The following is a 56,005-nucleotide window of genomic DNA, read 5'->3' as shown; positions in this document are numbered from 1 at the left end:
CGCGTCGTTGCGGAAGCCCTGAGGCTCGGCTACCGGCCGGACGTCAACGCCGTTCGGCTGAAGACCGGCCGCGTCGGCGCGATCGGGGTCATCATGGGACGCTCCGGTGAATTCCACTTCGCCGAATTCATGGCCGGCATGGCGGAGAGACTGGCCTCGGAGGATATTGATATCCTGGTGATCCCGATGGCCGATCGCGATCTTAACGAGGAGATGCAGACCTATAGACGGCTTGCCGAAAGCCGGCGAGTCGATGCCATTATCGTCCACTCTCCGAAACCGAACGACGCGCGCATCGAGCTTCTGGACAGGCTCGGAATTCCATTCTTCGTGCACGGGCGATCGGATATCGCCGTTCCCCATGCATGGCTGGACATCGACAATGAAGGGGCAATCCGCCGGTCGACGGAGCATCTGCTCGACCTCGGCCACCGCAGGATCGCGATGATCAACGGCCGCAAAGGACTGACTTATTCCATCCACCGCGATATCGGCTTCCGCAAGGCCTTCGAGGGGCGGGCTCTTGAGCAGGACGCACAGCTGATCGCCCACGACACTTTCACCGACGAGCTCGGCTTTAGACATGCCCGCTTTTTTCTGGAGAGTTCCAATCCGCCGACGGCCATCGTGGCCGGTTCGATGATGACAGCCCTCGGCGTCTATCGCGCCGTCCGATCCCTCGGCCTCGCTATCGGCGAAGACGTCTCTGTCATCGCCCATGACGACGTGTTTCCCTACCTGACGGCGGAGAACATGGCACCCTCACTTTCGGCAAGCCGATCATCGATGAGAGCAGCAGGTGCAAGGTGCGCCGACCTGACCTTGCAAGTGCTGGCGGGACGCTCAGTTTCGGATATTCATGAATTATGGCCTGTCGAACTCAATTTGCGGGAATCGACGCGTCCTGTAAGGTGATGAGTGCCCGCCTATTAGGCAGATGCATACCGCAAGTGCACTACTGATAAACTATTGAATTAAATCCATATTCTACATTTTTTATTGACGTTTCCGGCGTGTTTCACATAGCATTGCCCCCGCGATATTCAGCGTGCTTACCCGATCCAGCGCCTGCAACGAATTCTATAACTCAACGGGGAATTGATTAATGAAAGCAATACTCAAGAGCGTACTTTTGGCACTGGTCGCAACAGCGCTTCCAGCCGCCGCCTATGCACATCCCGTCGCCGGCGAAGCAGCAGGCTTCGCGCATGGCTTCACCCATCCCATATCGGGTATCGACCATGTCCTTGCGATGATCATGGTTGGCGTCTTTGCCTATCAGCTTGGGGGTCACGCAACTTGGCTTGTCCCGGCAACCTTCGTCCTTGTTATGGCCCTCGGCGGCGCGCTCGGCGTTGCCGGCATCGATATCCCATTTGTTGAGGCGGGTATCGCGTTATCGGTGGTCCTGCTCGGCGCGGTCGTGGCGTTCAACGTCAAGGCCCCAGCAGCCATCGCGATGGCTGTGGTCGGGCTGTTTGCGACCTTCCATGGCCATGCCCACGGCGCCGAAATGCCGGAAAGTGCTGCGGGCGCTGCTTACGGGGGAGGTTTTTTGATCGCGACCGCTCTTCTGCACGCTGTCGGACTGGGGCTTGGCTATGCGATCGGCCGCATCGGCGAGCGCCGAGGCTTCATCGTCACGCGCCTTGCCGGCGGCATTGCCGCTATAGCAGGCGTGGGCATCCTCGCCGGCGTGATATAATCGTTCGACAAACACCAAAAAAGTAAGAGCGGCGGATCGGATCCGTCAATCGGCGCTTTTTCTCACCTTGTTCTCAAACGCGGCTCCGGTTACTCGGCAGCCGTCGGGCGCAGCACGCCGCGCCGGATCTGGTCAGCCTCGATCGATTCGAACAGAGCGCGGAAGTTTCCTTCGCCAAAGCCTTCGTCGCCCTTTCGTTGAATGAACTCAAAGAAAATCGGTCCGATGACGGTTCGCGAGAAAATCTGCAACAGGATGCGGGTCGTGCCGCCATCCAAGACGCCCTCGCCGTCGATCAAAATGCCATGCTCTTTCATCCGCTCGATCGGCTCGGCATGGCCGTGTACGCGCTCATGCGAGAGCTCGTAATAGGTCTCGGGCGGCCCGGGCATGAATTTCAGGCCGTTTTCGGCGAGTTTGTCCGTCGCGTCGTAGAGTGCTTCCGTACCAACGGCGATATGCTGGATGCCCTCGCCCTTGTACTTCCGCAAATATTCCTCGATCTGGCTGGTGTCGTCCTTGGACTCGTTCAGCGGGATGCGGATCTTGCCGCAAGGAGACGTAATTGCCCGGCTCATCAGCCCGGTAATGCGGCCGTCGATATTGAAGAAATGAATCTGGCGGAAACCGAAGAGCTCGCGATAGAATTCCCACCACTTGTCCATATTGCCGCGATAGACATTGTGGGTCAGATGATCGAGGTAGTAGAAGCCAACGCCTTTCGGCTTCGGGTTGGGTTCACCCAGCCATTCGAACTCTGCATCATAGGGCGAGCCCTTCTCGCCGTAAGTTTCCACAAAATAAAGCAACGAACCGCCGATGCCCACGATGGCCGGGATATCGACGGCCTTGTCCTTGCTTTCATACGGCGTCGCCCCCTTTGAAACCGCGTGGTCGAAGGCATGTTTGGCGTCGGTGACACGCCAGGCCATGGAGGGCGCGCAAGGGCCGTGTTCGGCGACGAAGCGCATGGCATGGCTGCCGGGCTCGGCATTGATCAGATAGTTGATATCGCCCTGGCGCCAGACTGTAATGTCCTTCGTGCGGTGCTTGGCAACGCAACTGTAGCCCATGCGGATAAAAAGCTCGCGCAATTTTTCCGCCTCCGGATGGGCGAATTCCACAAATTCGAAACCGTCAGTTCCGGCCGGATTGTCGGCAGTGATGCCTGTCGGCGGCGCGTCATGCGGATAAGGGCCCATCGTTCTTTCCTCCCAACAGGATGCTGGATGGCATTATGATGGGATTCTTACGCATGGTGCTTGCATTCACGCGCAGTTTTCGGGATTCAATACATGTTTCATGCAAGAAAACGGGAGAACGCGCACAGATGGAACAGCTCGACAGATACGACCTAAAAATCCTTGCCCAATTGCAAGGCGACGGCCGCCTGACCAACAACGAGCTCTCGGAATTAATCGCGCTCTCGCCATCGCAATGTTCGCGCCGGAGGGCACGGCTTGAGGCGGAGGGCTTTATCCACGGCTATCGCGCCGTGCTCGATCGCGGCAGGCTGGGGCTCGACCTCATGGTCGTCATCGCCGTGACCCTTGCGACCCACAACCGCGACAACGCCAAGCGTTTCGCAACCCTGATTGCGGACCTGCCGGAGGTGCTGGAATGTTACGCCCTGACCGGCGAAATGGATTACCACCTCAAGGTCGTGACGCCTGACCTTGCGGGACTTTCGCGCTTCGTCAACGACGTGCTCCTGCCGCACGACAGCGTTCAGCATGTCAAGACGTCGATCGTACTGGCGACGCTCAAGGACTTTCAGGGATTGCCCGTCCACCAGCGCAAGAGGGCCTAAGCCTGATTACGGGTTTCTATTATCTTGATCTTGTTGAAATTTCAGCGACAAACTGTTTGCGTTGGATTCTGTGATAATTTTAGCCAGACTCCGTCCCCTCGCCCACAACGGGACCTAAAGCTCTGCCTCTCAACAACCTTGATAGGCTCTCACGTCCCCCTTAAAACAGTTCTTGCCATCGGCGAAGGCAGAATTGATTTCCGCTTTGCAAGTGGCGCGTCGCGGCTGTACCCTATCATTTGAATAACTGAGCCAGTGCTCAGTCTATAGCCGGGCAAAAGTCCGGTCGCGCGTTTCAACCGATGAATAAGTAGCCGCGGATCATGGAACTTATCGTCGCCCTCGGCCTGATCGTCTTCAAGGTCGCGTTTCTAATCGCGATCCTGCTGCTGCTGCCCTTGCCACTGACCTGGCTGGAACGCAAGATCGCTGGGCACATCCAGCAGCGGATGGGGCCAATGCGCGTCGGGTGGCACGGGCTGCTACAGCCTGTGGCAGACGGAATCAAGCTCTTGACCAAAGAAGACCACATCCCGGACGAGGCCGACCGCTTTTTGTTCAAACTCGCGCCAATCCTGGCGCTCGCCCCACCATTCGTGGTGTTCGTCGCGATCCCGTTCGGCGAAACCGTCTCGGTGTTGGGTGCCGAGATCACGCTTTACGTCTCCAACATGAATGTGGCGATCCTTTTCGTCTTCGCTGTGATCGGCATTGAAGTATACGGTGTCATCTTCGGCGGATGGGCCGCGAACAGCAAATACGCTGTTCTGGGCAGCCTCAGGACTTGCGCACAGATGATCAGCTATGAGATCCCGATGGGGTTTGCGGTCATTGGCGTGGTCATGTTGGCGCAATCCATGAGCCTGCTCGAAATCGTACGGGCGCAGGCCGATGTCTGGAATATCGTTTACCAACCGATCGGCTTCCTGGTGTTCTTCGTTGCCGGACTGGCCGAGGCGCAGCGCATTCCCTTCGACCTTTCGGAAGCGGAAGGTGATCTGGGGGCTGGCTTCCATACCGAATACAGCGGTATCCGCTTTGCGTTTTTCATGATCAGCGAATATGCCATCGTCTTGCTGGTGTCGGTGCTGGTGGTGATCCTGTTCTTCGGCGGATGGAACGGCGTATTGATCCCCTTGCCACCGATCCTTTGGTTTCTGCTCAAGGTCTCGTTCTTCGTCTATTTGTTTATCTGGTTCCGCTTCACTTTCCCCCGCTACCGTTACGACCAACTGATGGCGATCGGATGGAAAGTCTTGCTTCCTTTATCGATGGCGAACATAATCATAACCGGAATTGCTTTCATTTAGGAGCCGCAGCGGCTCCATAGCGGGGCGATGATGTCGCGCGCGCAGGACAGAATTGGAACATGGATCGGCTGGGCGTTCTTCGCCGATCTGGCGAAAGCCTTGGCGCTGACCTTCGGCTACATGTTCGCCAGATCCGTCACCATGCAGTATCCGGACAAGGAGAAATGGTTGCCTTACCCGCGCTACCGCGGGCATCACTTCTTGACGCGCGACGAAGAGGGCGAGATCAAATGCGTGGCCTGCGAACTTTGCGCCCGGATTTGTCCCTGCGACTGCATCGAAGTCATCCCCTACGAGGACGAGAAGGGTAAGCGTCACCCGGCAAAATTCGAGATCGACACGGCCCGTTGCCTTTTCTGCGGGCTATGCGAGGACGCCTGTCCAGCGGACGCGATCGCGCTTGGCCAGCAATACGAATTCTCGAGCTTTTCCTCGCGTGATTTGGTGATCGGGCGCGACGATCTGCTCGCCAAACCGGGCAAGGCGGCAACCGGTGGCGGCGTAATTGCCGCGCGCCTGAATACAGAGAAGGACGTGATCGTCGAAACCAAAGAGACGCAGGGCTACAACTGGTGGCGGAATATACGGCGAACGTGAAGACGCGCCAGCTGTCAAACAATGCGCTCGGACAGGAGGCTCAGATGTTTGTCGGCGAAATCATGAAGAACAAGGGTGTCGGTGTCATCGCGGTCAATCGCGATCAGACGATGGTGGAAGTCCTGAGGCTGTTTCGCGAAAACAATATAGGCTTCGTCGTCGTCAGCCAATCAGACGGCGAATTCCTTGGTACCTTGTCGGAGCGGGATTGCTGCAATGCGGTAGCCGAATACGGGGCCGCGGCGGCGATGATGCGAGCCGCCGACATCATGAACCGCAATGTAGCGACCTGTTCGACCGGGGATTTGCTGCCAATCGCGATGGGAATCATGACCCGGCAGCGTACGCGTCATGTCCTGGTTATGGACGGGGACGACGTTGTCGGCGTGGTCAGTATCGGCGATGTGGTCAAACACAGGCTCGAAGAAGCGCAGCGCACGGAGCAGGATCTGCAGGATTACATCTGCGGGAACAGGTATCACTGACCTAGTCAGGGCGCGATGGAGCGTCAGGCAAGCCACCGTCGATGCCTTGGTGGCGATCCTTAGGGTTCGAGGCGGAACCAGTGAGACGGGCGGCGGACGTCGTGGCCTGGTGAATTTCCACCGGACATGGATATACGCCCCGGCGCATCAGTCTGTTGAGGCGTAGGGCCCTGTAGTTTTCGGGGAGAAATACGAGGCCCTTGGGAAAGCGCTTGTTGACCTTGAGCTTCGCCGTCAATTCTCCCAGAGCGGATCGCACGACCACCGGATCACTATCCGAAAAGCCAAGTTGGGCCGCATCCTGCGCGCTCATCTCGACATAAGGGTCATCAGCGACCGTATTCAGGATCTCCGAGCGTTCGGAAAGATATCCGTTGTGGAACAGGCAGTTGCCGGTAATCAGCATGAACCCGCCGGCTGTCTTCGCGGCCGGCGACGGCGCGAAGAACTCGCCATCCGGTGGCTGCGGGAGCGCCTTGGTGAACGCGCCGTCTGCGCCAAGTCCATCCTGCGTCAACCCCTGATAGGCCGGAACCAGCCGGGCAATCTCGTCGAAAATCCCGCCTTCTGTCGATGGCTGCAGCGTCTGGCTGCGCAGCGATGCGACGAAGTCGAATATCGCCAGATTGCCTCGCGCCTCGAAGGCCGGTTCGCGGAATTTGCGGATCTTCTGGGTCCGGCCCTCGTTGTTGGTGAACGTCCCGGATTCCTCGCCGTAACCTGCCGCGGGCAGAACAACTTCGGCCAGGCCCGCGGTATCGGTTAGGAAGGTATCCTGCACGATCAGGAGATCGGCGGCGCCAAGCGCCCGCGTCACGAAATCCCTGTCGGGGTAGGAGATCAGGGGGTCTGCTCCGGCGAGGTAGAGTGCGCCCATCCCGCCACCGACGCAGAGTTCCAGCATGACGTCGAGGCCCGCGCCGGGTTCAGATGGGATTTCGGCACCCCAGCTTCGCGCAAGGGTTGCACGGTTCACATCATCGGTGACCGCCCACAATCCCGGCAAAGCCGCCGGCAAAACTCCCATGTCCCAGGCACCCAGCTGATTGGCGCGGTCAAAGAGGAACTGCATCGCCAGGCCCTTGCGGAGCAGACGGAGAACCTGCAGCAGGTTGTTGAGTTGCTGCAGCGTCGCGCGCGCTTCGGGTGATCTCAAGAGCTCGACGCTGACAAGCACAGTGACGCTGCGGCTTTCCTTGAGCGCACTGGCCAGCCGACCCGGCCCGTCACCACCGGTATTCACCTGCGACCTACCGATTGTCGCTTCGATGTCCGCAAAAGTCTCGCCCAGCAATGCGTGACCGGCCGCTTCCACGAGCCCGGCTACCACCGCCGCGAGGCTCGCGGTTTCTCCGCCCGGCGACACGCGAACCACAACGCAGGCGTCGGCCTCCAGACGGGAGGGCCGCGCTGAAAGCATGAGCAATGCGGTCTGCCGCCGCCGCGCGCCGTCCCGCAGCAGGTATTCGGTGATTGGGTTCTCCTCGGTCACGTTGCCGCCGACGACGAGCACGCAGTCGTTGGCGATCACCTCTTCCAGCGGTGCGCGGCTGTAGAAGGCTGCCAGTAACGGGCCGAGCGTATCAAAGGGCGCGGACCAGCGCGACGAGCAATCAATGTTGTTGGTCCGGAATACCGTCCGCATCAGCTTCTGGAACTGATAGAGCACCTCGTTGGGCAGGCGCGGCGAGGCCAGCCCCCCTGCAGCCTTGTCCTCGACCGCCGACAGCCGCCGGCGCAGATAATCCCCCGCTTCGTCCCAGGAAACCGGCGCCAGCGCGCCATTGCGACGGATCATCGGTCGCTCTATCCGGTCCCTGCCCGAGACGAAATCGAGACCGAAGCGTCCCCGCACGCAAAGCGTTTCGCGGTTGACCCCCTCGTCCCACTTCGAGCGTACCCGCATAAGCTCACCCTTGCGTGTGCCCACCGTCAACTGGCAACCGGTGCCGCAATGCGGGCACACCGTGTCGGTCTCGACCAGATCCCAGGGCCGTGCCTTGTAGCGGTAGGGGAAACTCATCAGAGCGCCGACCGGGCAGACCTCGATGCAATTGCCGCACTGATCGCAACTCGCAAGGCTACCCTCGAAGCCGGTGACGGCGGTATCCATGCCTTTTTCGACGGTGCCAAGCGCGACCGCGCCGACCACCTCCTCGCACATCCGGACGCAACGCTGGCACTGGATGCAGCGGTTGACGTTCATGATGACGACAGGGCTGAGACGGATGTCCTCGGAGTGGAATACACGCTTGAGATCGTGGAACTCGCTTTTGCGGGGGCCGTATGCCATCACCATGTCCTGGAGCTCGCATTCGCCGCCCTTGTCGCAGATCGGGCAGTCAAGGGGGTGGTTGGCAAGCAGCATGTCGAGCATGGATGATCGCGTTTCCTCGATCAGCGGCGTATTAGCCCTAACGACCATGCCATCGGTGACCGTGGTGGCGCAGGCCGGCTGCAGCCGCCGCAACCCCTCAATCTCCACGAGGCACATGCGGCAGGAGGCCAGCGGCGGCAGCCGCTTCCAGTAACAGAAAGTTGGAATGTCGATGCCCAAGCGCTCAGCCGCCATGAGCACCGTGGAGCCAGCCTCGACTTCAAGCGTTTGTCCGTCGATCGTAACGCTAACCATGCTTCCTCCAAGCCCGCCTCAAACACACGCTCTGTGAAACGGGCACCTCCGCTCCTCGATATGGACGACGAACTCGTCGCGGAAATGCTTAAGCGCCGCCCGCAATCCCATCGCGGCACCGTCACCCAAAGCACAAAACGTATTGCCGAAAATGCCTTTGCAAAGCATCTCCAGCTGCTCCAGATCTCCAGGCCCGCCTTCCCCGGTCTCAATGCGGCGCAGTACCTTTACGGCCCAGTTCAATCCTTCCCGGCATGGCGTACACTTGCCGCAGGACTCGTGGTGGAAGAACTCTATGATCCGGGTGGCGACCTTGACCATGCAGGTCGAGTCGTCGATTACAACAACGCCGGCCGAACCAAGCATCGAGCCGGCGGCAGCAAGCGAGTCGAAATCCATCCCGACCTCCAGCCCGCCCTCAGGTATTACCGGCGCCGAGACCCCGCCCGGAATTACAGCCTTGATCCTGCGCCCCGGTAACGGACCGCCAGCGTGCTCCTCGACCAGTTCGCGCAGCGATATGCCCATCGGCAGCTCGTAAAGGCCGGGGTTGCGCACCTGCCCGCTCAGGCAGTAGAGCTTCGGGCCGGGGCTCTTATCCGGACCGATGCCCCGAAACCAGGCCGGCCCGCGCGCCACAATATGCGGCACGCAAGCAATCGTCTCGACATTGTTGATAACGGTGGGGCTGGAGTAGAGCCCGGCCACGGCGGGAAACGGCGGTTTCAATCGCGGCTGCGCCCGCTTGCCCTCGAGCGACTCGAGCATCGCGGTCTCCTCGCCGCAAATATAGGCGCCCGCGCCGCAGTGAACGTGCACGGTGAACTTGAAATCAGAGCCTAGAACACTCGTTCCGAGATAGGACCTTTCGTGAGCCTGGGCGATCGCTTGCTCCAGGCGGCGTATCGCCGTCACATATTCTCCCCGGATGTAGACATAGGCGGTTTCGGCCCCGATCGCGTAGGCGCTTACCGCCAGCCCCTCGATGAGCTGGTGTGGATCGCGCTCCATGATGATCCGGTCCTTGAAGGTTCCGGGCTCGCCCTCATCAGCGTTGCAGCACAGGTATTTCGGCTTGCCGGCCTGCTTCGGCACGAAGGACCATTTCATGCCCGTCGGGAATCCGGCCCCGCCGCGGCCGCGCAGGTTGGACTGTTTGACGAGGTCGATGACCTCGTCCGGCGTATACTCGCGCAGCGTCTTGGCCAATGCCTGATAGCCGCCGCCGGCCTCATAGGTCGACAGCAAATGACTGTCCGGCACGTCGATATTCTTAAGAAGAACCGGCTCGAACATGACCCTACCTTCCCGGCGGCCGTGCAAGGGTGGGCCCACTTTCGGCCTGCCTCGCCAAGGCGCGGAGGCCGTCCAGCAGCGCGTCTATCCGCGCGACATCAAGGTTGCCGTGGTAATCGTCGCCAACCTGCATCACCGGAGCCATCTCGCATGCACCGAGGCACTCGACTGTCGAAAGCGTGAACAGCCCATCCGGCGTTGTGCCGCCCTTGTTGATCCCCAGCACCTCCTCCAAATGCCTCAAGAGGTCCTCGGAGCGGCGCAGCATGCAGGAAACGTTGTCGCAGAGTTGCAGGTGGAACATGCCCACCGGTTCGACATGAAAGAGTGTGTAGAAGGTCGCCAGTTCGTAGACCCAGATCCGCTCGACACCAAGGATATTGGCGACTTCTTCCAGCACTGGACCAGGCAAATGGCCATGCTCCCTCTGCGCGATCAGAAGCGCGGGCATGATCGCCGAGCGCTGGTCGGGATACCGCGCCGCCGCCGCCTCGATCTGTTCGCGCATGGTCATCGGGTTTGAACCTCCCTGCTACTTGTCCACCTCGGCCATCACCGGGTCGAGGCTGCCGAGCACGGCGATCATGTCCGCCAGATAGCGGGCGTTGGTCACTCCAAAGAGTGCCTGAAGGTTGACGAAGGACGGTGCCCGCACCTTCATACGGAACGGTTTGGGCGATCCGTCGCTGATGATGTAGAAACCTAGCTCGCCCTTTGGCGCCTCGATCGCAGAATAAACCTCGCCCTTCGGCACCTTGAAGCCGTAGGCCGATAGATCGAAATGCTGGATCAATGCCTCCATCGAGCAGTGCACCCTGTCCTTGTCCACCGGGAAGGCGATTGTCGGCATGTCGATCTGGAACGGCCCCTCGGGCATCTGGTCGAGACATTGCTCAATGATCCGGATGCTCTCGCGCATTTCCTCGACACGGCACTGCCAGCGCGCATAGCAGTCGCCCTCCTTGCGGGTAATGACATTGAAGTCGAGCCGATCGTAGATCTCATAAGGCTCGTCGCGGCGGATGTCCCAATCGACGCCCGAGGCGCGCAGGTTTGGGCCACTCAGGCCGAGATCGATGGCATCCTCGGCGGCGATTACGCCGATCCCTTGCGTACGGTTCAAAAACACCCGGTTGTTCTGAAGCAGCCGATCATAGTCGCGAATGCGGTTCGGGAAAATGTCACAGAATTCCCGGATCTTGGGGAGGAACCCGTCGGGCAGGTCCTCGCGCACACCGCCGACCCGGCAGAAAGATGTATGCATCCGCGCCCCGGAAATCATCTCCAACAGATCCATGATCATCTCGCGCTCGCGCATCGCATAGAGCAACGCGGTCATGGCGCCAAGGTCCATCGGCAGTGCACCGGTGATCAGGAGATGGCCCGAGATCCGTGCCAGCTCGGCCATCAACACGCGAATATACTGCGCCCGTACCGGTGCTTCTATGCCGAGGAGTTTCTCCACGGCCAGTGCAAATGCCAGGTTATTCGAAGGTGGGCAGAGGTAGTCGAGCCGGTCCGTCAGCGGGAAAATCTGAGTATAGGTGAAGCTCTCCGCCAGTTTTTCGGTGCCGCGGTGGAGATAGCCGATATGCGGGTCGACGCGCTCGACGTATTCGCCGGTCAGTTCGAGGACGAGCCGAAGAACCCCATGAGTGCTGGGGTGCTGCGGGCCGAGGTTCAGAAGCACTTCCCTGGTATTGAGCGCTTCGCCTTCAGGCCTGCCGAGCTCGGTGACTTCAGTCATCTCAACTCTCCCGCGCGGAACGGCCTGCTTGCGGAATATCCCTGGTGGCGAGGTCCGGCTGTGTCGGCGGCGGGCCTTCGGCTCCAAACGGATTCAACTTATCCTTGTATCCGCGCAGCGGAAAGTCCTTGCGCTGCGGGAAGCCCTCGAATTCCTCCCACATGTAGATCCGGCGCAGGTCTGGGTGACCCTCGAACCTGATCCCGTACATGTCCCAGGCTTCGCGTTCATGCCAGTTGGCGGTGCGCCAAACGCCCGTAACCGAGGAAAGCTGCGGCGGATCGCCAAGCCAGCACTTGATGCGAATCCGCCACCGGTTGGGCAGCGAGTAAAGGTGGTATACCGCTTCGAATCGCGGTGTTTCGGGATAATGATCAACCCCACAGATGTCCGAGAGGAAGTTGAATCGCAGCGCTGGATGTTCCTTCAGGAACCGGCAGAACTCGACGATCGTCTCGGGAGGAACAGCAAAGACGTGAATGCCGTGCGCGCAGCCGAGGTCCTCGATTGCCCCTCCGAAACGCTCCATGATCGGACCATGATCGAGAGGCCGCCCTACACTCATGATGATGCAACCCGATCCAGACGCGTCCCGGCCAGCGCGCGGGACCTCTTGATCTTCTCTTGAAGCAGGAGGAAGCCATGCATCAACGCCTCGGGCCGCGGGGGACAGCCGGGCACATGAACGTCGACGGGCACGAAAGTCTCCGACCCCTGCACCACGGCGTAGGTGTTGTAAACCCCGCCCGAAATGGCGCAGGTGCCCATTGCGATCACCCAGCGCGGTTCCGGCATCTGGTCGTAGAGCCGACGCACGACGGGCGCGAATTTCCGGGTCACGGTGCCGGCGATGATCATCACATCGGACTGACGTGGTGAAGGGCGGAACACCACGCCGAACCGGTCGAGATCATAACGCGCGCAACCGGCCGAGATCATCTCGATGGCGCAGCAAGCAATGCCGAAGGTCTCAGGCCATAGGGCTGACCGCCGGCTCCAGCCGATAATGCTGTCGGCCGTGGTGAACAGTACACTATCGCGGATCGCGTTGTTTATTCCTCCCATTCCAACGCTCCCTTCAGCCAAGCGTAGGCGAACCCCACGAGAAGCAGCAACATGAAGACGAACATCTCAATATACCCGATGAGCCCGATCTCTTTCAGAACGACGGCCCAGGGAAAGAGGAACATTGCCTCGACATCGAAGACCACCAGCAGTATCGCAAGGATAAAGAACGGCACTCTGAAGCGGCCCCCGGCAGCTTCGCCCGACGGGTCCATGCCGCATTCGTAGGGCATGTTCTTTGCGGGATAGGAATTGGAGGGGCGCAGCAGCGACGAGACGAAAAGCGTCATCATCGCCACCAGAACAATTCCGGCGGCCATGAAGAGAACAGGCAGAAATTCCATTGCAGACATGTCGCATTTCCCCGGTCACCCACCGAGGGCCTTGCTCAGGCCGCGACCGACCCCTCCGGGCCGGCAATGCGGTCGCCCCAGTAAGTGACTTGGGCGCTCCTTTCTTCAATTGTCAGTGTATTCCCTCGGGGGAACCATTGCAAATCCAATAGATCAGCCTCCAAACACCGCACCTTGAGCAAGCCTGAGGAACCGTTCCGGAAATAGGCCGATTCCGAGAGTGCCTACGGCGGTGAAGGCGAGGGTCGCGCGAACCAGGGGCGTCAGAGCCGGGTCAAACACCCTGCGTGGCTCGCGCATGTAGATCACCATGACGATGCGGATGTAGAAGTAGGCGGCGACGGCGCTCAAGAGCACTGCGATCACCGCCAGCATGACGAAACCCCGCTCGACCAACGCGACCAGCACGTAGAACTTGGCGAAGAACCCGGCTGTCGGAGGAATGCCGGCCAGCGAGAACAGATAGAGCAGCATCAGAAGCGCCAGCCCGGGATGCGACCTGGCAAAGCCCGCGTACTCTTCGATTATTTCGCCCGAAAAATCGCCGTTGCGCATCATGATGACGATGCCGAAAATGCCGAGGTTCATCAAAGAATAGATCAGCAGGTAGAGCATCACGCTGGCGATGCCGTCCGCTCCGCCGGCTACCACGCCGAAAATGGCGAACCCGGCATGGGCGATGCTGGAATAGGCCAGGAGGCGCTTGAAATTGTCCTGCACCAGCGCCACGAAGCTGCCGAGTGCCATAGTCGCTACCGCAATGACGGCGACAACGACCCAGGCGTCCGAAGCTGCAACCAGCGGGTTGAGGAACACCCGCAGGATCGCCGCAAACCCCGCAGCCTTCGGCCCCACAGACATGAAAGCCGTGATCGTCGTCGGCGCGCCCTCGTAGACGTCCGGCACCCACATATGGAACGGCACCGCGCCGACCTTGAAGACCAACCCCGCGACGATGAAGACCACCGCCAGCAGCAATCCGGGATCGAGCCGATCGCCGGTCACCGCGGCCGTCATGCCGTCCAGTTGCGTCGTGCCGGTGAGCCCGTAAACGAGCGAAACGCCATAGAGGAAGATCGCGGTCGAGACCGCGCCAAGGATCACGTATTTCAGTGCCGCTTCGTTCGAACGCGGCTCTCTTCGCAAGAAACCGGTCAGTACATAGGTGCAGAGCACCATCAGTTCGAGGCCCACATAAAGCGACAATAGATCGGTCGCCGAGGCCATGATCATCATTCCCGACAGGGCGAAGAGCAGCAGAACATAGTATTCGCTACTTTCAATCCCCTCAATGTCTGCATATTTTCGCGACAGGAAGAATGTCAAAACAGTGGCTAAATAGAACACGAACTTGAAAAAGACCGCAAAGCCGTCGGCGACGAACATGCCCGTGTAGGCCGGCCGTACCTCGCTCGCCAGCATGAGTGTCCCCAAGGCAGCAATCAGCACGACGGCGACGGATGCCCACACAAAGACATGTTCCTGCCCCTTGCGCACAAGCTGGCCAAGGATCAGCAGGATACAGGCGCCAGTGATCACCACGATCTCGGGCAGGCTCGCTAAAGCAGACTGGAAAAGCGCGGCGGCGGTCATTGGCCGCTCCCCGTGGTGTGCACGTGCGCCAGCAAATGCTTCACCGAGACGTCGATGATGTTGAGAAAGGGTTTCGGATAGAGCCCCACCCAAAGCACGAAGACAGCCAGCGGCAGGATCGCAGCCATCTCGCGGGCGTTCACGTCACGTATCTTGAAGCGGGCGCCGATGCTGGCTGGACCAAGTGCTACTCTCCTGTACATGCCAAGAAGATAGGCCGCGCTCAGCAAAGCGCCTACGACCGCGGCCGCGCCGGCGGCCAGGTTGGCCGCAAATCCGCCCGACAGCACCAGCAACTCGCCGATGAAAGAATTCGTTCCCGGCAGGGCCATCGACGACAAGGTGAACAGCGCCAGAAACGCAGTATAGATCGGCGCCACCTTCATCAGCCCGCCATAGTCGGCGATACTGCGCGTATGCGTCCGCTCGTAGATCAGACCGACGAAGAGGAACAATGCGCCCGTCGTTACGCCATGATTGAACATTTGCAGGATGCCGCCCTGGAGCCCGCGCAGGTTCAGCGCAAAAATCCCCAGTGTTACGAAACCCATATGACTGATGCTGGAATAGGCGACCAACTTCTTCAGATCGTCCTGCGCCAGCGCAAGCAATCCGCCATAGACGATGGCGAGCGCCGAAAGCGCCAGCATCAGCGTCGAATAGTATATCGACGCCTCCGGCAGTATCGGCAGCGAGAACCGCAAGAACCCGTAGGCGCCCATCTTCAGGAGCACTCCGGCCAGGATGATGCTGCCAGCCGTCGGCGCCTGTACATGAGCGTCCGGCAGCCAGGTATGAACCGGGACCATCGGCACCTTCACGGCGAAGGCAATCAGAAAGGCGAAGAAAAGCCAGGATTGGATCCAGAACGGCAAATCCTGACCTGTGAGCGCGAGTATGTCGAAGGTCCTGCCGCCGTGGAAATAGAGCACAATGACACCGATCAGGAACAGTAGGCTGCCCGCCAGCGTGTAGAGGAAGAACTTGAACGCGGCATAGACCCGGCCATCACCGCCCCACACCCCGATTATCAGGTACATCGGGATCAGCATTGCCTCCCAGCAAACATAAAACAGAAACAGGTCGAGGGCGCTGAATACCCCCAGCATCAACGCCTGCATGACGAGCAGGCTCACCATGAACTCCTTCACCTTGCTCTCGATCGCAACCCACGAGGCGAGCACGCAGATCCATCCCAGCAGTGCGGTCAAGAACACGAAGAGCGCGCTGATCCCATCGATACCGAGCGCATAGGTGATCCCGAGCGAAGGTACCCACGGGTGCCTCTCGGTGAACTGCATCTCGTGTGTCGTCGTGTCGAAGCCGGCCAGCATTGCGATGCAGAGAGTCAGATCCAGGACGGCGACACCCAGCGCTGTCCAGCGCACCACATCCTCGCTGCGGAGAAACATTAGGAACACTGCCCCGGCGGCAGGCGTGAATACAATGAGACTGAGGAGCGGCAATCCCATCGCACCCCCTACCGCCACGCCACGGCGAAAACGACGGCGGCCGCGATCAGACCGGCGATCATCGCCAGTACATAATGGGTCACGACACCGGTCTGGAGCCGCCGCAACGCCGCGCCCCCGCCCAGGATCGAACGGGCGACGCCGTTCACGACGGCGTCCACACCGTTAAGGTCGATCCGAAATCCTTCTCGTGCCGACCCGTGCAGGAAAGGTAGCGCCGTTGTCTCGGACACCTCGCTCACCGCCTTCTCGTAGCGCGCCAGCGGCCTTTCGGCGAGCCACATGAAGTACCGCGCACCCTTGCGGTAGAACCAGTCGGTGTCCAGGCTGATCTTATTCTCGGGATCGAGCGCTCGCAGGAAAATGACAAAACCCAGTGCCGTAAACATCAGCACGCCGAGGCTCTCCGTAATATGGAGGCCCGTATATGGTTCGAAGTCGACTGGATAGGGTAGCATTGCATAAAGCGGCCGCGGAAACACACCGATCGCAATGCAGAGCACCGCCGCCATACCCATCGCAACCAGCATGTTCCCGGGCGGCTCCCTGGCCCCTAGGCCCTGGTCCTTACCGAAGAACATGTAGTACGGGAGCTTGAGACCGGTGTGCAGGAACGTCCCGGACGATGCCATCGTCAGCGCAAGCACGACCAGCGCGCGGTGATCCTGCCCGGCGGCGGCCACGACCATCGACTTGGTGACGAAACCAGAGAAGAATGGAAATGCCGAGATCGCCAAGGCGCCAACCATATAGAGCGTCACGGTCAGCGGCATGGACTTGTAGAGCCCGCCGAGTTCGGTGAGCTTACGCCGCCCAGTGACATGAATCACCGCCCCCGCACCCATGAACAGAAGCGCCTTGTAGAGGATATGGGCGAAGGCATGGCTGGTGGCTCCGTTCACCGCCATTTCCGTCCCAATACCCACGCCCGCCACCATATACCCTACCTGGCTGACGATGTGATAGGCAAGCAGCCGCCGGCAGTCGTTCTCCAGCACCGCGTAGATAACGCCGTATAGCGCCATCGCAATGCCGAGCCAGACCAAAAGCTCGGTCCCCGGAAATGCCCGCGCCAACACGTAAACGGCGGTCTTGGTGGTAAAGGCGCTCATGAACACTGCGCCTGTGACGGTCGCCTCCGGATAGGCGTCGGTGAGCCAGGCGTTGAGCGGCGGCACTGCGGCGTTGAGGATGAACCCGGCAAGGATCAGGTAGACGGCCACGCCCATTTCTCCCTCGATCGGGCCGAAAAGAGATGAACCGGTGGCGAGTCTGTGGAGAACCACGCCGCCGAGCAGGCAGACCCCGCCGGCAATATGAACCATGAGATACCGGAACCCCGCCCGGATTGCCTTGTCGCCTCCCTGGGCAAAGACCAGATAGGCAGAGGCAAATGCCATGCCTTCCCAGAATAGGTAGAGGGTCAGGTAGTCGCCGGCGAATACCACCCCGAGTGCACTGCCGACGTAGATGAATGCGGCCACATGCTGGCCGGTGCGCGTCAGGTGCAACGCGTAGACCGTACCGATCAGCGCCATGACGGTGAAAACGGTGGCGAAGACGATACTCAGCTTGTCGACCTTCGCGATCACGATTTCCTGCCCGATAAATCTTGCCTCGCCATAACTGCCCGGCTCCATCGTGAGCACGGCAAGGATCGCCAGCGTCGGGATCAGCAGCAGATAGGCCTTGCCGATCGATCCCCTGAGGAACGGTATCGGCAGAGCACCGAGAATGAAGAGGAGAGCCGGATGGATGAAGTCAGTCATAATAGTCCTCGCGCCGCATCAGCCCGATGCGATGGCCGAGAAACTTGGAAACGAAGATGAGCAGAACGCAGGAGCCAAAACCGTAGACGGCGGACCAGCCAGGCAGGCGCTCCCAAACGTATTCGGCGTGTTCGCGAGAAACCAGAAAGTCGGCGGCGACGATCAGAACGAGTGCCAGATAGAACAGTCGGCGGCGCTGTTTTGCCCATTCTTCGTCACCAAAGAAATCGACCACGCGCTTGATCATCTGACCACTCCATCCGCCAGGGTAAGGAAATAATCGGGGAAGATGCCCATCAGCACCGATAGGATGGCGGTCGCGACAAGCGGGATCGTGATCATCGGAATTTCACGGACGGTCGCCTGGCTCTCCTGCGACTCGGTCCCGAAAAAGGCGACGTAGCTGACCGGCAGGAAATAGGCGGCGTTCAGGATCGAACTCACCAGGAGTACGACCAGGAACGCCATCTGTCCCGCCTCCACCGACCCCAGCGTCAAATACCATTTGCTGACAAATCCCGCGGTCGGCGGCACCCCGATCATGCTGAGCGAGGCGACGAAGAATGCCCCCATCGTCCAGGGCAGCCGGCGGCCGATGCCGGCCATGTCGCTGATATTGCGCTTTCCCGATGCGCAATAGATCGACCCGGCGCAAAAAAACAGCGTGATCTTTGAAAATGCGTGTGCTGCAATGTGGATGATCCCGCCGACCATTGCGACCGGCGACAACAGGACCGCGCCCAGCACGATGTAGGAAAGTTGGGAAACCGTCGAATAGGCGAGCCTAGCTTTCAGGTCGTCCCGTGTCAGGGCGTAGACCGACGCCATCAGGATCGTGAATGACACCAGATAGGCCGTGACGATGCCGAGGCCCAGTTGTCCGACCAGCCCGACGCCGAAGACATGGAACACCACCCGCAGCACACAGAACACACCCATCTTGACCACAGCCACTGCATGCAAGAGCGCGCTGACAGGAGTTGGGGCCACCATGGCGGCCGGTAGCCAGGCGTGCATGGGCATCACCGCAGCCTTGGCGAAGCCGAAAAGATAGCAGAAATAGATAACCGTCAGCAGCGGCGCGGAGGCATTGACTCCCTCCAATAGCCCCCCATCCACAAAGTCGAGCGACCCCGCAATGGAATAGGTCAGTGCCAGCGCGGCAAGCAGCACGCTTTTCGACGCGCCCATCAAATAGACGAGGTATTTGCGGCTGCCCGCCCATCCCTCTTCGTCCTCGTGGTGGTAGACGAGCGGATAGGTAACGAGGCTGAGCACCTCGTAGAAGATCACCAGCGTGAACAGATTGGCGGCAAAGGCGCCTCCGACGGCCGCCGCGAGACTGGTGGCGAAACAGGCAAAGAATCGAGTCTGCGCATGTTCGTTCAAGTGCCGCATGTAGCCGACGGAATAGAGCGCGGCGACGATCCATAGGAGTGAAGAGACGGTGGCGAACACCATGCCGAGCGCATCTGCCCGGAAAGCGAAGTCGGCCCCCGGCAAGATCTCGAACAGGCGCAAATCGACGGTTCCGCCAGCCAACACCGTGGGCGCCATGGAGGCGACGATCGCAAACAGGACGATCGCGGCCAACGGCGATACGAGATCGCGGATTTTCTCACGGTTATTCAAGAGAAGAACTGCCACGGCGGTCAGGCCCGGGACGGCGACGGCAAGCAGCGGCCTGATCGATATCACCGGGTCCAAGCCGTTATCCTTTCATCATGGTCACGTCGTCGACCTTGAGGGTGGATTTGTTCCTCACAAGGGCGACCAGGATGCCAAGAGCAACGGCAACCTCCGCCGCAGTGATTGCTATGACGAAGATGGCGAAGATCTGCCCGCGAAAGTCGTTGTAGATGCGCCCGAAAGCGATGAAATTGATGTTGACCGAGTTTAGCAGCAACTCCAGCGACATCAGCACGACCAGAATATTGCGCCTGAGCAGCACGCCCGCCGCTCCGATCACGAACAGGACCACCCCGAGCAGAATATACCACGACAGCGGAACCATCACCCCTGCTCCTTCCGCGCCAGCACGATGGCGCCGACCAAAGCCACCAACAGGATGACGGAGGCGACCTCAAACGGCAGAAGATAACCGGCGAAAAGCGTCGTGCTGAGCTGCCTGATCTCGTCGCCGCCGCCTACGGGAACAGTGACCGAAAAGCGATCGCTCCAGAGCACCAGGACCGACATCTCGATCCCAAGCAGAACGAGCATAACCAGAGCTGGCAGGTTGCCCCCGGGTAAGAACCGCTGCAACTTTGCTTCGCGCACATCGATCATCATGATCACGAATAGGAACAGGACCATGATTGCGCCGACATACACGAAGATCTGGATGACCGCGAGCAACGGCGCTTCGAGCAGGACGAAGATTGCCGAAATCTGCAGGAAACACGCCATCAGCGCCAATGCGCAGTGAACCGGATTCCGCGCCAGGACCACGGTCAGGGCCGTGATCACGGACACCGTAGCGAACAGAAGAAAGAACCCCTGATCCATCGACGCGACCCTCCCACGCGAGCTGTCACTCGGCGCGAGACGGCCGGATTTGAGATAGCTCAGCACTTCAGGTGCATTTATAAATTGTGCCCTACTATCCGATTTTTCACAAGATTATTGTCGTCGGCGGACAAACCACAGCGGTTGTGATGTGGCTAAGCCGCTCGCCAAGGTCTCGCAGCGCCGCCGCCTGGGCTTTCCTGCGTGACGAAGTGCTCGCAGATTTTGTCGAGCAGAGTTTAAATGCTGAACTGCGCTCACAACCTTTCTTCCTTAAAATGTTGCGTGGTTGCCGTCCGATGCCGGCGGATCGGAAGCATGATCGGCCTGCCCGAGGGGGATCGGCGATGAAGCGGCTTTCGGCCGAAGACCTGCGTGCATTCTCTTGCGTCAGCACATCCTCCGGTTTGCCGGAAACTTGACTCGCCCTCCAGCCATTGCGACGAGGTCGTCTGCGTAGCGAGCTGCCAGGTTGAGATCATGCAGCACCATGACAACGGTGGTTCCGCGCGAGATCAGCCAAGAAGTCCAGAACGTTGACCTGGATGGCTGCTTTCGAGACGTGTCGTCGGCTTGTCCAGCAGTAGGATTTCCGTCTGCTGGGCCAACACCGTGGCAATCCCAGACACGCAGGCGTAATACCGCAGTTGCCGGCGTAATTATTTCTTCGCGAGCTACCACTTCTCGCCTTGGACGAATTAGAATACTCGGAAGTCGCCTGGGGGCGAGCTCTTCAATGCTCTAAACGCTCAAGGCAATTAATTTTCGAAAGCGCGGCATGCATTGCTAGTGCAACGAAAAATAGTCCTATTTATTTCAAGAATCCTGCCGCCTATTCGGTGCTATAAGTTCAGGATCAAAAGGAATCGTCATGAAATTCGAACCAAATAATCCACGGGTTATCCTAGGGCTTGTTGTATTTCCTGACGGATAATGATCTGGATTATCCGCTTGCAGATAATATTTCTTGGCACTCCTACCAATCGAGTGCCAGAGATGTTATGTAATAGGTGCGGCCGCCCTATGCGCCGACCGCAGAAAGATCCTCATGACATTCCGTCCTCTCCATGACCGCGTCGTCGTACGGCGCGCGAAAGGTGACCTAAAATCCAAGGGCGGGATCATTATTCAAGACACCGCCAGGCAAAAGCAGCAGGATGGCGAAGTGACGCCGTTGGGCCGAGCTTGCAGTCGGCGACTGGTGCCGCTCGACGTGGAGACCGGCGACGTGATCCTATTCGAAAAGTGGGCGGAAACCGGAATCGGAATCGATGGCGAAGATCTCCTGATCGTGAAGGAGTGCGACGTCATGGGCATCGTCGAAAAGACCGAAGCGACCGCCGATACGACCGCCTAATCCGCCGAATTCCAACCCCGACTCTCAAGACCGAACTGGACCACAGACAATGTCTGCCAAGGAAATCATCTTCTCCACCGACGCACGCGATCGTCTGCTTCGCGGCGTCGAGGTGCTCAACAATGCCGTCAAGGTAACGTTAGGCCCCAAAGGCCGCAACGTCGTCATCGACAAGTCCTATGGCGCGCCACGCATTACCAAGGACGGCGTCGCGGTCGCCAAGGAAATCGAACTTGCAGACAAGTTCGAGAACATGGGCGCGCAGATGGTGCGCGAAGTGGCGTCCAAGACCAACGATCTTGCGGGCGACGGCACCACAACCGCGACGGTGCTCGCGGCCTCCATCTTTCGCGAAGGCGCCAAACTTGTTGCGGCCGGGATGAACCCCATGGATTTGAGGCGCGGCATCGATCTTGGCGTTGCAGCGGTACTTGCGGAAATCAAAGCGCGCGCCACGAAGGTTAGCTCATCGAACGAAATCGCCCAGGTCGGCACAATCGCCGCCAATGGCGATGCGACGGTGGGCAGAATGATCGCTGACGCGATGGAAAAGGTTGGCAACGAAGGTGTCATCACAGTCGAGGAGGCCAGGACGGCCGATACTGAACTCAACGTCGTCGAGGGCATGCAGTTCGACCGGGGCTATCTCTCGCCTTACTTTGTCACCAATGCCGAAAAAATGCGCGTGGAGCTGGAGGACCCATATATCCTTATCTATGAGAAGAAGCTCGGCAATCTGCAGGCAATGTTGCCCATCCTCGAAGCCGTGGTGCAGAGCGGCAAGCCGCTGCTTATTATTTCCGAGGATGTCGAAGGCGAAGCTCTGGCCACATTGGTCGTCAATAAGTTGCGGGGCGGATTGAACGTCGCTGCCGTCAAGGCCCCAGGTTTCGGCGATCGCCGCAAGGCCATGCTGGAGGACATCGCCATTCTGACGGCCGGCCAGATGATCTCTGAGGATCTCGGCATCAAGCTGGAAAATGTCACGCTTGATATGCTCGGGCGCACCAAGCGGGCGCTGATCGAAAAGGATACCACCACGATCATAGACGGCGCAGGTGAAAAATCTGAGATCGCTCGACGCATCAGCCAGATTAAGGCGCAGATCGAGGAAACCACCTCCGACTACGACAAGGAAAAGCTGCAAGAACGCCTTGCAAAACTCGCCGGCGGCGTTGCGGTGATACGCGTCGGCGGCTCGACCGAAATTGAAGTCAAGGAGAAGAAGGACCGCATCGACGATGCCCTGAACGCCACCCGCGCGGCGGTCGAGGAGGGTATCGTTCCGGGCGGAGGCGTCGCCCTGTTGCGCGCCAAGTCGGTTCTGGCAGGGCTAGCTGCAGAAAACGCCGACGTGACGGCGGGGATTTCGGTCGTGCTGAGGGCGCTGGAAGCCCCGATCCGACAGATCGCCGACAACGCCGGTGTCGAGGGCTCTATCGTTATTGGTAAACTCGCCGAGAGCACGGATCATAACCAGGGGTTCGACGCACAGACGGAGACCTATGTCGATATGATCAAGGCTGGCATTATCGATCCTGCCAAGGTGGTGCGGACCGCTTTGCAAGACGCCGGCTCGATCGCAGCACTTCTGATTACCGCCGAAGCGGTGATCGCCGATATTCCCGCAAGAGAATCTGCGCCGCCGGCCGGAAACGTCGGCATGGGTGGCATGGGATACTGAGGACAGTGCCTGAGCCGCTCGGCCAGGACGGCCGCAGCGGTGAACCAAACAACATCGGCAAGGAGAATTCCAATGGCCATGCAGAGCAGCAGCAAAACATCGATTTTCCAACGTTTCGACAGCTATCAGCCGTCGAAGACCATCCTCGTCTGGGCTTGTGTCGTCACTGCAGTCGCCACGATCATCGTCGGATTTAACTGGGGGGGCTGGGTGACGGGCGGCACTTCTCTCAAAGCAGCGGCAACTGCGGGCGAAACTGCACGTGGGGAACTTGCATCCGCCATATGCGTTGACCGGTTCAACAGTGCGACGGATGCCGCCGCAAAATTGGTTGAATTTAAGGCTCTTCCAGACAGCTATAAGAAGCGCCAGTTCATCGAAGCCGGCGGATGGGCAACCATGCCAGGACAAACCTCAGCCGACAGCAAGATCGCCGAAGGCTGCAGCACCGCGCTCTCCGCCTGAAGGGCCTCCTGTCTAAGACTTGCTTGGCGCCCCGGGGTGCTTTGCCTATCCGCCACAACAGCACATGAAGCGATATCCGTTTCCAAAAAAATGGAGCCTCCGCGTCGACATGCTCTAATGTCATGGAGGCCTCCTGAAACCTATCGCGGGGCTCAGGATGACCTGAGAAGGTGCATCATTTGCGAATGTCTGATTCCGCTTACGCTCATCATCGCTGAGAACCGCGCAGCTCGTTGGTGTGCGGATGTCCAGTGGAGGCGTTGGCCACCCGTCCCATGCGACCTTGCGAAACAACAACAAATCGGATCCCGTCACCGGGGCTTTGCGGGGGCTCGCAACACCCGATTCCTGCGATTGGTCGAGTATGCTATCCCAAAGCTGGCCGCATGATACTGCCGAGATTTAGGAGTGGGGCGTCTCGATCATTATTTCGACCATGAATTTTGCTTATAAGGCCTGGCTCCAGATTTATCCAAACGTCCCTGCGGCGTGTTGAAGCGTTTGAACGGATTGCCGCGAAGAGAGGAACTCAAACTTGCTCGACAGCTTCGGCCGACGATCCGAGCTTCAACGCCGATCTACGCCAACCTCGACGACGACGAGGACGGCGAAGGCTTCTCGCTGATCTGGTCCCGCCCCCAACGGGCGGCGCGGCGACTGAGGCCCGGCGCAAGGCCGGGGCCTTCAGAGTCCGTCCGAGAATTCACCATTAATGCAACAGACAAGAGCCCAAAGGCCTGAAGAATGCGCCTTGCGTTCTCTTCCGGGGTGGCAGCATCGATTTCCAAATCGGCCCAGTGGGCCCGAAGCTGCGATTTTGGCCAACTCGAAGAACGTTGTGGGAACATCGCTTGTGGGATTGACCAGGCAAACGCCGGCTTGTGACATTGCGCTCCAAATTGAGGAGCGTTGCAGTGAGTATATGAACACGCGCGTGCTGCAAACGGTGCTCGCCGAACCAGTCTGGCACGGCCGCATGACACCGGAAGATTATCGCGGCCTCACGCCGCTGATCTATGCCCACGTTAATCCCTATGGCCGGTTCGATCTCGATCTGGACAGCCGGATAGATTTCGGCAAATCGCTGCGTGAGCAGCGGCGTGAAAATGCGCGTTGCAAAACACAGGCGCAAAATTCCAACTTTTGTTGGGAGTTGTGCGAAAAATAGGAAGAGAAAAAGAATGTATGCACGAGGCATCGGATATACGGTTTGCCGCAGAGAAAATCTTGATGACGACGGTGCCCGGGCCCGAAGACATTTCAGTGGTTAGTTTCTTCAACCATTTGTGGGGGCGGTTGTAATGCTGTCACGCAATTTTCGATCGTTTCATCAGTAAAATCACGTCCGCGATATCGGGAAGATCCAGTCGATGGTATATAACCTAATCATGCGGTAATAGCCTTACATTCTTGTCGCATTTCCTGGGGCGACAGAATGTCCCATGTGTACAGCCTCTGAGGCAATGCCTGCCAGTTCACGGATGAAGAAGTCGAGTATGGTCGACGGTTTCTCCGTAGAACGCGTCGCGATGACGAAGGTGGAATGAATACGAGTTTCGTTCGGCATAAGCTGTCTAAAACGCCCTTTCTGCACCCAATCGCGGGCATAGTGGTCCGGCAAGTATCCAAGATAGTGTCCGGACATCACAAACATTGCCTGCGCCTCCATGTTGGAGGCAATGGCCCGCGCACGTGCTTTTGGGAAGAACTGCAATTCACGCATGTTGGCGTATGGCCGCACAACGAAATCGAAAGTCTCGATGTGCTCGATCGTCAATTCGGCTTCCGCCTGCCGGAAGAGGGGGTGCCCTTGGGCACAGTAAAGCGAATGGATTTCTTCCCGGAACCGCGAGAGCTTCAGACCCTGATAGGGTTGCGTTTCCGGTAGCAATGCTATGTCCAGACCGCCATTGGCAATTTCCGAAAGAAGCGCGTCCGGAGTGTCGATTGCCAGCTCAACGCGCGCTTCGGGCGCCCGTTCGCTGATACGGGCGATCACGCGGTGGATGGGCAGGTCGCTGTCGGTAATGGTATTATCAACGAGGCCGAGCCTTAGAGTGCCGGTAATGCGGTTTTTGAGTGCACCGATGTCGCTCTCGAAGGCATTGAGTGCCAGAAAAAGCCCTTTTGAACGCTCATGCACGATTGCACCACGGTCCGTCAGTTCAAAACCCGAGCGGCCACGCTGGCACAGCTTGAAACCCAGACGATCTTCCAGTGCCTTGATGTGGAAACTGACCGCCGACTGGCTGAGGCCCAGCGCGATCTGCGCACCGAGAAAACTCTTATGTTCAACGACCGCCCGAAACACGGTCAATGACCTGAGGTCGGATTGGGCAAGCAGCATCCGCGCGTCCTTACATTAATAATCTTGATGTAAACTCCACACGTTTCCTATTTTTCTTGTAGCATTGTCCATGCTTCCTTGTCTTCGGAGATCACGAAACGGTCCCGGAAAAACAGGGGAACAGGACTATGAAAGTCATTCGGAATTCGAAAAGCCTTCTGATCGGCGCCGCATTTGCCATCGCGTTGGCCGCGCCCGTTGCCCAAGCGGCCGAGCTACTCGAAAAAATCAAAACGGATAAGGTCTTCACGGTCGCTACCGAAGCACGCTTTGCGCCGTTCGAATTTGTCGAGGACGGCAAGATTGTTGGCTATTCCGCAGATATCATGGCAGAGGTCATGAAGGCTCTGCCCGGTGTCGAACTGAAGCGGCTCGACCTGCCTTGGCAGGGCATCCTTCCGGGTCTCGCCGCCGGCCGGTTCGATTATGTCGTGACCTCCGTCACGGTCACGCCGGAGCGCATGAAGGCTTATCATCTGTCCGCACCGATCGCCGATGCCACGATGGCTGTTCTGAAGCGCAAGGGTGATACCGACATTGCCATGCCGGAAGACATTGCCGGTAAACCGGTCGGTTCACAGGCAGGTTCGGCCCAGCTTGCCGCACTTGAAAAATTCGCCGGTGAACTGAAGGCAGGTGGCAAAGGCGACGTCACCATTTCAACCTATACAGATTTTTCAGAGGCCTATGCCGATCTGGGGGCCGGCCGTATCAGCGCCGTCATCAACTCGCTGCCGAACCTGCTGGAAGCCACCCGCCAACGCCCCGATGTCTTCGAAGTCGTACTACATACCTTTGGTGCCAAAACTTACTTCTCATGGGCTGGCCGCAACGATCCCGACAGCGCCTCGCTGAATGCGCTGATGGACGCCGAAATGGTCAAGCTGAACAAATCCGGCAAGCTCGCGGAGTTACAGAAGAAGTGGTTCGGCGCGACGATGGAACTGCCGGAAAAACTGGCCGTTAGCGAGTAAGGTCCAGTCGTGGACAGAGGACTCGCAGGTGTCTGGCCAGCTCTTCTCGATGGCTTCACCACCACCGTTATGGTCAGCTTTTCAGCGCTGCTTCTCGGTGCGCCGCTGGCCATTCTCCTTGCCGCGGCTTCACGCGGCGGCAGGGTTCCAAGCCGTCTGGCGGGACTTTATCTCTCCTTCTGGCGGGGGACGCCCATCCTCGTGCAATTGCTGATCGTCTTCTATCTACTGCCATTTCTCGGGCTGGAGCTGGAACCAACGCTAGCCGCAACAATGGCGCTGGCATTGAACACCGCAGCCTTCCAGTCCGAGATCTACCGCGCCGGACTGCAAGCGATCCCGCGAGGCCACATCGAGGCTGCCAGCATGCTCGGTCTGTCCGCAAGCCAGACGTTTTTCAGGATCGAAGCGCCTCAGGCGATACGCCTGATGCTGCCAGCCCTGATCGGGGAAATGCAGGCTCTGGTGAAAAACTCCTCGCTGGTATCGGTGATCGCCGTCACCGACATTACCCGCCGGGCGCAGCAGGTCGCCGCATCGACGTTTCGTCCCCTTGAGGCTTATGCCTCGGCATTGTTGCTTTACGTGATCATCGGCGCAGTTCTGGCGTGTATTGGCCTTTTGCTGGAGCGCCACCTGTCACGGGAGGCGAAACGATAATGTCGGGTTTCGTCAACGATATTCCACTCTACGCGGCGGGTCTTGCCACTACGATTGCTGTTTCACTGCTCGGCATCTTCATTTCCGTAATCGTCGGCATTTTTCTTGCACTTGCATTGCGCAGCCGCTTTCGGCTCATTGCGATTCCGGCCCGCGGTTACATCGAATTTGCGCGTGGCGCACCTCTCGCGCTGGTGTTGTTCCTCCTCTATTACGGGGGCCCGCAGTTCGGTTTGCTGCTGAGCCCCCACGTCGCCGGCATCGTCGGTCTCGGGCTTTATGGAGCCGGACCGTTTGCGGAAATCTTTCGTGCCGGCTTCAGTGCGATACAGAAGGGTGAGCGGGAAGCCGCCGAAATGCTTGGCCTGACACCGGGCCAGAGCTTTCTCAATATCGAACTGCCCCAGGCATTGCGGGTCACGCTTCCTGCCTGCGTCGGGCAGACAATCAATCTGGTCAAGGAATCTGCCGTGCTTTCGGTCATCACGCTTGGTGAACTGACAAAGGTCGCAGGTACGATCAGCTCCATCACCTTCGCTGTCGTCACCCCTTATCTTACCATCGCCCTCCTCTACTGGGCGCTCGTCGAAACTATCGCGCGTCTCGGCTTTTATGCAGAGCGACGCTTTACGGCGAAAGGCTCCTAATATGACCGCAAGTAAAGCTGCGATCTCGGTGCGCGGACTTCAAAAGCATTTCGGCGACAAGAGGGTGCTGACCGGCATCGACCTCGATGTTCATGCCGGCGATGTTACCTGCATCATCGGCCCCTCCGGTTCGGGCAAGAGCACGCTGTTGCGCTCCATCGCCTTTCTCGATCCTTATGACGGCGGCGACGTGCAGGTTTTCGGAAAGCTGATTGGCTGGCGGGAAACGCCACTCGGACGGGAACGGGCCGGTGCGAGGGAACTGGCGAAAGCGCGCGGGCCCCTTGGCATGGTGTTCCAGCACTTCCACCTCTGGCCGCACATGAGCGTGCTCGACAATGTGACCCTGGCGCTTCGGCTGGCACATGGCGTGCCACGAAAGCAGGCAGAGGAAACAGGGCGGGCGATGCTGGAGAAGGTCGGGCTTTCCACCTTCGCGGATCGCTGTCCCGAAAGCCTGTCCGGGGGACAAAAACAGCGCGTGGCCATTGCCCGCGCGCTGGCAGTCCGGCCGAAGGCGATGCTTTTCGACGAACCCACCTCGGCGCTCGACCCGGAACTGGTGGGCGAAGTGCTTTCGGTCATGAAGACACTCGCGGCGGAGGGAATGACCATGATCATCGTCACCCACGAGATGGGCTTTGCCGCCCATGCGGCCAGCCGCGTCGTGTTCATGGATAGCGGCCGCATTGTCGAGGAAGGCCCGCCGCAAACGCTTTTCGCCACCCCGAAAAACGAACGTCTTTCTCAATTTCTCCAGACCTGGCGCGAACGCGCACTTTGATAGCTTGAAAGGAACGATCATGGCTGCTCACGGATACGATAAAGGCCGGCTTAACCTGCCCTTCGTCGGCATTTCCACTTTTGCCAAGAGCCCTTATGTCGAGAACTGGGACCAGATCGACGCCGTTGTCGCGATCCTCGGCGCACCGTTCGATTTCGGTACGCAGTGGCGGTCCGGCGCCCGCTTCGGGCCAAGGAGCATCCGCGAAGCGTCCACTCTGTTTGCCTTCGGCCACGCCGGTGCCTACGATCACGAGGACGACGTGACGTATCTCGAAGGTGTCAGGATCGTCGATATCGGCGATGCAGATATCATTCACACCGACACTGCTTCGAGCCATGCCAATATCGAGATCGGTGTTCGCAAGATCCTTTCGGCAGGCGCGCTCCCGGTTGTGCTTGGCGGCGATCATTCCATTAACATCCCCTGCATCAACGCCTTCAGCGATCAGGAACCTGTCCATCTCGTGCAGTTCGATGCGCATCTCGATTTCGTCGATGAGCGCCACGGCGTACGCTTCGGCCACGGCAGCCCGATGCGTCGTGCTTCGGAAAAGCCCTGGGTGACTGGCATGACGCAGCTCGGCATCCGCAATGTGTCATCCACCGCCAAGGAAGGCTACGACCATGCCCGCGCCCAGGGGTCGGACATCCTGTCCGTGCGCCAGATCCGCAAACTTGGCGTAGATGCGGTTCTCGAGCGTATTCCAGCAGGCAAACGCTATTACCTCTCCATCGACATCGACGGCTTCGATCCATCGATTGCACCCGGCACCGGCACACCCAGCCATGGAGGCTTCATCTACTATGAAGTGCTGGAATTGATTGCCGGTCTTGCAAAGCGTGGCAGCATCGTTGGCATCGACCTCGTCGAAGTCGCTCCCGACTACGATCACACCGGCACAACAGCAATTCTCGCCGCCCAGCTGCTGCTCAATACTATAGGCCGGATATTCGCGGTAAATGTCTGGCCGCACGATCACATATGTTGACGTTCCCCCGAAATGATGAAGGAGCAACTCGCCGCCTTCGGGATGCCATCTCATGTTATCTCGCACGTCGTGACGATGGCCCGGCTCCACCGGGACAACCGGTACGATCGGTTCAGTGAAGATGTTGAAGGGCTGACCGGTATACCTCCGATGAGCGTTCGGGAGTTCGTGCAGAAGAACACGCAAGCCTTCGCACCGGTCGCGCCTTCGAGCGCGGGAGAATGAGCATGGTTTTAGACCGAAACGGCGCTCGCAAAGCGGCGTAGGGAGGCGTTCCAGAACGAACGGCATCGTGGTTGCGGGGGCAGGATTTAATCATTACTTGCGATCGACGAAGACTTCTTATGTGATGCTGAAATTTTTCTTTCTGGAAACCGTAGCGCATTATTTCGTACCGCAGCGTAGAAGCAGAACCAAACTATGTTTATCGCCGCTCTCGAGCGAGATTGAGTTGAGAGACTTTTCGAAATGCATAATGGTCCGCTAGGCGGCCTGCGGAATTTGGCGCGCCGCGCCGGGTGATGATGAGAACTATGTCTACTCCATAGCCCTCTAAGGCCCTCGTTTTTTCAGAATCGAGACCCATTGCCCTCCGTCCGTGGTTTTGGCTGACTGTAAAAACTGGATGAGGCGTTGCCGGATTTCATCTTCGCAGTCCGCCGATCGATTTCGCTCCCGACTGGACCAAGCACGGCCGCGCAGCACCCTTCAAGCGCAACGACGAGATGCTGGAAATCCTGCCCAAGGGCGTGATGCACTTCCCGGGCACCGGCATCAACGACAACCTCGCCGACAAGGCCAAGAAGCTCGGCATCCCGGTCTGGAAGTTCGGCGGCGCGTGAGCGCCGCCCTCAACAGCTACGGCAAGGTCTGGTGGCGAGCGGACAGCCGGATTCCGGGCGGCACGGGCGATAGCTGCCGTCCCGAAAATGATGGTATTTTGGGAGAATACCGCTGTCTTATCGATGTATCTATCGCGGCGTGGGGAGCTCGACAGTCTGGCCAACAACATCGATCGCCACCTTACCTCGAAGCCCACGGGAGCTTCCGCCTTCGAGCAGTTCATGCGCTTCGCCTAGGCGAGCCAAAGGAAACACTGCGCCGATCACCGGCTTGATCAGACCGCGTTCGATAAGGTTTGTCAGCGCGTCGAGCTTGCCTCGGTTCTGACGGGTGAACACGAAATGGTAGGCGGCGTTCTTTCCCCAAGCCTCGATCAGGTTCTGCGGCTGTGCGATGTCGACGATGCTGACCAGCCGTCCGGCATCCGCGAGGGCGAGCGCGCTTCTCGTCAGGGTGTCGCCTCCGATGGTGTCGAATACGACATTCACCCCTTGCCCATGCGTCAGCTCCGCCACGGCTGAGACGTAGTCATCGGAGGAGTGATCGATTACCTCGTCCGCTCCGAGCGAACGCACGAACTCATGGTTGCTACGGCGCGCCGTCGTGATGACCCGCGCGCCCATCGCCTTGGCAAGCTGGATCGCCACCGTACCCACACCGCCGGCACCGCCATGGATCAGAATGGTCTCGTGAACGGCAAGTTGGGCGCGGGTCACCAAAGCTTCCCAGACCGTCCCCCCGACCAGCGTCAGACTGGCAGCCTCCAGATGGTTGATGTTGTGCGGCTTGCGGGCGACCAGATCGACATCGGCAACGTGCTGCTCCGCATATGAGCCGGGGCCGCCGAAGATTTTGGGCGTGTAGTAAACCTCGTCGCCTACGTCGAACTCGCTCACATCCGCCCCCTTCTCCTCCACGACGCCGGAAACGTCGTGACCGATGATGGCGGGGAGCGGCACGTAGTCGGCGTAGTCGCCACGTCGGATCTGATAGTCCAGGGGATTAATGGCGGTGGCGTGAACGCGCACCCGGACCTGCCGAGGTCCGACGACCGGTACGGTAGCATCGCGCATCTCGAAAGCGTCGAAGCCACCGAACTTGGCGAGGACGATCGCCTTCATGGTGTCGGTCATGATCTTACCTTTCTCAAAATCAATGATGGTAAGAGCTTTAATAGTGGATACCCACATCATATGTAATACGCACAAAATTTACCCTAGGTACACAAAAGGATACTGCAATGGTCAAGCGGCGCCACACCAGTCTGGATAGCAATCCCGGTTGCGCGGTAGAGGCGGCGATCAGTCTGATCGACGGAAAATGGAAATGCGTTGCGCTTTGGTATCTTCAGGAAAGAGGTACTGTCCGTTTCAACGAGTTGATGCGCTTGATGTCCGGGGTCACGCAGAGGACCTTGACCAATCAGTTGCGCGAATTGGAAGCCGACGGACTGATCAATCGCGTAGTCCATGCTCAGGTACCACCCAAGGTCGAATACAGCTTGTCTGATCGGGGCCGGACATTCATACCGATCCTTCTATCCCTCTCAGCTTGGGGAGAAGCCAATATGGACCTGTTCCAGCAATCTAAGGCGGCGGCTTCGTGACTCCTCCCCAAGCTGCAAGTCCGTGCGATGGCACGGGCCGTCCATAAATGAAGGTTCAGCGGGATAGCCGGCGCAGGATGGGTCTTCCCGATGCGTCCGGTCGGTCTACTTTCCCGAAACCTGATGTGGATTGCCGGACCGACCGGGCTTCAGCGCGACATGTTTGTATTCGATGAAGTCATCGAGCGCGGCGGCACCATTCAGCCTCCCCAATCCTGAAAGCATGAATCCGCCTTCTTCGGTGCTGTCGTAGACCTTCGCCCAATCATTCACGAAGACGCTGCCCACCTCCAGCGCCTGAGCGACCCGCAACGCGCGGTCCAGATCTCGCGTCCAAACGCTGGCGGACAAACCGTATTCGCTGTCGTTGGCGAGCGCGATGGCATCGGTCTCTTCGCAGAACCGCTGGATGGTGAGGACGGGACCGAAGGTTTCCTGCTGCACGATCGGGAGGCTGGTGTCCGAGACTTCGAGCAGGGCCGGGCGAAAGAACGCCCCATTCGCCAGCGGGCCGTCGGTGATCGGTCCGCCGCGGACAATCGCTTTGGCTCCAGCATTCACCGCGTCCTGGACAATCTTGTCGACCCGCTCGACGTTGGGTTTGTCGATCAACGGTCCCATGTCGCTTTTGGGATCAGAGGCGGGCCCGACCCGTACATTCCGCAGCCGCCCGGCAAGCCGATCGCGAACGGTGTCATAGACCACTTCCTGTACGAGCAGCCGCGAGCCCGTCATGCAGAACTGGCCGGCGAATACCGTCAGCGCTTTTTCCAGAACGGGCAGCATGGGTTCCATGTCGGCGTCGTCGAACACGATCATTGGCGCTTTTCCACCCAATTCAAGTCCGAAGCGTTTCATTCGGCGCGCCCCGACCGCGCTGATCGCAACGCCGGTCTTCGTGCTTCCCGTGAAGCTGATCGTCGGCACGTCGGCGCTTTCGACAAGGAGCGCGGCCCCATCCGATTCGCTTTCAACGAAAATGTTGATGACGCCGTTCGGAAGGTCCGAGGGTTCTGCGAGGGTCTCCGCCAGCACGCTAGCGATCTGGGCGGCCTGCCCTGGCATCTTGATGACGACCGTGCATCCTGCGGCGAGTGCGGGCGCGAACGATCTGACCGCCAGAATGATCGGAGAGTTCCAGGGAACGATGACTCCCGCTACGCCCATCGGCTGTCGTAGGACGATCGAAAGGCCCCCGGTCGCGGTTGCATGGCGCGACCCGCTTCGGTTCGCGCCATCGCCGCCCAGTAGCGCAGCTTGCTCGGGGCGCCGTCAGCCTCAAGTGCGGCTTCGCCCCGAACCTTTCCATTCTCGAGCGAGAGGATGTCTATCAGTAGATCGCGGTTCCGCTCGATCGCCAAAGCCATCTGGTCGAGCACTTTGGCTCGCAGTTCGGCATCATGTGCCCAGGCCGTGCTTCGAAAGGCGCGGCTCGCGGCTTCGATGGCGGACCCGGCAGCCGCGCCGCCATCATCCGGATATTCGCCGATGCGTTCGTAGGTCGCCGGATTGATGGAGATGCCAAGGCTCGCCGACGAAACGAACGCGCCATTGATCCAATTCTTGGCCGAATAAGTCGTCATCTGAAAGTCCTTAGATAGCTGCATGACATGACGGTCCCTCCACCGCCGTGAATGGACTGGTGTTGCTAGAGAGCTGCTGCTCGTGCTTGCGCCCGCTGCGACCTGGCTTCAGCGGGCACAGAGGGCGTCGGGGATCAGGTCAGGAACGGCGGAGCGTTTTCGCCGCGCAGGCGATAGTTGGGACGCGGGCGTTCAAGACGGATCGATTCGAGCACTGTGTAGGCGTGATACTTGGTCTGTGTGGTCGCGCCGGCGAGCCGCTCCGACCAGAGCTGGCCGTTGCTGCTGCGCTTCTCGAGTACATATTTAGTGGCGTAGTTCGCCATCGAGTTGATCCAGTTCTCGGTGCCGACGAACACTTTGTCCCAGCCGGCGCCGTCCAAGATGCTGATCAGGGCATCCGACCGCGAGAACCGGTCGACGGCCGCTTGCGCGCCGTCAAGGACGTCGGCGAAATACTCAATCGACGCCTTGACCGTCTCAGGCGTGCCGTACTTCATGTGGTGACCGGCCACGAGGAAGTCGAAGTCGAACTCGAGGAGCTGTTCCTGGGCCTGATACCAGCCGGTTATGTTTTGCGAAGCGTCGCAGTGCATGAAGGTGGCGCTGCCGGGGCTGATGATGTCGATGACGGTCAGCACCTTCTGCGCTGGCGCATAGATGAAGATGTTCCCGGGGCAGTGGTTCTCACCCTTGTACGACAGCTCCAACGTCACGCCGCCGACCGTCAGCGTGTGTTCCTTGTCGAAGGTCAGGGTCGGGATCGGACGGTTCGGATCGGGAAACCTCTCGAGCAGTTCCTTGGTGATCTCGTGAGCGACGGTCTCGACGTTCGGCCCGAACACGGAGGCGGCGCCGATATGATCGGTGTGCCAGTGGCTGTAGATGACATGTGTCACGGGCTTGTCGGTGACATCCTCGATCGCCGCGAGCATGTTCTCGCCGATTGTCGGCGGGGCATCGATCGCGATCACGTCGTCGTCCGTCACCACGAACGCCGCATCATAGCCACCGCTGGTAACCCAGTAGAAGCCGCCGCGCAGCTCCTCGACATGGTAGCCCAGCTTCTGGAAGCGCTCGCTAGTGAAATAGGATGGATAGTAGTTCGGGGGATCGGCCGGATGCTCACCCGCCTCGGGAAAGCCGTAATTGTCGATCGCGAAGAATGCCGGCGTATCGCTGGCATTGATGGCTTTCTGATGGTTGTTGCACATGATCCGCTTCCTTTGCTGATGAATTGGGAGTCGCGCGGGACGCTCAGGCGTCCGTGGCGTCGAACCGGAGGACTGCCTTGATGACGCGACCGGTGGCGACGTCTTCGAACGCCTGGTTGATGTCCGCGAAGTCGTAGAAGGTGATCAGGCGGTCGAACGGGAACCGGCCCGTGCGGTAGAGGCCGATCAGTTCGGGGATCATCAGCGCCGACACGGCATCGCCTTGAATGATACCCTGGAGCGTCTGCCCGACCGTCAGACGCGATGCGTCCACCATCGCGCCCGAATGGGCGTTGAAGGCGACGAAGCCGAAATGCCCCATCGGCGCGAGGGCCCCAACTCCCGCATCGAGATTGGCGGCTCGCCCGCTGGTGTCCAGGACGAACTCGACGCCCCTCGGCTCGAGCTGTCGGATCGCGGCGGATACGTCCGCTTGGCCGACCGCATTGACGGCGTGGGTCGCGCCAAGCTCCCTGGCGAGCTCCAGGCGTTCCGCATTCACGTCGATGGCAATGACCGTCGCCGCGTCGGCGACCTTGGCGGCCATGATCGCGGCAAGGCCGACTGCGCCCACGCCGAAGACGGCGACCGTGGCGCCGACTGGAACCTTCATTGCCTTCAGGATTGCACCAGCGCCGGTCTGGAAGCCGCAGCCGAGCGGCCCCAGGATCTCCAGCGGAATGTCGCTGGGCACCTTGATGGTGTTGCGCTGATGCGCAAGCGCATAGGTCGCGAACGAGGATTGGCCGAAGAAATGGGCGTGCAGGTCGTCCGCGCCGTTCCGCTCGACACCGATGGAGCCATCCAACCTTGCACCCGCAAAGTTGGCCTCCCACACTTTCTCGCAATACGCGGCGTGAGACGACAGGCAGGGTTTGCACTGTCCGCACGAGTGGTAGGAAAGTACGACATGGTCCCCTGGCTTGAGGTGGGTGACCGACGTCCCAGTACGCACGACGATGCCCGCTCCCTCGTGGCCGAGGATAGCCGGTAGTGGCGTCGGCATCAGCTGTTGCCGGACATGGGCATCGGTCGCACAGATCCCCGTCGCGACCATGCGGACGAGCACCTCGTCTGGCCGGGGCGCTTCAACTGTCACATCCTGCATCACGAAGGGTGCATCCTTTTTCTCGACCACCGCTGCGCGAGCACGGGTGGTCGTGCTCTGCCCATGCGGATCGCGGGGAATATTCGCTGCTTCAGAGTTTCGCGAACTTGTCATCGGCGGCCTCCAGGGAGTTCGATTGCAAGGGAGGCGGATGTTGTTTCCGCAGCCCTTTCCTCGAAAATACCGATCCTGTAGTGTTGCAGTAGCCGCCAAGGTAGAAACGTGGAGTTGCTGATGCCGGAACCCGGGCCCGTTGATTTGTTGGACGTGATTGCATTCATCCGAGTGGTGGAGACCGGAAGCATTGCCAATGCTGCAGCGCGCCTCGGCATCGTCAAATCTATCGTGAGCCGACGCGTCAGTCGGCTCGAGGCCGTTCTTGGTGCTCAGTTGCTGACCCGCACGCCGAGGGGCACGAGGTTAACCGATATTGGTCGCGAATATCATGCGCATGCGGCCGCAGGCCTATTGCAACTGGAATCGGCGCAGGAGGTCGTCAGCAAGTCGACCAGCGAGATTTCCGGCCAACTGCGAATTCAGGTTCCGGCAGCCTTTGGCGAGTTTCTGCTAGCTCCGCTGCTGGCGGAATTCGCGCTACTTTATCCGCTTATCCAGTTCGATGTTCGCTTTACCGATCGTCAAGTGGATATGGTCGCCGAGGCGTACGATCTTGCGATCTGGCCCGGCGCTGTTCCGGATTCGATTCTCATCACCCGCAAGTTTGCGAAGGTTCGCTGGGCAGTGGTAGCCAGCCCGGCCTACCTCGATGCGCGCGGACGCCCTGCGGTCCCCGCTGACCTGGCGGCGCACGAAACCATCCTCTACGCGCTGGATTCCGGCCGTTGGCGCTTTCAGGGCCGCGAAGGCTCGGAGCACGTGCGCACCAGCTCCCGGTTCTGCACCGATAACGGGCAGATGCTCCTGGCCGCCGCGCGTGCAGGTCTGGGGATTGTACTTCTTCCACTGTTCATGGTTGAAGGCCTTCTGGAGCGAGGTGAACTCGAAGCGGTCCTGCCCGATTTCCCGCACGAAGGGGGTGATCTCCAGATATTCATGCCGCCCGCGCGGGCCGGTATCGCGCGTGTGCGAGCATTGGTGGATTTCCTCTACGAGAAGTTCGACCGGGAAATCTGAGTCGTTCGCGGGTCAGGCAATCTCCAGGCCGCCAGAACCAGCAGGGCACCACCAATCGCCATCGCGGCCAGTGCGGTAGTAACACCTCGGCCAGGGCGTGGCGGCTGCCAGCCACCATCACTCGATGCACCATGAGGGCCGCCCGCGGCCGCGGGCTGATCGACTGTGTTGGCGCTGCGCTGAATCCGCAGTTCCGCCATCTTCCGCCGGATGCGTAAAGCGAGGATAACCGCCAGATATGCCGTCGTGAGCGCCGCCAGTGCGGCTGCGAGGCGGTGCGCATCGGATTGTGCCGTGAGCGGAGCATCGCCAGCTGCCAAGCGCCCGTCCATGTAGCTTCCCAGGAGCGCAGGTCCGGCAAGCGCGCCGAGTGCGTTCACGACGCCAAACAGCGCGATGAAGCTGATCAATTCCCTGCTGCCGTACTGACGTGGGTTGGTGATGCCGAGCAGCAGCCGGACCCAGGAAGAAGGTCCCAGCAAACGCGGTCCCCGCCTGCGACACATAGAAGCGCGACAGATCAAGCGAATTCGCAGTGGTGCTCTCGCCAAGGGCCGCGATCGCCACGATCCCGATGGCCAGCATCATCGGCCGCGCAACCTTCTCGACGTTCATCGAGAAGGCGCTGGCGAGGACGCCGCAGGCGGCGCGGTCAACATGATCGCCGAAAGCGTGAAAAGTTCACGCGTCGTGCCGCCGAGCGACCGCACCGTAGCCCTTGCGACATCCTGTTCGGCCAAAACGATCCGCGCCAGGAAAACGGCCACAGCGAACCGCGCGACCTCGCCGCGTCCAAGCCAGCGCAAATTGAGCAGCGGCGTCGTACGACGGGTCTTAATCGCGCCAGCTGTCAGCAAGGCTGCGATGGCGACGATGAGCGAGATAATTATCCACGGCGCCTGGAGCCATCCTTCCCAGCGGCCTAGTCCCAGCATCGCCGCGACCGACGCCAGCCCACCGCCCATCAGCACGGAGGTAAGCAGGTCAAGCGGCCAGAAGACCCGATCTCGCTCGGCCTGCGGCAGACGCAGCAGCTCCACGGCGGCGAACGACAGCAGGGCCAGACCGGCTTCGAACAGGAAAAGCGAACGCCATCCCTGGCTGGCGAGCAATAATGGCGAGAGGAGCCGTGCCAACGGAACTGCGCACTGCGTCACGCCGATGCCGAGCACCAGTCCTCGCAAACGCCATCTCTCGGGAAAGGCCTGCATCATATGGAAGAGGCAAAGTGGGATCAGCGCGACGGGGATGAACCCGCTGGCGGCGCGCAGCAACAATACGGTGCCGCGGTCTGAAACTAGAAGATGATCGATCGCGAGTGCAGCGTAGAGGCCGAGCGAAGTCAGGGCGAAGCGGCCAAAGCAGACGTCCCGGCCCGACCTGACCTATCGACCAAGATCAGCCCGAAGTGGCCATTTCATCGAGCCGGCGCACGTTCCCCAGGCTGAACCGTCAGATAGCTGGTTGGAGTATGGCTGGTGACCACAGCCGGCCCCTCCGGTTCTCCTGGATCGTAAAACAGACGATTGACCGAGTCATAGAGCAGGAAATGGTCCCCATCGACGTGGACCACGGCCACACCTTGAATATCACTCCATTCGCTGGTTCTTATCGGCGCGCCGATAGGCCAGCCGAGGGACCTCAACACCCGGCAGACGTCATCCCACCTCGTATAGTGGACTGACCTCTCGCCCCAATCCACCATGGCCGCGACCTGATCATAGGTCATGCCAGTGAGCATTTGCAGGACGCGAACTCCACAGCCGTCATCCCTTGGCAATTGTGAGTGAAAGGGAAATCGAACTTGGCCGGGCTGGCGCAGCGACATGGTTGAACTCCTTGAGATTCACCAGTCTCGGCATATTGGGCAGCAAAGCAAGGTGGCAACGCCAACCTTGGCCGCTAGGGCAAGACGCTTCGGCGTATGTAGCGATAGGTCTGCTCTCTGGAGGCGTCGAAACTGAACTAGAACCTTGTCGGCGGCGGGCAATTGGTGGAGCGTAGCTCGTGAAGAATCGCGAGATTTTATTTCTGTCCTGTCGTGCTTCATGCGTCTATTCAAAATCACTATTGCCGCCTTCATCATTTCTTTGTTTTCGGTAGCCACCGCCCAATCGACGCGGCAGCAATTTACCGTGCCAACGCCGAGTGGGAGATTTTGGTCGAGAGCTTCGGGAACTGCGCAAACGCAACCGGTCCGGCAGTTCTGATCTTGAGCGGCAGCAGGGGCTTTGCAGCGCCCGTTTATGACGAATTCGGGCAGAAGTTCCGGGCGGCGCGTGGGGATCCTTGCCTTGCCGGTTCCAGCAGCATGTCGAGGTTGGTGTAGAAATAGGCCGCGCGGTTGATGGCGGCCGGAACGGCGCTCGCCTCCGCCAGGCGCTCGGACTCGTAGAGCACCGTGAGATCGCCGATGCCGTCGCCCTCCATTGCGCCATAGGTCGATTGCATCAGGATTTTTTCGAGACCGGAATCCTTAAGCGTGCCCCTCGATCCATGCCGCCTCTTCCTCCAGTCCGAGCAGGCCGAGCTTGCAGGTCCGCACCCGGCCGACGTTCTCCGTGGTGACGAGCCCCGTCTCCTCCAGGATGCCGCGTAGGGTGGCGTCCGAAAGAGGCATCGAGGCGGGCCGCCGCTGTGGCTTGCTTCCCCGCGCGACGGGCCGGTCCGCTCCTGAAAGACACGCGACCTGGACGCCGTTCGAACACGCTATTTGATGATGGTGCAAAGTGGAATGAGAGTGGGGAGCTAGTAGGTGGTAATATCTAGTTAGCTCCCACTCTCCTATCTTACAAGTCACGGACCCGCTGGCGTGTGTTTAGGTCAGCGTGCCGCCATCAACGGTCAGGATGGTTCCGGTGATTTGTCGGGCCGCACCAGATGCGAGGAATGCTACCGCAGCCGCGACATCCTCCGGCTCGCCGTACCGGCCGAGCGGAATTAGGGCACGCTGGAAATCTCCAAACTCGCCCTCGGCCGGGTTCATTTCCGTGTTGGTTGATCCCGGCTGAATGAGGTTGACAGTGATGTCACGGGGGCCAAGTTCCCGCGCCAGACCGCGGGTAAATGATTGAAGTGCCGATTTGGTCATTGAATAAACCGTCGACGGTCCGACAATGCGTTCTGCGCCTGCGGAGCCGATTGTGACGATCCGGCCACCTTTGCCAAGATACGGCATCGCGGCTTGCGATGCCAGGATCGGTGAGCGAGCGTTGACAGCAAAAAGGGCGTCGATCTCGGCGAGGGTGAAGTCCGCCACATCCTTATAGATCGCGATAGCCGCGTTGTTCACCAATATGTCGAGGCCGCCCAATGCCTGCGCCGCTTGATCAACCGACCGCTTGACCGCCTCGGGGTCCATACTATCAGCCTGGATAGCCACCGCCTTGCGCCCTTTGCCTTCGATCGTCGCGACAACTTGCGCTGCCCGATCAGCGGCGCGTTCGTACGTGATCGCAACGTCGGCGCCTTTTTCGGCCAGAGCGATCGCTATCGCGGCGCCAATGCCGCGGGACGCGCCAGTCACCAGCGCACGTTTACCTGCTAGTTCACTCATCGATCATTCCTTTCGTTATCGACAGGGGAAATGTTCGCCCGGCCGAATTGCGGAGGGCGTCCGTGCGGCTTGCCGCCGTACGATTATTTTCGGTTACGCGATCAGGACCGGCAGACCGCTCAAGCGGCGGTTGTCCATGTCGTCATGCGCTCGGGCTATCTCATCGAACGGATAGCGTGTGGTTTCGAGATCATCGAAAATTCCTGAGCGCAGCGCATCCCATAGCTGGGAAGTTGCGATCTCGACTGCCGGTCCCCGGACATATTGAGGGGTACCACCGCTGCGGACATCTACCCCCCGTCGCACAAGATCGGGGGCCGGCGCTGGCTGACCCGACGCGGCTCCCATCGCGGCAATCACTCCACCATCACGGACGCTTGACACGCCAAGCGCGAAGGTCGCCCGGCCGACCAAATCATAGACGACATCGACACCGTCAGGTGCGATCGCACGGATCTTGGCGGCGATATCTGGCTCGCCAGCGCGGAGGGCATGGGTGGCACCGGCCGCGACCTTGTCGAACTTATCCGGCGATCCGGCGACGCCGATCACGGTTGCGCCCAGCGACTTTGCCCAGCGAGACAGGATAGCGCCCACGCTTCCCGATGCCCCAAGTACCAGCACCGTGTCGGCGGATTTGAGATCGTGGAGACCACGCATCCCCATCCAGGCCGTCCCACCCTTCGCCAGGAAGGTCGCCGCAGTCTCGTTCGAGATATCGGCGGGCAGCCGGATGAGCGGCGCGGTCGGAATAATCCTCTCGGTGGCATATGCGCCTTCCGAAAAGAAGTAAGCGACCCGGTCGCCGATCGACAGCCCCTCGACGCCGGATCCGACCTCGGTGATCGTCCCGGCCGCTTCAAAACCGGGGACCGCCGGCAAAGCCATCGGATACTGGCCTTTTCGTATCATCGTATCGACGAAGTTGAGGCCGATCGCGTCTTGAATGAGCCTGACCTCGCCGGCACGTGGCGCGCGCAGGTCTTTCTCGATGACTTGCAAGACCGACGGGCCGCCGGTCGACTGCATTTGAATAAATCTTGTCACGATATTGTCTCCGGGTTTGAGATGGCGCGCGGCGCTTCCGATCGCAGACGGATGGAGCGCAGCGATGTTCAGTCGAACTTGACGAGGTTGAGAGCGGGCAGCGGGCCGCCCGGGAACTGAACCAGCTGGCTGCCGACCGCAAGCGCGCCGAGATCGATCCCGAAGAAGCCGATGCGATCAATGATGGCGGCGACCTCCGCCTTCGCTCTCATATCGTTGCCCGAATAAAACAGGACGCGCCTGCCGCCTTCCGATTGGGGGTCGCCCGACAGTTGCTTTGGCGTCAGGTGGTTGAACGCCTTGACGACGCGCGCGCCTGGCACAAGGGCGGTGAAAATATCCGTAGAGGTGCGGCCGCCAAGGTCCGCCGGCCTGTAAAGCGGCGCTTCGATGGAGTTGTTGGCGTCGATTACGATCCTGTCGTCGAAGTTGAAACCGGCGAGCGCGCCAGGTATCTTTGACCACGGGACTGCCACGAGAACGATGTCTTGCGCCGCGGCCTCTTGGACGCTTCCAGCCCGGATTGTGCTGCCAAGCTTTGAAACAAGCGCAGTGAGGCTCTCCGGTCCACGGCTGTTTGCGATCACGGCTTCGATTCCTGCCTTGCCGAGCGCCGTGGCAAATGCGCCCCCTATATTGCCGGCTCCGATAATTCCAACGGTCATGATCCAGTCCTTTACGGTGCGGTGAGAATTGTATCCGCGACGGTCGGTTTTCCCGCTGCATCCTTGGCCTGATGCGGTTGGCGTCGCAGAAAACCGGTGCTGCTGTTGACTGGAATATGGCTGGCAAATACACGCAGCATAAGTCATAGATGAATTGTTTTAGTTTCAATCAATGTTTGAAGGTTGCTTATTATGGAGACGCTGGCAAACCTAGAAGCGTTCGTTCGAAGCGCGGAAGCGAGCAGCTTTTCCGGGGCTGCTCGGCGTCTCTCGATCACACCGGCCGCAGTCAGCCGGAACGTTGCGATGCTGGAACGGAACCTCGGCATACGGCTGTTTCACCGCTCGACGCGGAAGTTGACCTTGACCGAGGCGGGGGAGTCCTTTCTGGCAAGCATCGGCGACAGCCTGAACCACCTTCAGGGGGCAATCGACGGGGCATCACAAACGAAGGGTGAGCCTGTCGGCGTTCTGAAGCTCAGCATGAGTTTAACGTTCGCTATGGGATACGTTCTACCCGCACTGCCCGACTTTCTGGCCCGTTATCCGGGCGTCAGACCCGACTGGCATTTCGACAGCCGCAAGGTCGATCTTATCGCCGAGGGTTTCGACGCCGCGATCGGCGGTGGTTTCGAACTCAATCCGGGCATCGTTTCCACGACGCTCGCACCGGTTCACGTTATCGCGGTCGCATCGCCTGGCTATTTCGCTGGACGTCGCCGGCCGACTAGCCCCGCTGATCTGGCCGATCATGCCGGAATACTGATGCGGTCCTCGAATTCGGGCCGGATTAGGCAATGGATAATGCGCGACGCCCAAGGGCGCGAAGAGCGCGCGCTGCTCAACGAAACGATCGTGATGAGCGACGCCGCGCCCATGGCGCAGGCGGCGATCGCGGGGCTGGGCATAGCATTGCTGGCCGTACCCGATGTGCTGCAGCATATGGAAAGTGGTGCGCTCGAACGTATCCTTCCGAAGTGGTATGCCGATGCCGGATCTATCTCGCTGTACTATTCAGCCCGCGTGCTCCAACCGCTGAAAACCCGCGCTTTCATTGACTTCTACACTGAATATTTCCGTAGTGAGCGTCTTAGCGCCCGATTTGCAGGCAGCCTCAGATAGCGTCCACGCGTCCTTGTCATATTCTGGCCAGGATCGTTCGCCTTTCCAGGCAAAAGAGCCGCAATCCTCGACCATTGCACATCGTTCAACTCATATCGCTTCGCAGCCATTCTCAGACACCATGCCAACAAAACACGGTGTCCTATGAATCAGCCATCAGGTGATTAGCGAATCCTGAATGTCGCTTGGTCCTAGTCGATCGGTTGCACTTCTTCACGCATCTTTGGGTTCCTCGTTGCGCAACACTGGGTTCTCGAACCCCTATCTTGATCGAGGCCGGTCCGATCCGAGATGATTGGCGATGATGCCGAGGTGGCGCCGATCGCGGCGAACTCGGTCCCAAGTTACGAGAAGGACCAGAATTATGCTGCAGAGATCGATTGACCGCGTCACAAGCATACCTCCACTCGGCCCGGGCTTCGACGGCGAGCGGCACAAGGCCGCATTGGTGATCGCGCCCGGCGACCTTGCCTCGACCGATCCGTTCTTCCTGATGGCCGACGACAACATCACACTGGAGGGACGTTTCGGCGATGCACATCCCCATGCCGGCCTCGAAAGCGTAACCTTCATGCTCAAAGGCACGATGGAGGATACCGGCGGCCGGCTGGAGGAAGGCGATGTGGAGTGGATGACCGCGGGCAGCGGCATCGTCCACTCGGAGAATGCGGTGGTCTCGACGGGGATGCGTCTGTTCCAGCTCTGGCTGATCCTGCCGGAAGCGCAGCGCAACATGCCCCCCCGGGTGCAGGTCCTGCGCCGTGTCGATATGCCGGTGCACGCTGAGCCGGGGGTCACGGCGACGGTCTACAGCGGCCAGCTTGGGGATACAGCGGCACCGACCTTGAACGCGGTGCCTGTCACGTTGATCGACATCCATCTGGAAGCTGGAGTCGCCTTCGCGCCGCAACTGCCGGCTTCCTACAACGCTTTCGTCGTGACGATCGACGGCGAGGTGAAGGCCGGCGCCACCGGCGCGCCGCTCGCCACGGGTTCGGTAGGCTGGACGTCGCCCATGGGCGATGGCGTGAGTTCGCTCACGCTGCGCGCAGGCGATCGCGGCGCGCGGGTCCTGCTGTATGCCGGGCAGCCGCAGAGCATCGACGTCGTCGCGCAAGGACCGTTCATCGCGGGGTCTCGGGACGAACTCGCAGGCTACTACGCCGCCTATCGCCACGGGAAATTTCCGCACGCCGGCACGATGCGACCGGTCGCCCACGCGTGAAGATCGTTGTCCGGCAACATCCGAGGGAAATGGTTATGGCCAGAAAAGTCGAAATGCAGTCGATCGGCACGCCCGCCGTCCTCAAGATCGTCGAGACGGACGTCGGATCACCCGGGACGGGTCAGGTACGACTTGTCCAGGATGCTATCGGCATCAACTATGTCGACGTGATGGTGCGCACGGGGCACTTCCCGATGCGCCTGCCCGCCACGCCGGGCTTCGAGGCGGCGGGCGTGATCGACGCTGTCGGACCGGGCGTGAAGGGGTTCGAACGGGGCGACCGCGCCGCTTATTTCTTCGTCGAGGGGGCCTATGCCACCGCGTCACTGAAACCCGCAGAGAATCTGGTTCGGCTGCCCCATGACATCTCCAACGAGGTCGCGGCAACGTTCCTGGCGAAGGGCCTGACCGCGTGGATGGGGTTGTATGCGCTGCACCGGATCACCGCCGGCGAAGTCATCCTCGTGCTCGGCGCATCGGGCAGTGTCGGTTCAATTCTTTCGCGTTGGGCACGAGCGCTCGGCGCGACGGTGATCGGCGTGGCCGGGACGGATGAGAAGCTCGCCAAAGTCGAGGCGGGCGCGACCCACGCGTTCCTCGCAAGCGACCCGGAGCTGTCCACCAAGATCCGCGCGATCGCGCAGGCCGGTGTCGATGTGGTCTATGACTTTGTCGGGAAAGCGACCTTTCCAGTGGTCGTTGCCGCCGTGCGCGATGGCGGCGTGATCGCGGCGATCGGCGCTGCGTCGGGGCAGCCTACGGCAGCGACCGATCAGATCGCGTCGCGCGGCATCCAGATCCGTGCCGGCGGAACCCCGCAGTATGTGCATGGCGGAACCGTCGCGGGCGCTACGGAACAGCTCTGGGATGCCGTTCGGGGAGATCTTTTCAGCGACCTCGAAGCCGTCCGCTATCGCTTCGACCAGATCGGTGCAGCGCACGCCGACATGGAGAGCCGGCGACTGACGGGTCTTCCCGTCTTGACCGTCTGACGGGCAGCGCCATGCTTGTCGCTGATAACACATTCGAATATATATCCACATGATGGATTTGCACGGCATCGACCTAAACTTGCTCGTGGCGCTCGACGCGTTGATCGCCGAGCGAAACGTCACGCGTGCCGGCCAACGTATCGGACGCACGCAACCAGCAATGAGCGCCGCCCTCAGTCGTCTGCGGGGATTGCTGCGGGACGAATTGTTCGTCAGGGGACCCAACGGCCTCCAGCCCACGCCACGCGCGCTGGAATTGGCGGAGCCGATCTCGCTGGCACTGCGCAACATTCAGCAAACGCTGGAATTCACCCAAGAGTTCGATCCATCTGCTGCGGCGATGACGTTCTCGCTGGGGCTCTCGGGGCATACCGAAAGCGTGGTTCTTCCGCCTCTGATCCGGATCCTCGCCGACCGGGCGCCGTTCGTTGACCTTCGGGTTCGCGACTATGGGAGCCGGGACGAGGCCACGCGCATGCTGGACGCCGGCGAGGTTGACATGGCGGTCGGAATTCCGCCGGTCGAGACCGGCCGAATCCTGAGCGCCCGTTTGTTTCAGGATCGCTTCGTGTGCATCCTGCGCAGAGACCATCCTGCGGCAAACCAGCCGTTCGACATGGAACAGTTTCTGGCAATGCCACACATCCTGGTCTCGCCGGAGAACGAAGGGCTGGACGTGGCCGACGCCGCGCTCGCCACCAAGGGCCTGAAGCGCCGGGTCGCAGTCACGGTTCAGCATATGGCGAGCGCGCCGGAACTCGTCGCCGCTTCCAACATGGTGGCAACCGTTCTCGAGAGCGTCGTCAGGCGATCGGGTTGTTCGGAGCAGCTCACGGTGCGGGACTTTCCGCTGCGGCTGAATCCCGTTCCGTTCGTCCTGAACTGGCATCGCCGCAATGACGCGCATCCGGCACAGCGCTGGCTCCGCAGCTGCCTTACCGGCGCCTTCCCGCACGTGTGGCAAGGCTCTGAACAGGTCTGCGCCGACCTCCGACTGCAATATTACTGAGGCAGGCCTCACGGCTAGTCATCCATGCGATGGATGATGATGCATATCACATATCGATTTCAAGATATCGATCCCGCCCGTTTAAATGCCCGGCGACAGCGCCAATGAGCGCTCGAATATCAATGCGGGAGCATAATCATGACAGACAGGAAGTTTCGTGTCGGGATCATCGGCGCGGATACGCAGGCGAGCTGGGCTGGCGCATCACACGTCCCGGCGCTTGCGGCGCAGCCATCGCTGGTGCTGGCAGGCGTGGCTACACGCCGGGAAGATAGCGCGAGGGCTGCGGCCGAGGCGTTCGGCGCCGAACGTTGGTACGCCGATCCCTATGAGCTCATTCGCGACGACGGCATCGACGTCGTAACCGTCGCCGTGAAGGTTCCGGCGCACTATGACCTGGTAATGGCAGCGCTGAAAGCGGGCAAGGCGGTCTATTCAGAGTCACCGCTCGGATCGACCTTAGCGGAAACCGAGGCAATGGCAGCCGCGTCCAAGTCGCTTCATACCGCGATCGGATTGCAGGGCCGCCACAATCCGGCTGTGCGCCGCGCCGCGGAGCTGGTCACGTCCGGCAAGCTTGGGCGTCTTCTGTCGGCCCGCGTCGACGCGACGACGTTCGGTTACGGGCCCCAGACGACGAGCAATTATGACTATTTCAACAAGGCCGCGTCGGGCGCGAGTTTCATGACGATCACGAGCGCCCATGTCCTCGACGTGATCGAAGCGGTTTTGGGCAACATCACCGAGGTCGACGCTCGCGTCGCGCTCCTCTGGCCGGAGATCGAGGTCGTCGATACCAGGGAGATTTCGGCCCGCGAGATCCCGGACCATCTCGACCTGATCGCCAAGACAGCGAGCGGAGCGCCGGTGTCGGTCCAGGTGCTCGCCGGCGTTCCGGCCGGAGACGCACGCTTCACTTTCGAGATTCGGGGAAGCGAGGGGCGGCTGACCCTGACCGGCAATCACCTCGCCGGCGCACAGGTCGGCGATCTCAGCCTCACGGCGACCGTCGCATTCACACCACCCGACGCACCGATCGCGACAGGTGTCGGCCCGACCGCCGCGGACTTCTGGGCAGGCGCTGCGATCAACGTCGGGGAAGTCTACGCCTCGCTCGCGCGTGACCTGATCGCAGGCACTTACAAGACGCCGGGATTCGATCACGCGCTTCGCAACAGCCGCTTGGTTGCTGCGGTGGAGCGCGCAGCCCGAACGGGCGAGCGGCAGCGCGATCTCGGCTGACCTGATCATTAAACGGGACCCGGCGTCACGTTCTACGCGCCGGGCCATCAAGACAAGGAGATGTGGTATGCGATTGCGCAAGCTTGGCAGCAGCGGACTGTTCGTGTCCGAGCTCTGCTTCGGTGCGATGACCTTCGGTGGATCGGACGGTCTGTGGGGACAGGTCGGAAAACTGGGGCAGGACGATGCGGATACGCTGATCGGCGCCGCGCTGGATGGGGGCGTCAACCTCTTCGATACGGCCAACATCTATGCGCATGGCCGAAGCGAGGAGATCCTGGGTCGATCACTCAAAAATTTGGGTGTGGCGCGGGACGATGTGGTTGTTGCGACGAAGGTGGCGTCGTCCATGGGCGATGGACCGAACCGAGGCGGCGCGTCTCGGCTTCACATCCTGAGCGAGTGCCGCGCCAGTCTGCGCCGGTTGGGGCTCGACCATATCGATCTCTACCAGATTCATGCCTTCGACCCGGCGACCCCGATGGAGGAAACGCTGGAGGCGCTCGACACCCTGGTTCGTGCAGGCGATGTCCGCTACATCGGGCTTTCAAACTGGGCCGCCTGGCAGATCATGAAGGCGATCGGCATTACGCGCGCGCGAAATCTGGCGCCGATCACCTCGCTGCAGGCTTATTACACGCTCGTCGGCCGGGACGTGGAGCGCGAGATCGTGCCACTCCTCGCCTCCGAGCAGGTGGGTTTGATGGTATGGAGCCCGCTCGCCGGCGGCTATCTGACCGGAAAGTACGCCGACGGCGGACATCCCGAAGGCGCGCGGCAGACCGAGCTCGACTTCCCGCCGATCGACCGCGTCCGGGGTGAGCCGCTGATCCGCGTCCTCAAGGACGTTGCCTGCAAGCATGATCGCAGTTCCGCGCAGGTCGCGATCGCGTGGCTCCTCAAACAACCGGTAGTGTCGACCGTCATCATCGGCGCCAAACGGGTCGAGCAGCTGCGCGAAAACGTTCAGGCCACAGAGGTCCAGCTTGACCCGGACGACATGGCACGACTCGATTCCGCCAGCCACCTGCCGATCGAGTATCCGGGCTGGCTTCTGAATGCGCCGAGCAATCGCAGTTCGTAATCATTACCTGATCATTGCAGGATATATGGCCGTCGTTCGCCTGGGTTCCTCAAACTGCAACCCCATGTTCCATGTCTGCCAGCTACTGCAACGCGATAGAGGCGATTATCTTCCACACATCGCTCACAAGGAGATATTCATGCCGGCAGTCCTCGTTCACGGTGTTCCTGACACCCATCGCCTTTGGGATCCCGTTCGCTCACATCTGGCGCGCACCGATATCGTCGCGCTTGATCTCCCGGGCTTTGGCACGCCGCTGCCGTCAGGCTTCGCCTCGACCAAGGAGGAGTATCTCGACTGGTTGATCAAGCAGGTCGAGCAGATCGGCGAACCCGTGGACCTGGTCGGTCATGACTGGGGCTGCCTGCTGACAGGGCGCCTCGCGTCGGTCCGCCCCGATCTGGTGCGAACCTGGACCGGAATCAGCGGGCCCATCGATCCAGAATACCCATGGCACTATCTCGCCAAGATCTGGCAGACGCCAGGTGAAGGCGAGCAATGGATGAAGGACCTCGACCTCGAGGAATTTGCGGCGAAGCTCGTCGAGGCGCAGATGCCGCGAGATGCAGCGGATGAATCGGTTCGGCATCTCGATGCCACTATGCGGGCAAGCATTCTCGCACTTTACCGTTCCGCAATCGAGGTCGGCGCGGAGTGGAAGCCGGGTTTGAGCAGCATGACCGCGCCAGCGCTGGTGATCTGGGGCCTGGACGATCCGTTTTTGCCGCACCGCTTCGCCGACGAGCTCGGCAATGCCACACGCGCACGCGCCGTCGTGAAGCTGCGCAGCTCACATTGGCCGATGATAGAGCGTCCGGCCGATGTCGCGCGCGAACTCGAGGCCCATTGGACTCACGTTTAATTACCTGCGTTTGCCTTACTTGGGCTCAAACCCACGCAGCCGCAACGCGAACGGCAATGATTGGTCACCCGCTATGCGCCCAAGCATTTGTCCGGAAACGAAACCATGGTGAAGCAGCACGGCGAGCATTGCCCGGGTTGCACCAGACAGGAGCACGCCTACATGACAAATTCAGCAAACACCCGGATCGGCGTTGGCATCGTCGGCGCCAGTGCTGATCGAGGCTGGGGCGGAATTGCTCACGCCCCGGCGCTGCGGGCGCTCGATGCGTTCCAGATCCGCGCTGTCAGCACGACTCGTATAGAGAGTGCGAACGCGACCGCTAGCCGACTAGGCGCCGATCTTGCCTTTGACACACACCAGGCGCTGGTCCTGCGGCCGGAGGTCGACTTGGTGGTGGTTGCGGTTAAGGTGCCGGAGCACAAGCAGATCGTTTCTGACGCGCTCGCCGCGGGCAAGATGGTCTATTGCGAATGGCCGCTCGCGCGAAACCTATTGGAAGCCGAAGCGCTAGGGGGGCTTGCCCGCGAACGGCAGCTCAAGACGGTCATCGGGTTGCAGGGCGGCCTGCACCCGCCGATCCGTTACCTTCGCGACCTCATCCAGCAGGGCGTGATCGGCATGCCGCTCAGCACGAGCATCCGAGCGCATTTGACCGACGCCATGTGGGTCGGCCGATATGACCCGCCGTTCGAGTACATGGCTCGCGCAGAGAATGGCGCCACGCTTCAAAGCATCATGCTCGGCCACGCGCTCCAACCGCTCGCGCACGTACTCGGCGCATTTGAGAGCCTGTCCGCCGTCGTCGCCAATCAGCGAGGCGACGGTGTCCGCCTCTCGGATGGCACGTCCCTCCCGAAGGACGCGCCGGACGAGATCGTCGTCGCCGGCGTTCTCGAAGGCGGGATCGTCACTTCGCTGCACTACAGTGCCGGGCAGTCCGCCGGCTCGGCGATGGTGTGGGAGATCCAAGGCACCGAAGGCAGTCTGCGCGTCGAGACGGCATCGGGCTACATCCACTTCGGCGATGTGACCATCACTTTGCGCCGCGGCAGCGAGCCTGTCCAGCGGCTACAGGTCCCGCCCGCATATGCGGCTCCCGACCTGCAACTCGACGCACCCGCGGCTGGTGTCGCCCGCCTCTACGCCCAGTTCGCCGCCGACCTCCGCGATGGAACCGCCGATGCGCCGGACTTCGCGGTCGCGCTCGACCGTCACCGGGTGCTCGAGGCGATCACACAGGCCGCTGAAACGGGTCATCGCCAGCATCTGTCCCACTCAGCGTAGCCAACTCCGATCTCTGAAACCCGGGAAGCGCCCTGATCCGCCCCGCCGTCGCCCATCTACGCGCCCGACCGTAAGGCCGAGCGACCGTGTGAGCACCTGCCGGCTTTCGCGTACGCTCCAGGTCGACGGCCATGGCGGCTGCGGCGAAGATCGTCATCTCAGCTTTCCGTCGAAGCCCCCAGATACGTGTCAAATCTGGGCAAATCAGGGAAAATGCGGCGTATCGGTATTAGAAAGCTACAACTCGGTGGCAAGAGGGGCTCTTCGCGGATTAAGGCGCACCTTCCCACTTTGCGGGAGCACTAGCATGAGGATACTTCTGGTCGAGGACGAGGTGGAGTTCGCCAAAGCAATGCGCGGCGCCCTCGAACGCGATCGCTTCGTGGTCGACTGGGTGACTAGCATTTCGCTTGCCAGTGAAGCATCCCGGTCGCACCTGCACGAGCTCGTTCTGCTTGATCGTACACTCCCTGACGGCGACGGCCTCAGCCTTATTCCGCAGCTGCGGGCAGACAATCCGGGCGTGCCGATCATCGTCTTAAGCGCCCGTGGGGAGTTGACCGACCGAGTAGCCGGGCTCGACGATGGTGCCGACGATTACCTGGTGAAGCCTTTCGACCTGGCGGAAATGCTTGCTCGCATCCGGGCCGTGCAGCGCCGCCCGAACGAACTTGCACCAGACGAGATCGTCGTCGGTGACCTCGTATTCGACATGGCCTTTGGCGAAGCACGGGTTCACGGAACGCAGTTGGTACTGCAAAGGCGTGAAGTTGCAGTACTCACTGCGTTGATTCGGCGTCGCGGGCGCGTTGTCCTGCGCGAGACGATCGAGGAAGCAGTCTACGGCTTCGACGACGCTATCCAGTCGAACACACTCGATTCCCACATCTCACGCTTGCGTCGAAAATTCAGCGAAGCTGGTGCCGGCGTCGAGATTCATACGGTCAGAGGAGTGGGCTATTTGCTCAGGGCACAGGATTGAAGCGCTGTCAGCCATCATTGAAGACGCGCCTCGTTGCAAGGCAGCTGATCCTCCAGTTTCTGACGGTCGCGGCCGCCGCCATCGGCTTCATTATCTTTTTCGTAAATTCGTCTCTTGACGGGATGTATGTCGAGGAGGCCGTCGTAAAAGTCGCGGCAAACTCAATCGTTCGGGATGCGGCTGGAGCACCAATAGTGGAAGTGACGCCCGAGCTGGCGAAGCTTCGAGAGGAGTCGCCGGATCTCTGGTTCGCGGCCCGGCTTAGCGACGACAGTGTGGTTGCCTTCGGCCAGGTGCCGGCGGAGTACGCTCCTCTCGTTCCCCACCTCGACAAACTGTCTTCGGCAGACATGCGCGGGCAGTTCGATCCCTTTACCCTTTCCGCCCTCGTTCGACGGGAATCCGGCCCCGCTGGCGATATGAAGATCATTGCGCATGGTCGGGTCCAACCCTTCACAGCGCTCATCACAATAGCATCCAATCTCGTAGCGACTGCCGTTTTCCTCGCCCTGGCTCTCGTCTCCGTCGTCGTGACGCCAATGATCATCACGCGTGCCTTGGCCGGCGTCATAAAGACTGCGGAGGAAGCAGAGCGGATCGACGCCGGGCGCCGCGGCCTCCGTCTCTCGGAAGACAAGGTTCCACGGGAGATCGGCCCGCTCGTCCGCGCTGTCAATGAAGCTTTCGACCGTCTCGATGAAGGTTATGATCGCCAGAACCGCTTCATCGCGTCGGCCGCTCATGAACTGCGTACGCCGATCGCTATTTTGAGAATGAAGATCGACACCGCGAGCGACAAAGGCCTGCGGTCGCTCTTGCCGGACATATCACGGCTTGCGACGCTATCCGAACAACTGCTTGATCTTCATCGATTGGACAATGGCGCGCCGAGTGACCGGATCGACCTGGTCGCGCTCGCCCGTAGTGTCGCGGCGGATCTGACGCCAGTGCTGATCGCGGCGGGCAAGACCATCGAGGTGTTTGTTCAACAGCCCGGAATGATCATGGGCAATACCGGTTCGATAGAACGCGCGCTCACAAATCTCATCCAGAATGCTGTCGAGCATGGCGGGGACGAGGTGATCGTGCGGGTCAACGGCCCCTCCGTGGAAGTGGAGGATAACGGGCCCGGCATACCGGGAGAGGAACACGAGCGGGTGCTTGAACCCTTTCATCGGCTACGGCCGCGTTCTTCCGGTGCTGGCTTGGGTCTCAACCTGGTCAAACAGGTCATGGATCACCATAGCGGCCGCATCACGATCGCAGAGTCCCCCAGCGGTGGGGCGATCGTACGATTAGCGTTCACTGCGGTGTCGTGACCGCGGCCGAGGCAATGTTGCCGCAATGTTCCCTGCGCATCTACATGGACGGAGCGCTCTGCCGGGCTGCCTGCATCCATATTCGCGGTCGTGCGCGTTTGCAGTGAGCTGTGGTTGTGCCGCCACTGCGCCTAATCTGATGGCGTGGTGAGAAGCGACAGGTAGCTTTTCGCTCTTTCGGTAAACTCGCGGTCGATGTCGGAGAGGCCCTCAAGCCTTGCATGGCGGGCGTCGATTACCGCTTCGAGGCGATCTGTGATTTCCGGATCCGACGCACGGGCGTGATCGACCAGAGCGCGAACAACAGTTTTCAATACGAAATTCTGTGCGGAGAGTGCCAGCTGTTGTCGTTCACTCTTGTCTCTTTCGATATCCTCCTGCCGGTCTTTCTTCCCCCCTAGTGCTGCCGAATTGCCGCGCTCTTTCTCCCAGTGACGGGCAACGGAGCGGCCCATATAGAGGATCTTCCATGCCGTTTCTGGATCTCCGCCGGTGTTGGTTCTCAAGTCGGCCCCGCACAGGCGCAGGAACAGGTGGCGGAGGACGGCGTCCGCGAAGTAGTCTTGTGGTGATCTGCCGACACCGAGCGACTGAAGTTCATGCCCTGCGGTCTGGGCGGCGCGCTCAATGGCTTCATCGACAGCGGCGGTCAGGGTCTTATCTGCCTCCTGGAATAGGCGGGGCTCTTTCTGCATGCTATCCTCTAATGCCAGCTAGGCTCCTGGGCAGTGGCTCACTTGCGAAGAACCTCCTCCCACTCACGATGACGACGGGAGTAATTGCGGTCCCTTCTCATCAGGCGTCCTCGACCGCTTGCCGTATAAGGCGTTCACAGACCTTCCGGTTCCGCCAAGTGAATCTTATCTCGGAAACTATACCGCCCTGATAAAGGGTTCCTGATGCACGACAATCGGTGCATGATAGGGGACTCGGCCATAAAGGTCGACGATGTCGTGGTTGATCAATCTGACGCATCCGGAAGAGACGCTCTTGCCGATAGACTGCCACTCGGGACTACCGTGCAACCGATATAGAGTGTCTTGCCGGTTCTGGAAGATGTAGAGCGCCCGTGCCCCGAGCGGATTCATGATCCCGGGATCCATGCCACCGTTTGCAACGGAATATATTTCCAGCTCCGGCTGACGAGCGATCATCTCTGCAGGAGGTTTCCATCGTGGCCATGGCTGGCGCCAGTGGATGATACCCTCGCCCTCCCAGGCAAAGCCATCTCGGCCTATGCCGACGCCGTAGCGCATGGCCGTACCGCCCTCTTCAACAAGATACAAGAAGCGGTTGGGCGTATCGACGACCACCGTGCCAGCCTTTTCTCCCGTCGGGTCAGCAACACGCTGGCGATAATACTTCGGGTCCATATTCTGGTAGGGGATGGCAGGTATGAAATGCCCTCCGTCCTCGAATGCCGCATAACGAGCTTGAAGCTCAGGATCTGATGAAATTGGCGACGGTGATTGAACCTGCTTCGAGAGCGTCATCTGCTCCGGCGTTCGGTTGTTCGTCGCGCAGCCGGCAAGAGCAGCGGCAGCGGGGCCAAGAAGAAAGGTGCGGCGGGATAAATGATGGGTCACTAGCTGCATAGATTGTACTCACTGGTCTCTAACCGTTGCCAGAACGGGAACATGTCTGGACCAGAAGAACAATTTCGAGCAAGTAATGTCTATCGTTTATGGAGTGATTGCGCCCATAACTGATTGTTATATGACACATCCTAAATCATCCGCACTTTGGCTTATTCCTTCAATTTCTTTCAGACGCGGCATGACGAAGTCGGTAAAGGCGCGCACCACGGGACGCATGAACTTGTTCGACGGGTAAGCAAGGAACGCCTCGGTCGGCTTCACTGCGTAGGCGGGAAG

55 protein-coding genes and 6 pseudogenes (2 of these 61 cut by a window edge) are annotated in these 56,005 nt (G+C 60.1%); 29 read left to right on the top strand and 32 right to left on the bottom strand.

Annotated elements, in window-relative coordinates; translation table 11 throughout:
- Window positions 1–915, top strand: the 3' portion of a protein-coding gene (locus RGR602_RS27280) for a substrate-binding domain-containing protein (protein WP_040115141.1). The gene continues 99 nt to the left of window position 1, outside the view; only the last 915 of its 1,014 coding nucleotides appear in the window; its start codon lies off the left edge, out of view; it ends in the stop codon at window positions 913–915.
- Between the two features lie 190 nt (window positions 916–1,105).
- On the top strand, window positions 1,106–1,705 hold the full coding sequence (locus tag RGR602_RS27275) for a HupE/UreJ family protein (RefSeq protein ID WP_040115140.1): 600 nt from the start codon (window positions 1,106–1,108) through the stop codon (window positions 1,703–1,705).
- An 89-nt stretch (window positions 1,706–1,794) separates the two neighbouring features.
- On the opposite strand, the gene hppD is transcribed toward RGR602_RS27275, so the two are convergent.
- Window positions 1,795–2,907 (bottom strand): 4-hydroxyphenylpyruvate dioxygenase, encoded by a 1,113-nt coding sequence (gene hppD, locus RGR602_RS27270; RefSeq protein ID WP_040115139.1) that lies wholly within the window; start codon window positions 2,905–2,907, stop codon window positions 1,795–1,797.
- 128 nt (window positions 2,908–3,035) lie between these two features.
- Between hppD and RGR602_RS27265 the strand changes: the two genes are divergently transcribed.
- The 4 genes from RGR602_RS27265 to RGR602_RS27250 all read left to right on the top strand — a co-directional run bounded on the left by RGR602_RS27265 (window position 3,036) and on the right by RGR602_RS27250 (window position 5,907).
- Window positions 3,036–3,515, top strand: coding sequence for an Lrp/AsnC family transcriptional regulator (locus RGR602_RS27265; RefSeq protein WP_040115138.1), 480 nt, complete (start codon window positions 3,036–3,038; stop codon window positions 3,513–3,515).
- A gap of 323 nt (window positions 3,516–3,838) precedes the next feature.
- Window positions 3,839–4,825 carry an NADH-quinone oxidoreductase subunit NuoH gene (gene nuoH, locus RGR602_RS27260; protein WP_040115137.1) on the top strand — a complete coding sequence of 329 codons (987 nt, stop codon included), beginning with the start codon at window positions 3,839–3,841 and terminating at the stop codon, window positions 4,823–4,825.
- A gap of 30 nt (window positions 4,826–4,855) precedes the next feature.
- On the top strand, window positions 4,856–5,422 hold the full coding sequence (locus RGR602_RS27255; protein WP_040115136.1) for an NADH-quinone oxidoreductase subunit I: 567 nt from the start codon (window positions 4,856–4,858) through the stop codon (window positions 5,420–5,422).
- Between the two features lie 44 nt (window positions 5,423–5,466).
- Entirely contained in the window at window positions 5,467–5,907 is a 441-nt protein-coding gene (locus tag RGR602_RS27250; protein WP_040116512.1) for a CBS domain-containing protein, read from the top strand.
- A gap of 1 nt (window position 5,908) precedes the next feature.
- On the opposite strand, the gene nuoG is transcribed toward RGR602_RS27250, so the two are convergent.
- From nuoG to RGR602_RS38895, 15 genes and pseudogenes are all read right to left on the bottom strand, one after another.
- Entirely contained in the window at window positions 5,909–8,539 is a 2,631-nt protein-coding gene (nuoG, locus tag RGR602_RS27245) for an NADH-quinone oxidoreductase subunit NuoG (RefSeq protein ID WP_040115135.1), read from the bottom strand.
- Between the two features lie 18 nt (window positions 8,540–8,557).
- Window positions 8,558–9,835, bottom strand: a complete 1,278-nt coding sequence (nuoF, locus tag RGR602_RS27240) for an NADH-quinone oxidoreductase subunit NuoF (RefSeq protein WP_040115134.1) — start codon at window positions 9,833–9,835, stop codon at window positions 8,558–8,560.
- A gap of 4 nt (window positions 9,836–9,839) precedes the next feature.
- Window positions 9,840–10,349 (bottom strand): NADH-quinone oxidoreductase subunit NuoE, encoded by a 510-nt coding sequence (nuoE, locus tag RGR602_RS27235; RefSeq protein WP_040115133.1) that lies wholly within the window; start codon window positions 10,347–10,349, stop codon window positions 9,840–9,842.
- Between the two features lie 18 nt (window positions 10,350–10,367).
- Window positions 10,368–11,582, bottom strand: coding sequence for an NADH dehydrogenase (quinone) subunit D (nuoD, locus tag RGR602_RS27230; protein ID WP_040115132.1), 1,215 nt, complete (start codon window positions 11,580–11,582; stop codon window positions 10,368–10,370).
- Window position 11,583: 1 nt separating this feature from the next.
- Complete coding sequence (locus RGR602_RS27225) at window positions 11,584–12,147, bottom strand: NADH-quinone oxidoreductase subunit C (RefSeq protein ID WP_040115131.1); 564 nt, start codon at window positions 12,145–12,147, stop codon at window positions 11,584–11,586.
- Window positions 12,144–12,647, bottom strand: coding sequence for a NuoB/complex I 20 kDa subunit family protein (locus tag RGR602_RS27220; RefSeq protein ID WP_040115130.1), 504 nt, complete (start codon window positions 12,645–12,647; stop codon window positions 12,144–12,146). The genes RGR602_RS27225 and RGR602_RS27220 overlap by 4 nt, the downstream gene beginning before the upstream one ends.
- Window positions 12,635–13,000, bottom strand: a complete 366-nt coding sequence (locus RGR602_RS27215) for an NADH-quinone oxidoreductase subunit A (RefSeq protein ID WP_040115129.1) — start codon at window positions 12,998–13,000, stop codon at window positions 12,635–12,637. The genes RGR602_RS27220 and RGR602_RS27215 overlap by 13 nt, the downstream gene beginning before the upstream one ends.
- Window positions 13,001–13,153: 153 nt before the next feature.
- Window positions 13,154–14,593: an NADH-quinone oxidoreductase subunit N gene (locus RGR602_RS27210; RefSeq protein WP_040115128.1), complete on the bottom strand. Its 1,440-nt coding sequence runs from the start codon at window positions 14,591–14,593 to the stop codon at window positions 13,154–13,156.
- Entirely contained in the window at window positions 14,590–16,065 is a 1,476-nt protein-coding gene (locus RGR602_RS27205; RefSeq protein ID WP_040115127.1) for an NADH-quinone oxidoreductase subunit M, read from the bottom strand. The genes RGR602_RS27210 and RGR602_RS27205 overlap by 4 nt, the downstream gene beginning before the upstream one ends.
- Window positions 16,066–16,073: 8 nt before the next feature.
- Window positions 16,074–17,834: a Na(+)/H(+) antiporter subunit D gene (locus RGR602_RS27200; RefSeq protein ID WP_040115126.1), complete on the bottom strand. Its 1,761-nt coding sequence runs from the start codon at window positions 17,832–17,834 to the stop codon at window positions 16,074–16,076.
- Window positions 17,827–18,081: a hypothetical protein gene (locus tag RGR602_RS27195; protein WP_040115125.1), complete on the bottom strand. Its 255-nt coding sequence runs from the start codon at window positions 18,079–18,081 to the stop codon at window positions 17,827–17,829. Before RGR602_RS27195 ends, RGR602_RS27200 begins: the two co-directional genes overlap by 8 nt.
- On the bottom strand, window positions 18,078–19,541 hold the full coding sequence (locus RGR602_RS27190) for a monovalent cation/H+ antiporter subunit D family protein (RefSeq protein ID WP_040115124.1): 1,464 nt from the start codon (window positions 19,539–19,541) through the stop codon (window positions 18,078–18,080). The genes RGR602_RS27195 and RGR602_RS27190 overlap by 4 nt, the downstream gene beginning before the upstream one ends.
- A 4-nt stretch (window positions 19,542–19,545) precedes the next feature.
- Window positions 19,546–19,848, bottom strand: a complete 303-nt coding sequence (gene nuoK / locus RGR602_RS27185; protein WP_040115123.1) for an NADH-quinone oxidoreductase subunit NuoK — start codon at window positions 19,846–19,848, stop codon at window positions 19,546–19,548.
- A complete protein-coding gene (locus RGR602_RS27180; RefSeq protein WP_040115122.1) occupies window positions 19,848–20,342 on the bottom strand; it encodes an NADH-quinone oxidoreductase subunit J in 495 nt (164 codons plus the stop codon). The genes nuoK and RGR602_RS27180 overlap by 1 nt, the downstream gene beginning before the upstream one ends.
- Window positions 20,343–20,599: 257 nt before the next feature.
- Window positions 20,600–20,962 (bottom strand): annotated as a pseudogene (locus RGR602_RS38895) (ABC transporter ATP-binding protein); the annotation flags it as partial.
- 428 nt (window positions 20,963–21,390) lie between these two features.
- On the opposite strand from RGR602_RS38895, the gene RGR602_RS27175 reads away from it, so the two are divergent.
- The 5 genes and pseudogenes from RGR602_RS27175 to RGR602_RS36505 all read left to right on the top strand — a co-directional run.
- Window positions 21,391–21,699, top strand: a complete 309-nt coding sequence (locus tag RGR602_RS27175) for a co-chaperone GroES (protein WP_040115121.1) — start codon at window positions 21,391–21,393, stop codon at window positions 21,697–21,699.
- Between the two features lie 49 nt (window positions 21,700–21,748).
- Entirely contained in the window at window positions 21,749–23,383 is a 1,635-nt protein-coding gene (gene groL / locus RGR602_RS27170) for a chaperonin GroEL (protein ID WP_040115120.1), read from the top strand.
- Window positions 23,384–23,455: 72 nt separating this feature from the next.
- On the top strand, window positions 23,456–23,848 hold the full coding sequence (locus RGR602_RS27165; protein WP_040115119.1) for a hypothetical protein: 393 nt from the start codon (window positions 23,456–23,458) through the stop codon (window positions 23,846–23,848).
- 554 nt (window positions 23,849–24,402) lie between these two features.
- Window positions 24,403–24,493: pseudogene (locus RGR602_RS38890) on the top strand (DUF736 family protein); the annotation flags it as partial.
- A gap of 274 nt (window positions 24,494–24,767) precedes the next feature.
- Window positions 24,768–24,929: pseudogene (locus RGR602_RS36505) on the top strand (Tn3 family transposase); the annotation flags it as partial.
- Between the two features lie 321 nt (window positions 24,930–25,250).
- Here RGR602_RS36505 and RGR602_RS27155 read toward each other — a convergent pair.
- Window positions 25,251–26,195: a LysR family transcriptional regulator gene (locus RGR602_RS27155; protein WP_040115117.1), complete on the bottom strand. Its 945-nt coding sequence runs from the start codon at window positions 26,193–26,195 to the stop codon at window positions 25,251–25,253.
- Window positions 26,196–26,323: 128 nt separating this feature from the next.
- Here RGR602_RS27155 and RGR602_RS27150 point away from each other — a divergent pair, with 128 nt between their 5' ends.
- From RGR602_RS27150 to RGR602_RS39930, 6 genes and pseudogenes are all read left to right on the top strand, one after another.
- Entirely contained in the window at window positions 26,324–27,169 is an 846-nt protein-coding gene (locus RGR602_RS27150; RefSeq protein WP_040115116.1) for a transporter substrate-binding domain-containing protein, read from the top strand.
- Window positions 27,170–27,178: 9 nt separating this feature from the next.
- Window positions 27,179–27,829: an amino acid ABC transporter permease gene (locus tag RGR602_RS27145; RefSeq protein WP_040115115.1), complete on the top strand. Its 651-nt coding sequence runs from the start codon at window positions 27,179–27,181 to the stop codon at window positions 27,827–27,829.
- On the top strand, window positions 27,829–28,476 hold the full coding sequence (locus tag RGR602_RS27140) for an amino acid ABC transporter permease (RefSeq protein WP_210263499.1): 648 nt from the start codon (window positions 27,829–27,831) through the stop codon (window positions 28,474–28,476). Before RGR602_RS27145 ends, RGR602_RS27140 begins: the two co-directional genes overlap by 1 nt.
- A 1-nt stretch (window position 28,477) precedes the next feature.
- Window positions 28,478–29,260 (top strand): amino acid ABC transporter ATP-binding protein, encoded by a 783-nt coding sequence (locus RGR602_RS27135; protein WP_040115113.1) that lies wholly within the window; start codon window positions 28,478–28,480, stop codon window positions 29,258–29,260.
- Between the two features lie 19 nt (window positions 29,261–29,279).
- Window positions 29,280–30,251 (top strand): agmatinase, encoded by a 972-nt coding sequence (speB, locus tag RGR602_RS27130; RefSeq protein WP_040115111.1) that lies wholly within the window; start codon window positions 29,280–29,282, stop codon window positions 30,249–30,251.
- 656 nt (window positions 30,252–30,907) lie between these two features.
- Window positions 30,908–31,093, top strand: a pseudogene (locus RGR602_RS39930) (hypothetical protein); the annotation flags it as partial.
- Window positions 31,094–31,222: 129 nt separating this feature from the next.
- Here the strand turns inward: RGR602_RS39930 and RGR602_RS27120 are convergent.
- The gene (locus RGR602_RS27120; protein ID WP_040115108.1) at window positions 31,223–32,227 is read right to left on the bottom strand and encodes a zinc-dependent alcohol dehydrogenase family protein; all 1,005 of its coding nucleotides are present in this window, start codon (window positions 32,225–32,227) and stop codon (window positions 31,223–31,225) included.
- Between the two features lie 107 nt (window positions 32,228–32,334).
- Here RGR602_RS27120 and RGR602_RS27115 point away from each other — a divergent pair, with 107 nt between their 5' ends.
- On the top strand, window positions 32,335–32,700 hold the full coding sequence (locus tag RGR602_RS27115; RefSeq protein WP_040115107.1) for a winged helix-turn-helix transcriptional regulator: 366 nt from the start codon (window positions 32,335–32,337) through the stop codon (window positions 32,698–32,700).
- A 105-nt stretch (window positions 32,701–32,805) separates the two neighbouring features.
- On the opposite strand, the pseudogene RGR602_RS27110 reads toward RGR602_RS27115, so the two are convergent.
- The 3 genes and pseudogenes from RGR602_RS27110 to RGR602_RS27100 form a co-directional block, all read right to left on the bottom strand.
- Window positions 32,806–34,283, bottom strand: a pseudogene (locus RGR602_RS27110) (aldehyde dehydrogenase family protein).
- Window positions 34,284–34,417: 134 nt separating this feature from the next.
- A complete protein-coding gene (locus RGR602_RS27105) occupies window positions 34,418–35,497 on the bottom strand; it encodes an MBL fold metallo-hydrolase (RefSeq protein ID WP_040115106.1) in 1,080 nt (359 codons plus the stop codon).
- Window positions 35,498–35,540: 43 nt separating this feature from the next.
- Window positions 35,541–36,719 carry an NAD(P)-dependent alcohol dehydrogenase gene (locus tag RGR602_RS27100; protein ID WP_198521593.1) on the bottom strand — a complete coding sequence of 393 codons (1,179 nt, stop codon included), beginning with the start codon at window positions 36,717–36,719 and terminating at the stop codon, window positions 35,541–35,543.
- Between the two features lie 120 nt (window positions 36,720–36,839).
- On the opposite strand from RGR602_RS27100, the gene RGR602_RS27095 reads away from it, so the two are divergent.
- Complete coding sequence (locus tag RGR602_RS27095; protein WP_040115105.1) at window positions 36,840–37,739, top strand: LysR family transcriptional regulator; 900 nt, start codon at window positions 36,840–36,842, stop codon at window positions 37,737–37,739.
- Here RGR602_RS27095 and RGR602_RS35070 read toward each other — a convergent pair.
- The 8 genes and pseudogenes from RGR602_RS35070 to RGR602_RS27065 all read right to left on the bottom strand — a co-directional run bounded on the left by RGR602_RS35070 (window position 37,712) and on the right by RGR602_RS27065 (window position 43,154).
- Complete coding sequence (locus tag RGR602_RS35070; RefSeq protein WP_223844130.1) at window positions 37,712–38,221, bottom strand: hypothetical protein; 510 nt, start codon at window positions 38,219–38,221, stop codon at window positions 37,712–37,714. The genes RGR602_RS27095 and RGR602_RS35070 overlap by 28 nt on opposite strands.
- Before the next feature lie 129 nt (window positions 38,222–38,350).
- Window positions 38,351–39,013, bottom strand: a complete 663-nt coding sequence (locus RGR602_RS35065) for a hypothetical protein (RefSeq protein ID WP_203226239.1) — start codon at window positions 39,011–39,013, stop codon at window positions 38,351–38,353.
- Between the two features lie 143 nt (window positions 39,014–39,156).
- The gene (locus RGR602_RS27085; protein ID WP_223844129.1) at window positions 39,157–39,567 is read right to left on the bottom strand and encodes a hypothetical protein; all 411 of its coding nucleotides are present in this window, start codon (window positions 39,565–39,567) and stop codon (window positions 39,157–39,159) included.
- A 416-nt stretch (window positions 39,568–39,983) separates the two neighbouring features.
- The gene (locus RGR602_RS27080) at window positions 39,984–40,190 is read right to left on the bottom strand and encodes a hypothetical protein (RefSeq protein WP_040115103.1); all 207 of its coding nucleotides are present in this window, start codon (window positions 40,188–40,190) and stop codon (window positions 39,984–39,986) included.
- Window positions 40,191–40,227: 37 nt separating this feature from the next.
- Window positions 40,228–40,332, bottom strand: a pseudogene (locus RGR602_RS36495) (ArsR family transcriptional regulator); the annotation flags it as partial.
- Window positions 40,333–40,557: 225 nt separating this feature from the next.
- A complete protein-coding gene (locus RGR602_RS27075; RefSeq protein WP_040115101.1) occupies window positions 40,558–41,295 on the bottom strand; it encodes an SDR family NAD(P)-dependent oxidoreductase in 738 nt (245 codons plus the stop codon).
- A 93-nt stretch (window positions 41,296–41,388) separates the two neighbouring features.
- Window positions 41,389–42,342, bottom strand: coding sequence for a zinc-binding dehydrogenase (locus tag RGR602_RS27070; protein WP_223844128.1), 954 nt, complete (start codon window positions 42,340–42,342; stop codon window positions 41,389–41,391).
- Between the two features lie 68 nt (window positions 42,343–42,410).
- Window positions 42,411–43,154, bottom strand: a complete 744-nt coding sequence (locus tag RGR602_RS27065; RefSeq protein WP_407692061.1) for an NADPH-dependent F420 reductase — start codon at window positions 43,152–43,154, stop codon at window positions 42,411–42,413.
- Between the two features lie 45 nt (window positions 43,155–43,199).
- On the opposite strand from RGR602_RS27065, the gene RGR602_RS27060 reads away from it, so the two are divergent.
- The 10 genes from RGR602_RS27060 to RGR602_RS27015 all read left to right on the top strand — a co-directional run bounded on the left by RGR602_RS27060 (window position 43,200) and on the right by RGR602_RS27015 (window position 54,131).
- Window positions 43,200–44,129: a LysR family transcriptional regulator gene (locus tag RGR602_RS27060; RefSeq protein ID WP_040115099.1), complete on the top strand. Its 930-nt coding sequence runs from the start codon at window positions 43,200–43,202 to the stop codon at window positions 44,127–44,129.
- 364 nt (window positions 44,130–44,493) lie between these two features.
- Window positions 44,494–45,354, top strand: coding sequence for a pirin family protein (locus RGR602_RS27055; RefSeq protein ID WP_040115098.1), 861 nt, complete (start codon window positions 44,494–44,496; stop codon window positions 45,352–45,354).
- Between the two features lie 35 nt (window positions 45,355–45,389).
- Window positions 45,390–46,346, top strand: coding sequence for a zinc-binding dehydrogenase (locus RGR602_RS27050; RefSeq protein WP_040115097.1), 957 nt, complete (start codon window positions 45,390–45,392; stop codon window positions 46,344–46,346).
- 49 nt (window positions 46,347–46,395) lie between these two features.
- Entirely contained in the window at window positions 46,396–47,355 is a 960-nt protein-coding gene (locus tag RGR602_RS27045; RefSeq protein WP_040115095.1) for a LysR family transcriptional regulator, read from the top strand.
- A gap of 138 nt (window positions 47,356–47,493) precedes the next feature.
- Window positions 47,494–48,597: a Gfo/Idh/MocA family protein gene (locus tag RGR602_RS27040; RefSeq protein ID WP_040115093.1), complete on the top strand. Its 1,104-nt coding sequence runs from the start codon at window positions 47,494–47,496 to the stop codon at window positions 48,595–48,597.
- A 67-nt stretch (window positions 48,598–48,664) separates the two neighbouring features.
- Window positions 48,665–49,681 (top strand): aldo/keto reductase, encoded by a 1,017-nt coding sequence (locus RGR602_RS27035; RefSeq protein ID WP_040115091.1) that lies wholly within the window; start codon window positions 48,665–48,667, stop codon window positions 49,679–49,681.
- Window positions 49,682–49,820: 139 nt separating this feature from the next.
- A complete protein-coding gene (locus tag RGR602_RS27030; protein WP_040116508.1) occupies window positions 49,821–50,543 on the top strand; it encodes an alpha/beta fold hydrolase in 723 nt (240 codons plus the stop codon).
- A gap of 162 nt (window positions 50,544–50,705) precedes the next feature.
- A complete protein-coding gene (locus RGR602_RS27025; protein WP_040116507.1) occupies window positions 50,706–51,830 on the top strand; it encodes a Gfo/Idh/MocA family protein in 1,125 nt (374 codons plus the stop codon).
- Between the two features lie 307 nt (window positions 51,831–52,137).
- Window positions 52,138–52,812 (top strand): response regulator, encoded by a 675-nt coding sequence (locus RGR602_RS27020; RefSeq protein WP_040115090.1) that lies wholly within the window; start codon window positions 52,138–52,140, stop codon window positions 52,810–52,812.
- A 17-nt stretch (window positions 52,813–52,829) separates the two neighbouring features.
- Window positions 52,830–54,131, top strand: a complete 1,302-nt coding sequence (locus RGR602_RS27015; RefSeq protein WP_223844127.1) for a sensor histidine kinase — start codon at window positions 52,830–52,832, stop codon at window positions 54,129–54,131.
- Window positions 54,132–54,262: 131 nt separating this feature from the next.
- Here RGR602_RS27015 and RGR602_RS27010 read toward each other — a convergent pair whose 3' ends face one another.
- From RGR602_RS27010 to RGR602_RS27000, 3 genes are all read right to left on the bottom strand, one after another.
- On the bottom strand, window positions 54,263–54,826 hold the full coding sequence (locus RGR602_RS27010; RefSeq protein ID WP_040115088.1) for a hypothetical protein: 564 nt from the start codon (window positions 54,824–54,826) through the stop codon (window positions 54,263–54,265).
- Between the two features lie 177 nt (window positions 54,827–55,003).
- The gene (locus RGR602_RS27005) at window positions 55,004–55,726 is read right to left on the bottom strand and encodes a L,D-transpeptidase (protein WP_040115087.1); all 723 of its coding nucleotides are present in this window, start codon (window positions 55,724–55,726) and stop codon (window positions 55,004–55,006) included.
- A 117-nt stretch (window positions 55,727–55,843) separates the two neighbouring features.
- Window positions 55,844–56,005, bottom strand: the end of a protein-coding gene (locus RGR602_RS27000) for a LysR family transcriptional regulator (RefSeq protein WP_040115086.1). It continues 774 nt past the right edge of the window; only the last 162 of its 936 coding nucleotides appear in the window; its start codon lies off the right edge, out of view; its stop codon occupies window positions 55,844–55,846.

This window comes from Rhizobium gallicum bv. gallicum R602sp (assembly GCF_000816845.1).
In the GTDB taxonomy this organism is placed as follows: domain Bacteria; phylum Pseudomonadota; class Alphaproteobacteria; order Rhizobiales; family Rhizobiaceae; genus Rhizobium; species Rhizobium gallicum.
Note: the sequence above shows the minus strand (reverse complement) of the source record. Positions and strands in the feature narration are given on the sequence as shown.

Excerpts from the sequence above, each read along its gene's own strand:
- RGR602_RS27275 (WP_040115140.1), top strand. The coding sequence starts at position 1,106 with ATGAAAGCAATACTCAAGAGCGTACTTTTGGCACTGGTCGCAACAGCG.
- hppD (WP_040115139.1), bottom strand. The coding sequence starts at position 2,907 with ATGGGCCCTTATCCGCATGACGCGCCGCCGACAGGCATCACTGCCGAC.
- RGR602_RS27265 (WP_040115138.1), top strand. The coding sequence starts at position 3,036 with ATGGAACAGCTCGACAGATACGACCTAAAAATCCTTGCCCAATTGCAA.
- nuoH (WP_040115137.1), top strand. The coding sequence starts at position 3,839 with ATGGAACTTATCGTCGCCCTCGGCCTGATCGTCTTCAAGGTCGCGTTT.
- RGR602_RS27255 (WP_040115136.1), top strand. The coding sequence starts at position 4,856 with ATGTCGCGCGCGCAGGACAGAATTGGAACATGGATCGGCTGGGCGTTC.
- RGR602_RS27250 (WP_040116512.1), top strand. The coding sequence starts at position 5,467 with ATGTTTGTCGGCGAAATCATGAAGAACAAGGGTGTCGGTGTCATCGCG.
- nuoG (WP_040115135.1), bottom strand. The coding sequence starts at position 8,539 with ATGGTTAGCGTTACGATCGACGGACAAACGCTTGAAGTCGAGGCTGGC.
- nuoF (WP_040115134.1), bottom strand. The coding sequence starts at position 9,835 with ATGTTCGAGCCGGTTCTTCTTAAGAATATCGACGTGCCGGACAGTCAT.
- nuoE (WP_040115133.1), bottom strand. The coding sequence starts at position 10,349 with ATGACCATGCGCGAACAGATCGAGGCGGCGGCGGCGCGGTATCCCGAC.
- nuoD (WP_040115132.1), bottom strand. The coding sequence starts at position 11,582 with ATGACTGAAGTCACCGAGCTCGGCAGGCCTGAAGGCGAAGCGCTCAAT.
- RGR602_RS27225 (WP_040115131.1), bottom strand. The coding sequence starts at position 12,147 with ATGAGTGTAGGGCGGCCTCTCGATCATGGTCCGATCATGGAGCGTTTC.
- RGR602_RS27220 (WP_040115130.1), bottom strand. The coding sequence starts at position 12,647 with ATGGGAGGAATAAACAACGCGATCCGCGATAGTGTACTGTTCACCACG.
- RGR602_RS27215 (WP_040115129.1), bottom strand. The coding sequence starts at position 13,000 with ATGTCTGCAATGGAATTTCTGCCTGTTCTCTTCATGGCCGCCGGAATT.
- RGR602_RS27210 (WP_040115128.1), bottom strand. The coding sequence starts at position 14,593 with ATGACCGCCGCCGCGCTTTTCCAGTCTGCTTTAGCGAGCCTGCCCGAG.
- RGR602_RS27205 (WP_040115127.1), bottom strand. The coding sequence starts at position 16,065 with ATGGGATTGCCGCTCCTCAGTCTCATTGTATTCACGCCTGCCGCCGGG.
- RGR602_RS27200 (WP_040115126.1), bottom strand. The coding sequence starts at position 17,834 with ATGACTGACTTCATCCATCCGGCTCTCCTCTTCATTCTCGGTGCTCTG.
- RGR602_RS27195 (WP_040115125.1), bottom strand. The coding sequence starts at position 18,081 with ATGATCAAGCGCGTGGTCGATTTCTTTGGTGACGAAGAATGGGCAAAA.
- nuoK (WP_040115123.1), bottom strand. The coding sequence starts at position 19,848 with ATGGTTCCGCTGTCGTGGTATATTCTGCTCGGGGTGGTCCTGTTCGTG.
- RGR602_RS27180 (WP_040115122.1), bottom strand. The coding sequence starts at position 20,342 with ATGGATCAGGGGTTCTTTCTTCTGTTCGCTACGGTGTCCGTGATCACG.
- RGR602_RS27175 (WP_040115121.1), top strand. The coding sequence starts at position 21,391 with ATGACATTCCGTCCTCTCCATGACCGCGTCGTCGTACGGCGCGCGAAA.
- groL (WP_040115120.1), top strand. The coding sequence starts at position 21,749 with ATGTCTGCCAAGGAAATCATCTTCTCCACCGACGCACGCGATCGTCTG.
- RGR602_RS27165 (WP_040115119.1), top strand. The coding sequence starts at position 23,456 with ATGGCCATGCAGAGCAGCAGCAAAACATCGATTTTCCAACGTTTCGAC.
- RGR602_RS27155 (WP_040115117.1), bottom strand. The coding sequence starts at position 26,195 with ATGCTGCTTGCCCAATCCGACCTCAGGTCATTGACCGTGTTTCGGGCG.
- RGR602_RS27150 (WP_040115116.1), top strand. The coding sequence starts at position 26,324 with ATGAAAGTCATTCGGAATTCGAAAAGCCTTCTGATCGGCGCCGCATTT.
- RGR602_RS27140 (WP_210263499.1), top strand. The coding sequence starts at position 27,829 with ATGTCGGGTTTCGTCAACGATATTCCACTCTACGCGGCGGGTCTTGCC.
- RGR602_RS27135 (WP_040115113.1), top strand. The coding sequence starts at position 28,478 with ATGACCGCAAGTAAAGCTGCGATCTCGGTGCGCGGACTTCAAAAGCAT.
- speB (WP_040115111.1), top strand. The coding sequence starts at position 29,280 with ATGGCTGCTCACGGATACGATAAAGGCCGGCTTAACCTGCCCTTCGTC.
- RGR602_RS27120 (WP_040115108.1), bottom strand. The coding sequence starts at position 32,227 with ATGACCGACACCATGAAGGCGATCGTCCTCGCCAAGTTCGGTGGCTTC.
- RGR602_RS27115 (WP_040115107.1), top strand. The coding sequence starts at position 32,335 with ATGGTCAAGCGGCGCCACACCAGTCTGGATAGCAATCCCGGTTGCGCG.
- RGR602_RS27105 (WP_040115106.1), bottom strand. The coding sequence starts at position 35,497 with ATGTGCAACAACCATCAGAAAGCCATCAATGCCAGCGATACGCCGGCA.
- RGR602_RS27100 (WP_198521593.1), bottom strand. The coding sequence starts at position 36,719 with ATGACAAGTTCGCGAAACTCTGAAGCAGCGAATATTCCCCGCGATCCG.
- RGR602_RS27095 (WP_040115105.1), top strand. The coding sequence starts at position 36,840 with ATGCCGGAACCCGGGCCCGTTGATTTGTTGGACGTGATTGCATTCATC.
- RGR602_RS27085 (WP_223844129.1), bottom strand. The coding sequence starts at position 39,567 with ATGTCGCTGCGCCAGCCCGGCCAAGTTCGATTTCCCTTTCACTCACAA.
- RGR602_RS27080 (WP_040115103.1), bottom strand. The coding sequence starts at position 40,190 with ATGCAATCGACCTATGGCGCAATGGAGGGCGACGGCATCGGCGATCTC.
- RGR602_RS27075 (WP_040115101.1), bottom strand. The coding sequence starts at position 41,295 with ATGAGTGAACTAGCAGGTAAACGTGCGCTGGTGACTGGCGCGTCCCGC.
- RGR602_RS27065 (WP_407692061.1), bottom strand. The coding sequence starts at position 43,154 with ATGACTTATGCTGCGTGTATTTGCCAGCCATATTCCAGTCAACAGCAG.
- RGR602_RS27060 (WP_040115099.1), top strand. The coding sequence starts at position 43,200 with ATGGAGACGCTGGCAAACCTAGAAGCGTTCGTTCGAAGCGCGGAAGCG.
- RGR602_RS27055 (WP_040115098.1), top strand. The coding sequence starts at position 44,494 with ATGCTGCAGAGATCGATTGACCGCGTCACAAGCATACCTCCACTCGGC.
- RGR602_RS27050 (WP_040115097.1), top strand. The coding sequence starts at position 45,390 with ATGGCCAGAAAAGTCGAAATGCAGTCGATCGGCACGCCCGCCGTCCTC.
- RGR602_RS27045 (WP_040115095.1), top strand. The coding sequence starts at position 46,396 with ATGATGGATTTGCACGGCATCGACCTAAACTTGCTCGTGGCGCTCGAC.
- RGR602_RS27040 (WP_040115093.1), top strand. The coding sequence starts at position 47,494 with ATGACAGACAGGAAGTTTCGTGTCGGGATCATCGGCGCGGATACGCAG.
- RGR602_RS27035 (WP_040115091.1), top strand. The coding sequence starts at position 48,665 with ATGCGATTGCGCAAGCTTGGCAGCAGCGGACTGTTCGTGTCCGAGCTC.
- RGR602_RS27030 (WP_040116508.1), top strand. The coding sequence starts at position 49,821 with ATGCCGGCAGTCCTCGTTCACGGTGTTCCTGACACCCATCGCCTTTGG.
- RGR602_RS27025 (WP_040116507.1), top strand. The coding sequence starts at position 50,706 with ATGACAAATTCAGCAAACACCCGGATCGGCGTTGGCATCGTCGGCGCC.
- RGR602_RS27020 (WP_040115090.1), top strand. The coding sequence starts at position 52,138 with ATGAGGATACTTCTGGTCGAGGACGAGGTGGAGTTCGCCAAAGCAATG.
- RGR602_RS27010 (WP_040115088.1), bottom strand. The coding sequence starts at position 54,826 with ATGCAGAAAGAGCCCCGCCTATTCCAGGAGGCAGATAAGACCCTGACC.
- RGR602_RS27005 (WP_040115087.1), bottom strand. The coding sequence starts at position 55,726 with ATGCAGCTAGTGACCCATCATTTATCCCGCCGCACCTTTCTTCTTGGC.